The organism is Mesorhizobium sp. SARCC-RB16n (assembly GCF_008520305.1).
Classification (GTDB): Bacteria; Pseudomonadota; Alphaproteobacteria; order Rhizobiales; family Rhizobiaceae; genus Mesorhizobium.
The window spans coordinates 1-57671 of sequence record NZ_ML703279.1 but is presented as its reverse complement, the minus strand read 5'-3'; the positions used below and the strand labels follow the sequence as shown (position 1 = coordinate 57671).

The window sequence follows — 57671 nt, the reverse complement described above, 5'->3', positions numbered from 1 at the left end:
ACCTGAAGTATAACGGCATACTGATCGGCGCGCCGTACTACGCCGTCCCCACGCAGCTCGAACTGGCCAATCATGCGCTGGCGATCGACAAGGCCGCCAACCTACCGGTGATGCTGTACAATTATCCCGGCCGCACCGGCACTATGATGGACCTCGAGTTCCTGGACCGGGTCGGCCGGAGCAGCAATTTCTGCGCCATCAAGGAATCCAGCGGCAGCATGAATCAGCTGCATGCCCTGGCGCGCGACTATCCGCATATCGATCTGTTCTGCGGTATGGATGACCAGGCCCTCGAGTTCTTCGCCTGGGGCGCCAAGGGCTGGGTCTGCGGCGCCGGCAACTGCCTGCCGGCCGAGCACATCGCGCTTTATGAGGCCTGCGTCATCGAGAAGGATTTCACCAGGGGACGTAGGATCATGTCGGCGCTGCTGCCGCTGATGCGCCTTCTCGAACAGGGCGGCAAGTTTGTGCAGAGCATCAAGTTCGGCTGCGAGCTCGCCGGCTTGCCGGCCGGTCCCGTGCGCCGGCCGATGCGGGAGCTCGACGAACAGCACAAGCGGGAACTCGAGACGACGATCCGCACGCTCAAGGCAGTCATTGCCTCTATCACCGCGAAACCCCAGAAGAAGGCTGCCGAAAATGTCATCGCTATTAACGCGTGATGAGTACCAGAACCTGGCAGACAGCCTGCCCCTGCCAACCAACGCGGTGATCGACGGCAAGGCGCGGGCGGCCCAATCCGGGGAGACTTTCGAGACAATCAATCCTGCGACGGGGCAGGTCATCGCGCGGATAGCATTATGCGGTCAGGCCGACGTGGATCTCGCTGTCGAGAAGGCACGGCTGGCGTTTGAATCGGGCGTTTGGTCGCGGGCGCATCCAAGCGAGCGTAAGCGGGTGCTGCGGCGGCTCGTCAAGTTGATGGAGTGCAATGCCCATGAGCTCGCCGTGCTCGAGACGCTCGAAAGCGGCAAGCCGATCTACGACGTCGAAACCATAGACATCCCCGAGGCGCTGCACTGCCTGGAATGGCATGCAGAGGCCGCCGACAAGGTATACGGTCAGACTTCGCCTTCAGGCGACGATGTCGTGTCGCTGATCGTGCGCCAGCCGCTTGGCGTGGTCGCATGCGTTCTGCCCTGGAATTTTCCGATCTTGATGCTGGCCTGGAAGATCGGCCCGGCGCTCGCAACCGGCAACTCCGTCGTTGTCAAGCCGGCCGAGCAGACCAATATGTCGACGCTGCGCATTGCCGAGTTGGCGTATGAATCCGGTTTGCCGCCGGGTGTTCTGCAGATCGTCACCGGTCCAGGCGAGATCACCGGCAAGGCGCTCGGCATGCATGCGGACATCGACATGGTCGCCTTCACCGGGTCAACCGATGTCGGCCGGAAATTCCTGGAGTATTCCGCCAAATCCAACCTGAAGCGCATCGTGCTAGAATGCGGCGGCAAGAACCCGTGCATCGTGCTCGACGACGCCGAGAACCTCGACGTTGTCGCTCAGCATGTGACCCAGGCCATCTTCTGGAACATGGGCGAGAACTGCTCGTCCAATTCGCGCCTGATCGCGCACGAGAGGATTAAAGATCGCCTGGTCGAAACGGTTTTGCACAAGCTTACCGAATGGCCGTTGGGCGAGCCGCTGGATCCGAGCAACCGGCTCGGCGCCATCGTGTCTAAGGAACAGTTCGACCGCATCATGGGCTACATCAAGAAGGGCCGCGCGGAAGGCGCCAAAGTTGTAGCGGGCGGCAATGCGCACAAACACGGCAAGGGTTATTTCATCGAACCGACCGTGTTCGACGATGTCACACCGGAAATGACGATCGCGCGCGAGGAGATCTTTGGACCGGTGCTGTCGGTCATCAAGGTTGCCAACGCCGACGAGGCCGTTCGGGTCGCCAACGATACGCAATATGGGCTTGCCGCCTCAATCTTCACCGCCAATCTCGGCAAGGCACATCGCATCGCGCGCGACATCCGCGCCGGCACGGTGACCATCAACTGCTACGGCGAAGGGGACATCTCGACCCCGTTCGGCGGCTTCAAGCTTTCTGGCTTCGGCGGACGCGACAAGTCGCTCCACGCCCACGACCAGTACACCGAAGTCAAGACCATCTGGGCGGACATTTCCGACCCGAAGGTCTCGCGCGCCATCGACTAGGCCAAGCCATGAGCGTGCATCAGGCACTAAGAACGCCTGCCGACATCAACATGTCAGGCTGGTACGGAATTCTACCGCCTCCCAAGGCGCATGAGGTGCTGCGCGGCCGCCATGAAGCCGACTGGGTCATCATCGGGGCCGGCTTCGCCGGCCTCGCGGCCGCGCGGCGCCTCACACAATTGGTTCCGGAAGATCGCATCGTCGTGGTCGACGCCCAGCGTGTTGGCTGGGGTGCGGCGGGACGAAACTCCGGTTTCATGATCGATTTGCCGCACGAATTAGCTGGCGAGAATTACGGTGGAAGCCAGGACCATGACCGCAAGCGCATCCGCATGAACCGCGCCGCTATCGAGTTCTCGGCCTCGGCTGCGGATGAATACGACTTGCAGCCGTTCTTCGTCCGGGCTGGCAAGTTCCACGGAGCTGCCACCGATCACGGGCTTGCCGTTCTGCGCGAGTTCGAAAATCACCTGGCCCGAATTGGCGAGCCGTTCGAGCGGCTCGACCGACCGCAGCTGAAGAAAGTCACGGGAAGTGACTTCTTCGTTGGTGGCACTTTCACGCCGGGGACGGTGATGGCGCAACCGGCCGGCTTCATTAGAGGGCTCGCCGAGGGCTTGTCGGGTCGGGTGCAGATATTCGAAGACTCTGCGGTCACGTCGGTGCAGACCGGCAAGCTGCATATTGTGAAAACAGCCGAGGGCGAGATCACCGCACCGCGGCTGATCCTGACAGTCAACGGCCATCTCGAAAGCTTCGGCCTCTTCAAGAAGCGTCTGCTGCATGTCTTTACCTTTGCCAGCATGACGAGGCCGCTTTCCAAGAGCGAACAGGCGGACCTGGGCGGCGATCCGCATTGGGGCTTGATCCCGGCTGACCCGATGGGATCGACCATCCGGCGCATCGGCGACCGCATCGTCGTCCGCAACACCTTCACTTACAATCCCGATATGTCGACGAGTAAAAAGCAGATCAATCGAATCGGCGCGGCGCACGATCGGTCGTTCCAGGTGCGCTTCCCGATGCTGGGCGAAATACCCATGGAGTTTCGATGGGGAGGCCTTTTATGTCTTTCTCTCAATTCCGCGCCGGCATTTGGCGAGGTTGAGGAGAGGGTATTCGTTGCCGGGTGCTGCAACGGGCTGGGAACGGTGCAGGGCACGCTGTACGGGATGCTAGCTGCCGACCTCGCCGCCGGCAGCAACGAAGCGATGGTCGCGGACGCCCTGAACGAGCCCGCTCCAGCTCGGCTCTATCCGGAACCACTTATGTCGATCGGAGCGCCGCTGAAGCTTTGGGCGATGCAGAAGCGCGCTGGCCGCGAGCTCTAGCCCGTCAAGTGGTCCGTTCCTCGGCTGCGGCCTCTCTCAACCATTTCCGAAACAGTTCGGCCGCAGGCGACAAGGTCCGATTGTCGTTCCAGGTAAGATGATATCCTCCCGGGGCAGGTAATTCGAGATCGGTAATCCTGACCAGCTTGCCCTCTTCTATCAGCGGATGGACCAGTCGATGCCAGCCAACGGCCACGCCTTGATCGGCTTGGGCAGCCTGCAACGTCACGAAGAACTTGCCGAACCTGCGACCACGCGGTGCTCCGTGAGGAATTCCTGCCCGTCGTAGCACCTCGTCCCAGTCGGCCCAGTCAGGATCGACCCAATTGACGTGCAATAGCGGGAGCTCGGGCAAGGATTCGGCCGTGGCGTCTCTGTGCACCTGTGCGAAGCCGGGGCCACAAACGGGATAGATGAGGTCGTCGAAAAGCGTTTCGGTGGTTTCGTCGGGCCATGAACCAAACCCATACCTGATGCGCAGCTCTACTTCGGCGCGCCGGTAGTCTCGGGCATTGTCAGAGATGAGATGGTCGACCGCAATATCGGGAAACCGAGTCCAGAATTCGGGCATGCGCGGTATCAACCACATTGATGCAAATGCATCTGAACAGGCGACAGTTACATTCTTAGATCGATCGCCACGCTTAACGGTTCTGACAACCTCGGATGCCTTGGAAAAGCCACTTGCCAGCACTGCATAGAGATCTTCGCCTGCGCTGGTAAGCATCACGCCGGTCCCAAGCCGCACGAACAGGGGAACCCCGATCTCCTCCTCAATGGCTTTGATCTGCCTGCTGACGGCACCAGGTGTGACGTTTAGTTCCGCAGCCGCCAGTTTGAACGACAAATGCCTGGCGGACGCCTCGAAGACCGCCAGGGCGGTCAGTGACGGCAGGTCGTAATAGCGGCGAACCATCTCAAGATCCCCAAACGGCTGGATGATTGCGCGGCGGAAGCCTTTGAGCAAGAGATGCTCGGGGCGTCAGAAAACCTTTGCAGCCGGTGACGGCTTCTATACAACCATTTCCCGACTAATTTATAGCAACGCGACGAACCAGCCTTGCTGATCTGCGACGCCATTCAATTAGTATCCGTCGCCGTAACGTTGGGCCAATCTGCGCGCCCTGCAACTCAACAAGGGGATGAGTCTTTTGCAGGGCCGAGCCACTGGTCTTCTTCCAACTTTCGGAGAGTATGATCGGGACCGTCCGTTCAGGAAATAGTTCAAGCTTATGACTGGCACCACGAAGAAATCTGCTGTCTCGCGAGACGTGGCCCGACATATCTCGCGCATTTTTCAGCCGAGTGCTTTCCCCCCGCGACTGGACGCCGCCATGCGCCAGTCATTTACGCGGGCATGATCACCATGGCTGACAGACTGAGGGGCAAGATCGCCATCATAACCGGCGGCGGGCGCGGCATCGGCGCGGGCATCACGGAGCGCTTTGCGGAAGAAGGGGCACAGGTCGTCATTGTGCAGAGGAACGCGCCTCCTGAGGCGATGCTCGATCATCGCGTCATTTACGTGAAAGCCGATCTCGCGAACGGCCGGGAAATTGCTGCCGCCGTGGATACCATCGCGGAACGGCTCGGCGGCTTGGACGTCCTCGTCAACAACGCCGGCATCATGTTCGAGAAAACCGTCGACCAAATGACCGAAGCGGACTGGGATCAGATGATGGACATCAATCTGAAAGCCCCATTCCTGTTGACGAAGGCTGCGCTGCCTCATCTGCGGCAGCGGGGTGGCGGAAGCATTGTCAATATAGGTTCGATCGAAGGGCTGGCGTCCAATCCGGGTCATCCTGCATATTCGACATCGAAAGCCGGCATTCACGGCTTCACGGCAGCGATCGCCGTGGACCATGGGCACGAAGGGATCCGCTGCAATGCCATTGCCCCAGGCTGGATCATGTCCGACCTCAGTGAAGTGTACATCGACAGCATGCCAGATAACGACTCCTTCCGGAGGGAACTCCTTCTGATGCATCCGGTCGGGCGCCTAGGGGAACCGAGAGATATCGGCAGTCTTGCTGTCTGGCTGGCCTCTGAAGAAAGCGCATTCGTCACCGGCCAGACGTTCGTCATCGATGGCGGCCGTACCAAGAAGCTTCCGCTGCCTGTAAGGTGAAAAAGCCAAGGCCGGCCAACCGCTGGCGTTGCGGGTGCCACACTTCGTCGCTTTTCGCGCTTTTATCGACCATTGTGAGAGGAAGATCGCTGAGCTGCCGCTCAACCCTTACCTTGATAGACGCAACTCTAAGCGCATCGCTGGCCAGTGCCTCGGCGCCGGTCATCGAGCGACAAACGATCTCGACGACATCATCACACCGAGTCAGCCGCGTGCAATGATCGGGCGCTACCCTCCGGATTTAGGATTGAAAGCTCGGCCCCCACTAAGTTGAACCGTTTGTTTGCCGCAGAACGAGCGATCGCCGAAATAAAGTCATCCGTCACACTACTTTTTTACGCCTCTTCTTGCGGGGAACTCGTGGTAGTTTTGAGAGTGAACCGCTGACGAGCTAAACGGGGAACTATGATGAACGGCTGTGGCCTGTTGAATCCGTTTGATTGCGGGAAGCTGCCGCTCGCTTCATGGGTAAGCGAGGGGTTGGGTTGGATGGTCGAGAACTATCGACCGTTCTTCCAAACAGTTAAGGCGCCGTTCGACACAGTCTTGCAGTCGCTCACCAATTTCATGACGACGGTTCCGCCGACCTTGGTCATTTTGGTCGTCATGCTGCTGACTTGGCAACTCGCAAGTTGGCGGCTGGCGGCCGCGCTGGTGGCCATTCTCCTGTTTGTAGGCTTTATCGGGGTGTGGCCGGAAACCATGACGACACTGTCGATCGTGCTCACTGCACTGATCTTTTCGGTGGCCATCGGCATTCCTCTGGGGATTCTGTCGACCAGATCAGAGTTGTTGTACGCGATTCTCAGGCCGATTCTTGACGGCATGCAAACAATCCCGGCTTTCGTGTATCTCGTTCCCGTTGTCATGCTTTTCGGCATTGGTAACGTGCCGGGCGTCATCGTTACCGTAATCTTCGCAGTCGCTCCGGTTATCCGCTTAACCTATTTGGGCATCCGTCAGGTATCAGAAGAGGTCAATGAAGCCATGCGCGCTTTTGGCGCCACTGATCGTCAATTGCTATGGAAAGCTCAACTGCCTCTGGCGCTGCCGACCATCATGGCAGGCGTCAATCAGACACTGATGATGTCCCTTTCGATGGTGGTGATCGCCTCAATGATCGCGGTGGGCGGACTCGGCCAAATGGTGCTTCGTGGCATTGGCCGTCTCGATGTTGGGCTTGCCAGCATTGGAGGCCTCGGTATCGTCGCGTTGGCGATCATTCTGGATCGGATTACACAAGCGCTCGCCCAGCCTCGAAAGCGTCCAGGGGAGATCTGGGAACACGGCCCAGCTGCGGCACTTCAACATGCCATCCGACTCTTTCGGCCATCCCGAGTGAACGCCCGGCGACTGGATCGGAGGTAAAGGTTTCCAATGACCAATCCCGTCGTTCAGTGTTCCGGTATCTGGAAAATCTTCGGAAATAAGGCGAAGCAAGCGCTTCACGCCATTCGGGAGCAAGGCCTTTCCAAGTCCGATGTGTTGAAGCAGTACGGAGCGGTCACCGCAGTTGCCGACGTCTCCTTCTCAGTCCGTGAGGGCGAAATTTTTTGCATTATGGGTCTGTCCGGATCGGGCAAGTCGACCCTGATAAGACACATCAACCGTTTGGTGGAGCCCACCGACGGCGAGATCATTGTCGCAGGCCGCAATGTAGGTGCCTTGAGCAACTCTCAACTGCGAGCCCTTCGCTCAACGAGCGTAGGGATGGTATTTCAGAATATGGCGCTGTTGCCCCACCGCAGCGTTCAGGACAACGTGGCCCTGAGCTTGGAACTGCGTGGCGTCGGTAAGGCTCAGCGCATGGATACGGCAAAGGAGAAGCTGAAGCTCGTAGGCCTGGAAGAGTGGGGTACGCGGTTCCCGGATGAGTTGTCAGGCGGCATGAAACAGCGTGTCGGGTTGGCTCGGGCCATGGCGGCCGATCCAGAGATACTTTTGATGGACGAGCCGTTTTCTGCCCTCGATCCGTTGATCCGTCGACAGCTTCAGCAGCAATTCCTTGAACTTTCGAAAGTCGTCAGAAAGACGACCGTCTTCATCACTCATGACCTCGATGAAGCGATCAGGCTCGGCACTCATATCGCAATCATGAAAGATGGCCGGTTCGTCCAGGTTGGCACTCCGGAGGAAATTGTCACCGAGCCCGCGGACGAGTATGTGGCGGATTTCGTGAAGGGCATTTCAAGGCTTGAGCTTGTGACCGCTCGAAAGATCATGAGGCCTATCGCCGATTGTTCGACCATGGCGCATCACAATGGGGCCACTGTAGCAGCTACCGACAAGATCGGTGCCGTCATCGAGTTGGCCACCCATCATAGTGGAGACATAACGGTTATGGACGACAATCGACCGGTGGGAATGATTTCCCGTCGTGACCTTCTGCTTGGCATTCGAGGCTGAGGGTAACGTCGAGGTTTGAAAGTCCGCGATCGTCGGGAGGCCAACTCACGCTGAGACTTTCGATTAGATCGAATGTCAAACCTCCATCAAAGGTCCTCGCCGAGACCGACGGGCCGAGAGCTCTTCTTTGCAGATCCAATGATCGAGTCCCCCACGAACGCAGGAGCAAGCAATGCCGGCTACGGAGCCCTCTCATAGCAAATTCGATCTAACCGGGAAAACGGCTTTGATAACCGGCGGCGGGCGCGGCATCGGTTTGCAGATCGCCCTTACCTTGCAACGAGCCGGCGCCAATATCATTCTTAGTGACGCCGATGAGTCCCGTCTCCCGCAAGCGGCCCAACGGTTCCCCGTCAAACCGCAGGTCCATCAACTCGACGTCACTGACGCAAAGGCAGTGCGCGAACTCGCCGGCAGAATTGTCGATTGCCCTGATATACTGGTCAACAATGCTGGCGTGTCTCGCGCCGCCCCAACCCGTGATACCACCGACGAGGACTGGCGGACGGTCCTCTCAGTCAACCTGGACGGCGTGTTCTACTGCAGCCGCACGTTCGGTTCGCTAATGGCGGAACGTGGTTCTGGAGCTATCGTGAACATCAGTTCCATGTGCGGCGAGATCGTTACCCGTCAACAATCCGTGGTCACAGCCTACAACGCGAGCAAGGCTGGCGTGAACATGGTGACCAAGACACTTGCGTGCGAGTGGGCAAGATCGGGCGTTCGCGTCAACGCAGTTGCCCCTGGCTTTGTGCGATCTGACATGACTGACAAGTATCCGAAAGAGGTGATCACCGCATGGTCTAATCAGACCCCGATGGGTCGCTTCGCAGAGCCTGAGGAAATCGCGTCCGCAGTGCAATTCCTGGCGAGCGATGCGTCAAGCTACATGACGGGGACCATACTGTTGGTGGATGGCGGCTACACCTGTTGGTAGGGGGGCCCGGCCGTCGTCAAGGGGGGAGCAGAGTTCTATGAGGAATTCGCATTGCCGATGAGCACGACAACGGGCCTGGGGCCTCAGCCTCCCATATATGATCCGCCGTTCACGTGAATGGTCTGCCCCATAATATAGCTCGAAGCGTTGCTACACAGGAATGCCACCGCATCGCCTACTTCTTCGCCGGTACCGAAGCGACCCGCCGGCGTAATAGACAGGAATTTGTCGCCCTTTTGCCTCAGAAGGTCCGCCACCATCGGAGTGTCGATGGTCCCGGGAGATACTGTATTTACCCGTATGTTCGGTGAAAGCTCCCTCGCCAGAGATTTGGTGAATGCCAGCACTCCCCCTTTCGAAGCCCCGTAATGAACATGCTGGGGCGAGCAGCCCTCATGAGCAGCAGATGACGCAATGGTTACGATTGTTCCCCCAGGCCTGATGTGAGGAATTGATCGCCTGCAGATGTAGAATACTCCATCGAGGTTTACCGACATCGTTCTGCGCCACTGTGCGTCTGTCATAGTGGCGAATGGTTGATCTTCGAAAATTGCTGCTGCCGGAACGAGGTGGTCGATGTGGCCGAAACGGGCGACGCATGTCGACACCGCAGCGTCAGCATCCGCCGGCTTACTTGCGTCATAGGCGACGGATATCACCCGCTCGCCTGTAGGATCCAGCGATGACGCTAGGCTCGATACGCCCTGTTCATCATAGTCAGCCAGCAATATGCGCGCGCCCAACCGATGAAACGTCCGAGCGATAGCGCTGCCGATCCCACCGGCAGCGCCCGTCAATATGACCACTTGGTCTCGAAGGCTGTTTTCAATCAATTGAACTCTCCTGCGGGTCGGCTGTCAGCTAATGTGCAGCTTTCGCCTGAGCGATCCAACCATCCCATTTCGCCTTGTTCTGGGAAATCCATTCTTGGGCGCGCTGTTTGATCTGGTCATTGGAGTTCTCGCCTTTGTAGATCCGCAGGTCTTCCGCATTCAGGTCTTCGATCGGAATCGCAACGAGCTCAAACAGTTTCTTGGCCGAGGGGTTGCCTTTGACAAATGACGTCGCCGCCACAATCCGCTGCTGGATCATCGGGAAACCAAGATTGCCCAGACCGGGTATTTCCGTGCTGGTCTGGCCGGCGGGCAGATCGGTCTTCTTGACGTTCAGAAAAACAACGTCTTTCCCGGGCTGCAGAATGCTGGAGACCCATAGCGGGGTCCAGGTGTAGTAAAGCGTCGGCTTGCCTTCCTTGATGCGTTCGATCGCATCGGGAATAATGGCGAAATATCCACCTTGCTTCTCCTCAACGGTGTCACGCAATCCATAGGCGTCGAGGTGGTGCTCGATGATAACCTCACACCCCCACCCAGGCTCGCATCCATAAAGATCAGCCTTGCCGTTGCCGTCGATGTCAAACAGCTTCGCCTTCGCCGGGTCCTTCAGATCCTCGATATACTTGATACCAGTTGCATCCGCTGTTTTCTTGTCAATCAGATAACCCTGGATGTTATCCGCCGAAATATGCCCAAGCCGGGTCAGAACGGCTTCCCCGCCGTTTTCCTTCAGGTACTGGTCGTGGATCGGCTCCGCGTAGGCTGCAAAAAATGTCGCATCTCCTTTTGCCATCGCAACATAAGCCAGTTGGATCTGGAGCTGGATGGGATCTGCCACATCGTATCCCAGCTGGCGCAAGCCCTCATCCACGATATAAGTCTGCATGAGGTTTTCTGTGATGCCGTCCCACGCCGGTATCACTTTTTCGCCAGCAAAGGCCGTCGGTGAGCACAAAACAGAACTTAGCAGGATGGAACGAAACAGCGACTTCATTGGCCTATTCTCCCTTTGTGATTTTATTGGCTCTCTCGTCGGACCCGGTCCGATATCAATACTCCGTACCGCCTCCATGCGACCCGGCTGGACGCTCGCTCTCGTTTAAATTCTGACGTCCACGGGCGAGATCATGTCTCGAACAGCACGGGAGGCGCGTTTCAGCGGAGCCGCTCGATCAAGTCTGAGAAGCCGTTCCCTGAACACCCTCTTAGCACTCCGTTTCCAAAAGCGGTCCGGAAAAAAACGTATGGGGCGGTTGAGTTTTTTGGTGCGTGCGCATCGCAGTTTTTTTTGGCAGCTTAGAGACGCCTACTCAGCCGAAAACTTGCAAAGGAAGCAGCTCGTGCAGCATACCGATGTCTTGGATGGCCGCGTCGACGGCGAGGTGGCCAGGTCCTGTGATGTGGTCATCGTGGGCGCTGGGTTTGCTGGCATGTACATGTTGTATCTTGCACGCAACATGGGCCTGACCGCAGTAGTGATTGAGAGCGCCTCGGGAGTAGGCGGAACGTGGTTCTGGAACCGCTATCCGGGCGCGCGCTGCGACGTTGAAAGCATGCAGTACTCCTACTCGTTTTCGGAGGAGCTTCAGCAAGAGTGGCACTGGACCGAGCGCTATGCGTCGCAACCGGAGATCCTGGCCTATGCGAACTACGTGGCGAAGAAGTTCGATTTGCTTCCTGATATAAAATTCAACACTCGAGTGACACGGGCCGCGTTTCAGGAGGAAGAGAGCCGATGGTTGGTCTCGACTGATCAGGGCACGCAGTATCAAGCCAAGTGGTGCGTGATGGCCACCGGGTGTCTCTCGGCTGCCCAGACACCTAAGATCCCCGGGCTCGACACCTTCGACGGCCGCATCTACCACACGGGCAACTGGCCCCATGAGGCGGTCAGTTTGTCTGGCAAGAAAGTTGGCGTCCTCGGCACCGGCTCGTCGGGTATACAGGTGATACCCGAACTCGCCGCCCAAGCTAAGCACTTGTACGTGTTTCAGCGTACGCCAAATTTCAGTATTCCGGCACGAAACAAGCCGATGGACGCCGAGTACGAGAATTCCTGGAAAAGATCCTATTCTGAACGGCGTGAGAAGGCACGTTCGATGCCAGCAGGCATCTTATGCGACCTTGGTGATAAATCTGCATTGGCCGTCCCTGCGGAAGAGCGGGTCCAAGAATACCAGAGGCGTTGGGCTGCGGGAGGAACCGGATTTACGGCGGCATTTGCGGACTTGCTGAAGAATGCCGAGTCAAACAGGACCGCTGCTGAATTCGTTCGCGAAAGGATCCGCGAAGTTGTTAAAGATCCCTCAGTAGCTGAGCTGCTGACGCCGGTCGATCACCCGATCGGGGCGAAGCGAATATGTGCTGATACAAGATATTTCGAGACCTTCAATCGCGAAAACGTCACCCTCGTCGACCTTCGGACCAACCCGATCAGCGAAGTAACGCCCGAGGGAGTTGCAGCGGGCTCTGATTTTTACGAGCTGGACTGTTTGGTGCTGGCGACCGGTTTTGATGCCATGACTGGGGCGCTCAGCAAAATCGATATTGTCGGCCGGCAGGGACTCACCCTGAAGGAAAAATGGCGGGATGGGCCGAATACGTTCCTTGGTTTGATGAGCGCCGGCTTCCCAAACCTGTTTATCGTAACAGGACCTGGGAGCCCTTCAGTTCTGACCAACGTGATCGTGGCGATTGAAGACAATGTTCAATGGATAGCTAGGTGCATTGCTCACCTGATAGAGGTGGACGGCCGGTACATAGAGGCAACTCAGTCAGCTGAAGAACAGTGGATGGAACAGGTCAGGAAAGTCGCCGAAGGAACGTTGTATACCCAGGCAAAATCTTGGTACCTGGGCGTAAACATCCCAGGAAAGCCGGCTGTGTTCATGCCGTACGTCGGTGGTTTGCCGACCTATCAACAGATATGTGACGAAGTTGCTGTCGATGGCTACAGGGGCTTCAGCATTGGCACGCAATCACCGTGTGTGGAACGACGCCAGGTGAACGCCTAAGCCGACATCTGACGAGCGACCGCAGCATACACGGCACACGCTATTTCTGGGCACGTTTCGCGGAGCACAGTCTGGCGGTTGCTTAAACATCCGCTGCAGTCGGGGCTGGCTCATCGCCCAATGTCGTATCCAACGCCCGGGACCTCGTCAGCAACGCCGACCAGGCTTATTGGGCCGAAGCTCCTTCGGCTTACTGACTACGGCGTTCGGTGCGTGAACCCGGGTGTGCTCGCTCCATTCAGCACGCGCCAACATCTCGTGACCGGCGCTTTAGTCAACAGCCGCGTGAGACTTTTGCATTTGGTCAAAGCCGCTGCGGGCGGCAATAGTGCCAAGCGGCTCAGATTTGAGCCGCAATCTTTGGAGGCCGATATGACTGCTCAAATGCAAGCTTCTCGTAGAGGGGGGCGGGACGCACGGCGGACGATCCGCATGACGCCGAAGATCGACATGCTGCCGACGCTGAAACGCGGCCTGCCGGTCGTCGAGCCAATGGATGCCGAGCAGGTCGAGCGGATCCACGAGGCTTCTCTTGCGATCCTCGAAGATGTGGGCGTGGTGTTTCGCGATCCGATCGCGATCGAGGACTGGAAAAGGGCCGGCGCCGACGTGCGTGCCGGCGACCGCGTCTACCTCGACCGCGGGCTGGTCATGGACCTTATCAAGACCATCCCTCCCAACATCGAGTATTTCGCGCGCGACCCGGCAAAGAACGTCAAGCTCGGCGGACCGAATTCGATTTTCGTGCCGATGACCGGCGCGCCCTACATGCGTGACCTCGATGATGTCAGGCGCGGGCCGACCATCGCCGACCTCGGCACCTTCCATAAGCTGGCCCACATGATGCCGGCGCTACATTCATCGGCGCATCATATCGTCGAACCGATGGATCTCGTCGTTGCGCATCGGCACCTGCACATTACTTATTCGTCAATGAAGCACTCCGATAAGATCTTCATGGGCATGACCACTTCCCCCAAAAATGCCGAGGATGTGCTCGACATGTGCGAGATCCTTTTCGGCAAAGATTTCCTGGAGACCCACGCGGTCACCACAGGCAATTGCAACGGCAATTCGCCGCTGGTTTGGGATCAGGTTATGCTCGGCGCGATGCGAGCTTTCTGTCGACGCAATCAGCCCGTACTTTGCTCGCCTTTCGTTCTCGGCGGCGCGAACACGCCGGCCTCTACGGCGGCCGCTGTCGCGCAGCTCAATGCCGAAGCGCTGTCCGCGCTCGCCTATACGCAGGTGATCCGCAAGGGCTGCCCTGCAATTTACGGGCACTACCTTTCGACCGTATCGATGCAGTCAGGCGCGCCGATGGCAGGAACGCCCGAGATTTCGTTGATGAACTTCATGATCGGCCAGATGGCGCGACGCTACAACGTCCCATGGCGCACATCGAACCTACTCGGCGGCGCGAAGGTCTTCGATGCGCAGGCTGGCTATGAGAGCGCTATGACCATGATGGCGGTGCTGATGTCGGGCGCCAATTATATCTGGCATTCTGCGGGCTGGAACGAAGCTGGTATGCATTGCTCGATCGCGAAGTTCGTCGTCGACGCCGAGGTGTGCGATATGGGCTATCGCATGACGAAGGGCATTCAGTGGGACGACTTCGACGAAGCGCTGGCTGCCGTGCGTGACGTCGGCCCGGGCGGGCACTACCTAGGCCATCCGCATACGCAGGCTAATTTCGAACGCGCGTTTTTCATACCAAAGCTTTTCGACAACAACTCGATCGAACAGTGGAAAGCCGATGGTTCCAAGGACATCAAGCAGCGGGCTCTTGAACATGCCCGTCGGCTGCTGGCCGACTATGAAGAGCCGACGCTCGACATCGCCAAAGACGAGGAGCTGCGCGCTTATATCGACCGGCGATCGCGCCAAATTCCCGCGGTCGACGCATTGAACGAAGACTATTGAGCATGCGCATCGATCGCATCAACGTCTACACGGCGCAGTTGCCCGTCAAAGGCGGGGCCTATCGCATGGCGAGCGACGACGTGGAGACGCTCGACAGCACCCTTGTCGAAATAGTTGCGAACAACGGTTTGGTCGGGTGGGGCGAAACCTGCCCGATCGGCCCGGTCTACCAGCCGCATCACGCGCTCGGCGCGCGTGCCGCCATCGCCGAAATCGCGCCGGGGCTCATCGGCTCGGAGATCGCCTCGATCAGGCGTCTCGCGAAACAGATGGACGAGCGGCTCAACGGGCACGGCTATGCCAAGGCCGCGTTCGACATGGCCTTTCTCGACCTGCTTGGTCTGAAGTTGGGCGTACCGGTATCGACGCTTTTGGGCGGTGCGCTTACGGACCGCGTGCCCGCCTACTATTCCCTGATCGTCGGTTCGCCGGAAGAAACCGCCCGCATTGCCACCGAGAAAGTAAAAACAGGCTACGTACGGCTCCAGGTGAAAATCGGCGGCCGTAATCTCGAGGAGGACGTCGCCGTCATTCACAAGGTCTGGGAAGCGGTTGGCTACAAGGCGCGCATCGCCGTGGACGGCAACAGAGGTCTTACCGTGGCCGCCGCGATCCATCTCGACCGGCTCTGCCAGGCGATCTCGTTCGTTTTCGAACAGCCCTGCAACACCATGGACGAGATCGCGACACTGAAGGGCCGCATGACGCATCCGGTCTATCTGGACGAGAGCACGGAGGACCAAAACGCGGTGCTCAGGGCAATCTCGCTGGGCATCGCCGACGGCTTCGGCTTCAAGGTCACCCGCCTTGGCGGCCTCACGAAAATGACGACGGTGCGCGACCTCTGCACCGTCCGCTCGCTGCCGCACAGCTGCGACGATGCTTGGGGCGGCGACATCATCGCGGCGGCCTGCGTTCATCTCGCGGCGACAGTGGAGCCGAGCCGCATGGAAGGCGCCTGGATCGCCCAAGAATACATCAATGGCCATTTCGACGGGAAGAATCCGGTCATTATCGACAAGGGCCACATCGCCGTGCCGCAACGGCCAGGGCTCGGTGTGAAACCCGAGCCCGGCATGTTCGGCAAGCCGATAGCCATTTACGGGCCTTGATGAACGCGCCCGCTAATCTCGCCGGGATGAGGTCGCTGGCCACGCCGGGGAGTTCGGCGATAGGCGACCGGCCATTTGATCTCGTGGTTCTGGTGCTGCCGGGGTTCTCGCATCTGGCGCTTCACGCTTATTTAGAGCCGTTCCGCCTCGCCAACTCCGTATCAAAATTGCCGCTGTTTAGGTGGCGGATTGCGGCGTTGGATTCGCGGCCAGTCGAAGGTGCCAACGGCCTCACGGTCTCAGTCGACGTCAACATAGATGAGCTGGCCTCCCAAGTGGACGAGGGGAGACCTGGCCAACTCGCCATTGTTTCGGGCGAACCGGTCGAGCGGCAGCTGACGCCACAATTCAACGGATTTCTGCGCCTGATGGCCCGCCGTGGAGTTGCGCTATCAGCCTTTGGGACGGCGACATGGCTGCTTGCGCAGACCGGCCTTTTGGCAGGTACGCGCTGCACGATCCACTGGTCGCGCCTCGCTGCTTTTTCCGAAGTCTTCAACCAGCCGCGCATACGCGACTCTCTCTTTGTAAAAGATGGGCAATTTTCGACCTGCGCCGGCGAGTTGGCGGCGTTCGACCTCGCGGTCGACCTTATCGCAACGGAAGCTGGCGCCTTCATCGCACAGGAAGTGTGCAGGCATGCGACGGTAAACGGGCAGCGTTCTGGTTCAAACCGTCAGACGGGCCCCTCAGGCATCGCCTTTGCTGGCGTGAGCGAGAGCCTCGTCGCAGCCATCAGGGTCATGGAGGAGAATATGGAGTCTCCCATACCGATGTCCGACATTTCGAAGCGCATTGGTGTTTCCAGACGCCAGCTAGAGCGACTATTTGGAACGTATGTGGGTGTCACACCCGCAAAGCACTATCTCAGTCTCCGGATCGACCATGCAAAGCGGCTGATCGAAGGCACCGGGCTACCACTGGTCGACGTAGCCATGGCGAGCGGCTTCGTATCCTCCTCGCATTTCTCGAAATGCTTCAGGAACATACACGGAGTCTCACCGCAACAGCTTCGATTGACCGTGCCCGCCTGGATCGGTCGAGGGCTGGGTTAAGGCCCTTCGATATCTCCTCCTGAAGCGGCTACCTCGCCAGTGGTGCCTTCAACATCGCCCCGCGCCTGCGCCGCGCATCTGGCCGGTTGCGGGGCCGAGCAGCGGCGGAGTCTTGACTGCAAACCACCTTCACACGAGTGTTGCTCAGGCACGCAGCATTTGGTCTTTTGACCATGCTAAGCTAAAAACGTGCTAGTCGACGGCACGGGATAGAGTGCCGGCTCGGCCCGATGGTCGACAAGGTCAAGCCGGCGCCCCGCAGTGCCCTGGCCATGCATGGCCATGCATGATGGACTGGGTCACCGAAACATAGTCTTTAGTCATCTGAGATTGCAAAGCGGCTGTCGAGCAACAGGTCACTCAAGCAGCTTTTTAAGCTTGTCCCTGCTCCTCGAACTGCTTCAACCTCCGTCCGCAGGTTCCTTCGCAATTCTTCCTGTTGAAAGGTAGCCTGACTGGTCCCGGTGACCTTGCCCCTCAGCGGTGCAATGAAGAGCGCGTCAGATGCGGGATAGTGGGCTGCAACGTGTAGAGGCAAACATCGAGCGGCAGCAGCGTGCGCGGAGGGAAGGCGGCAATGACAGCCTCGTCTGCTGTTGCTACCGTTGGCCTCGATCTGGCCGAGCACGTCTTCCAGGTTCAGGCGGTCGATGTCGTAGGCCGCGTCGTCACTACCCGGGCGCTTCGGCGCAAGGATGTTCTAAGATTCTTCGAATCCCTGCCATGCTGCTTCATTGGCCTAAAAGCATCCGGCTCGGCCCATCATTGGGCTCGCGAACTCATCAAGTTCGGCCACAGCGTGCGACTGATGCCGCCAGCCTATGTGAAGGCTTATGTGCGTCGTCAGAAGAACGATGCTGCCGATGCAGCAGCCATCTGCGAGGCGGTGACGCGCCCATCAATGCGTTTTGTCCCGGTGCGATCCGTTGAGAACCAGGCAGCTCATGGATCGCAAGGTGCGCGAACTTCTGGTGGCCCAGCGCACCCAACTGCTCAATGTCCTTCGCAGCCATCTGGTCGAATCGGGATCATCGCCCCCCAGGGACCGAACAACGCACGCGCCCTGGCTACTCTCGTCATCCAGTACGACGACATGATCCCGGCGACCGTGTGTTCAGCACTGTTGCCATTGGTGCATCAACTGAGCGAACTCGATGACGAGATCAGACAGAACGATCAGGCAATTCTGGCCCTCGCCAAGGCTGATGAAACGGCGCGCCGTCTGATGAGAGTTCCTGGCATCGGTCCCGTTACTGCCTCCGCGCTTGTGGCGAGGGTCCAGGGCTCACACCTAGGCAAACTCTTCAGGCGGAAAGGAACGGCTGCGACGCGTCTCCAAGATGGGTAACCGATATTTGCGCAAGCTGCTCGTGGTCGGTGCTCATGCCGTTCTGTTCCATCGCAAGCGTTCCAGCGATGCTTGAGAAATTGGGCGGATCGCCTGACGGAGACCAATCCCATGAAAGCTTGTCGCCGTGGCGACCGCCAACATGTTCACCGTATCGTCTTCGCTTTCATGCGCGAGGAGACACATTATGCCGGAAGACCGGCGTAACAGGCGCATCGGCTAAGGCCGCGGGCTGAAATCGTGGGTGACAATGAGGTGACGGGAACAGACGAGGACAGATCCTGAAAGCCTGCAGCTTAGTGGAGCTTCGAGCTCGCTCTCTTGATCAGGTCAAGGATCAGCGGACGCCATCAGGGCCAGGGGTCAGAATACCGCAGCAAAAGGCCGGAGATGACCGCACCTACGACCACCCCACCGCTGAAAATCTAACCCTTGATCAGCGGGCGCCGTCCAGACATGACCGCACCCGCGACCCCATCGCTGAATGGGAAAATTCGTACAACATAGGTGCGCTCGCTGATTTGCTCGCGGAGGCGCTGCAGCACGGCAGCACGCTGGTGGACTTTAGGTGCTTATGGAGCTGACGCGGGCAGGCGGGCGAAGGTCAGCGTGTGTTCGATGGTTTCTTCAGCCCATGCGGTGTGCCGGGAATTGTGTGGTGCCCACTCGGAAGATCGGGCTAGGTCGCTTGGCTTCAGTAAGGTCGCGCGGTCGTATCGCCAGCGCCACTCCTGCAGTCAATCGTCGGCATGCCTTCCTCAGCAGATGGCCGAAGGCGTTCCTGAGGAAGTGCACGTAGCAGGGCTGTCAGGCCGCTTCCGGATGACCTCCGGTGAAGCGCGTTCTCGCAATCAATCATCAGGAAGTCTATGACACGGAGTACAAAGGCCCCTAATGAGCGGTCAACCATACACTAAGCGATGGAATCCGGTGTGATCGACCACGCGATGAGCTCGACTGCGCGCCGAAGTATCTCCTCGCTCTGCGCAGGGTTGGGCGATGCAGCGATGACATAGCCCATGAAATCTCGATCATCTCCTTTCCTGACAATCACAGTGTTGGGCGTAACGAAAATCTTGACTTCCTTGATGCCTGGCAACTCAGTCGCGTTAGCGACGCCATGAATCCAGTTCAGGACGCCATCACGATCAGCAACAAGCATGCGCGCTGCCGCAGTTTGGGAACGAGTTTTACGCAAGTTCCATTCATGGCCAATGGCGAGCTTAGTGTGCTCGGTTATGAGATCGACACCGCAAGCTAAGTGAATCAGTTGAGGATCAGGCACGCCGGAAAGACGTGGATTGACTTCAATTACGACGGGACCACGCTTCGTCCACCGGAACTCAATGTTCGCCGGGCCCCAGCCAAGTCCGATAGCTCGCAAGCAGTCCAGAGAAAGATCGGAGATCTTCTTATGCTGGTCGGTGGTCAACAGCGCCGGACAGATGACTTGGCGAACTACGAAATGCGGTAGGGGGCCGAAGTCAATCGCGCAAATCTCAATTACCTCGTTCCCCATTATGTCAGAATAATACTGGGGGCCCTGCGCGAATTCCTCGACCAGTACCCTTGGTGGAGATCGCCATAAATGCCCTCCTTCCAACAAATGGTTGGTATGCTCGGCTAACTCATCAACATTGCGGCACAACCGAACACCCCAGCTACCGCTGCCTGCGGCGGGCTTCAGGATCACCGGCAGGCCGATCTCCGCAGCAGAGCTTTCTATATCCGCCGCACTGGTTGCAATGCGATGAGCAGGCACCGGTATGCCAGCCTGCGCAAGGAGTTGGCGTTGTGAGAATTTGTCGTAACATTGCTCAATTGGGAAGGGGGCCGGTCCAGGTAGGCCGAAATGCCGGCAGAGCTTGGCAACTGTCAGATATACCGAGTCTAGGCCCCCCGTAATGCCCGCTATGCCGTGGATCGCATGTAGCTGGGAACATTCATGGATGAGCGCATCAAGGTTGCTGGTGTCGATGCAGATGGCATGAAGCCCTTCGGCCGCAATATAGCCGTGGCGAGATGGATCACTGGACAGAGTGATTGGATATAGGCCAAGGCGCTGCGCCGCTTGGGCATATAGCGGGCCGCTCCTGTGACCTTCAATCAGGATGAACGCTCTTCTTTTTGTCATGGTCATTTAGCTCCGTCTTTGTATGCTGCACGCGATCTGAGGTTGACTCGAGCTGCCCTTTTGTGGTGCCGAACTCCGGCTGTCGGCGATATGGGCATTCCATACTGGCGCGGGGAGCCGCAGAAGCGCAGCGCTTTCTTGGTGCGGGAACGTTTCTGTTAACTGCGGACCGCGCGTTTACTGAAGAGAGGCATATCTCGTGCCATAGGCGGAAATCGGTTCAACAGGCCGTAACTCCAGCTGTCATACTTGGGTCTCTTCGCGTTAAGTGAAAAGTTGGCACAAATTGGTAGAATGTCGGACGTACTGCTGTTGTGTTTCGGACATTTGAAGTTTCCAAAAGGTAGTCTGCTCAGGCGATTGCGCCCGGTGAATTGGTGAATGAGGCGAAATCCTTGGCGCACGTTGTCGTTCAAGCTTTGCCATTCTTGCGGCATTTGAAAAGAGTCGGCCAATCCGCATGCATGTCCGATCACGCCGCTGCCAATCTCGCGGGGCGCGGTGAACTGGCAAAGAACGAGCAGCCTTCGAATAGAGAAGCGGGCGGAGCCTATAGCGGTGATAACGTCGGCATAGACGGCCGCCGTCGGGTATCCGAACGAGAAATGCGGCCTCGTGGCGCTGAAGTCCTCCCGCCATTTCGGGATTGGTTTCCGCGTATGGGCTATCCTTCGCGCCGAACGATATCTGTCGCAGCACGAGGCAAGCCGAGCCGTGTGTCGGTCATTCTCATGACGTTTCACATGTTGCTTCACATAGGGCTGGTGCCAGCCAGGTTTGTGACCCAGACTCCCGAAGAACGCGGGCCTAGTGATGGCTCGTTGCACAAGCCCTCTCAATCAGGAATGCCGACGCAGAGAATGCGAGGAAACCGCCCTGCCTCCGCACCATGCGCGCGAGTTCGGCTCCCGCAGATGTGCTTCGAGGCCCCCAGTTTCTCCTGCGTTGTTCTGCATGACTCCGTTCTAACGCGCGCAAGACAGAGAAAGGCAGCAGTCCCGGTTGCGAGAATATTCGTCATCAACCTGCGTACTCCTCCTCCTCTCGACTACACCCATGTCAGCGACATCACCCTTTGTCCGGGCTGGCCGTCGCTGCAGGCACATGAGTTCACTCTCGATAGGGAGGGTTCGGGACGGGCGTAATGGACCATTGGAGTAGGTCGACTGCACTCTGAAGCATCGACGCCGTCTGAGCATGGGTCGGTGATGCGGCTATGACACATCCAATGCTGTCTCGGTAGTCACCTTTCCTGAGGATCGTCATATTTGATTTAACGTCCAACTTAACCAAGTTCACACCTGGCAGACTGGCCGCCTCGCGGTCACCACCGATCCAGTTGAGGATGCCATCGCGATCGGGGATTAGGCATCGTGCGCTCGCCGTGTGCGAATGCCTTTTGCGCAGATTGCATTCGACACCAACGGCCAGCTTGATGTGCTCCCTGATGAGATCAATCCCGTAAGCGAGCTGAACTAATCGAGGAATAGGGCCGCCGGCAAGACGCGGATTTACTTCGATGACGACCGGGCCAAGCTTGGTCCAGCGGAGATCGATGTTCGCTGGCCCCCAGCCGCAGCCGAGAGTTCGCAAGCAGTTCAGCGAAATGTCAGCGATACGCTCATACTGTTGGTCGCTGAGCGGCGCCGGATAGGTGTACTCGCGACACACGAAGTGTGGCGGGGAATCGAAGTCGGCGGCGCCAATCGCAATAACTTCATTTCCCATTATCTCCACGCTATAATGCGGGCCTTGTGCGAACTCTTCGACTAATATCCCCCGGGGAGCCTCCCACATATACTCTTTACCCAAAAGGTAGGCGGTATGTTGTCCTAGTTCATCGACATTGCTGCACAATCGGACACCACTGCTCCCGCTGCCCACGGCAGGTTTGAGAACCACCGGTAGACCGATCTGCGCAGCAGAGCTTTGTACCTCCGTAGCATCGGCTGCCAAGCTAAATGCAGGCATTGGAACGCCGGCCTCTGCGAGCAACTGGCGCTGAGTGAACTTGTCACAGCATGTCTCAACCGACGCTGGGTTGGGGCCCGGGAGCTTGAAATGCTGGCAAAGCCTTCCGATTCTGGCATAGACAGACTCATCGAGGCCAGTAAAGCCAGTAATGCCAGCAATATCCCAAGTCTGAGACAGCCGCGAGCATTCCAGAGTGAGCGCATCGATGTCGTTGGTATCGACATGGATTGTGTCGACGCCTTCCGCTTCAAGGTAGTCGTACTGAGTTGAATCAGCCGCCATTGCAATTGGATGAAGCCCAAGATTCTTGGCAACTTTCACATATAGGAGACCAATGCTCATATGGCCTTCAACCAGGACCAGTGCTTTGTTTTGCATAGGCTATTAACCCTTCATTGCGTGCAGTAGTGGCGTCCGGGTGTAACAGGCGTAACTCCACTGGTGCCCGGGTCCTGACACGATGAAATTACCATTCTCGGTGATCTTCCGTGGCAAAGATTCTGTAAATTTAATTGAACGATCTGTTGCAATGTTTGTTACCGCAGCAGGCATCGGAGCGTCTCAAAATGCGAGGTGCGATGTTCAAGCGACGTCAGTTGTGGTTTGGTCCTGCGGGTCGTGGCCCTCAGTGGTGTGGCTCGGCGGTGATGAAAGCGGCTCGCAGCGTGCTGTCACAGGCCCTGTCGGGCGCCGAGCGTGGTGCGTCTTTCGCACTCGGCCATGCCCGTGGTCTGGGTGATGCCCATTCCATCGGGATCGTTGTCGCTCCCGACCTTGCGCGCGCAAGAACTTCGGCGCGATCTCGCCTTCGAGCAGACGCTCCCTTTCGTTGGTGAAACTCGAATGTCTCAGGCTGGGCACCAATGCAAGACCCAAAAACCAGCGGACATAAGATCTAACTCCACCCGCTCTATCGCACGACCGTGTGTCCGCCTCTGCCGGTGAGGTGGCTCGCCCTACACTGCGCGTCCGAGGGTTGCTCGGACGGGCCGAGCCCTACTTCGTCGCCGGCAAGTGAGGCAGTATGCGATTGTTTGGCACGGCTCCCGGCACCCGCCCGCCCTTGGCAACGACGACCGATATAGAGATTGAGGGCCCGCATCCGGCGTCATCGAGCACGACATCCATGACATCGGTGACCGCGACTATAGCTTGGTTGCCCAGCCCAAACGAATAGGCCAAAGGTAGCGCCCGGTCTGAGCAGCCATATCGGCAAGATAAGCTCCGCCATTGCTGATTACCGCAACTCCCCATCCGTGCCGTGGTCGCCGAAATGGTCCATCATGAACACCGATCGGTCGGCGAAGTTAGCCACCCCGGAGGCAATTGGGACCGATCACAGGCCATGTCTCCGGCTGCCTGAATCAGGTCGCCTTGGGAGCGCTGACCACCTTGCATTTTCAGAGAAGGCGGACGTGTTGACAATCGCGCCCGCCACGCCGAACTGAGATAGCTCTCGAATGAGAACGTTTTCGCGAGGAACGGCCACATAGGCAACATCCGGCATCTCTGGCAAGCTGGCGACGCTGGAGAAGCATGGCAATCCACCGAGTTCGCTGCGGCGGGGACTAACGACGTACATACGCCCATCAAAGCCGCGAGCGCGACAATACTCCATCGCAGGAATCATCGCGGGCCCTCCGAGAAACAGCGCGCTCCGCGGGGTTACATGCACTTGAGCCGCTCTCGGCGGGCAGTCTGGCTTGTCGTTTCGTAGTCCAATGGAAGCTCCTGAAGACCTTGCAGCTGGATTCCAGCTAAAGTGTAAGTGGCTATACGGGGAAACCCGGACTTGAAACGGGAATTAAAGTCACTAGCCTGATGACTTTTTTGCGAGACTCCTACCCCGGTCTGACATGCTAGCGTCATATCAACCGGCGTCGGGGTGGAAACCAAGCGACTGCAAGTAAGACGATCAGAGGAGAACTACAATGGTCAAAAGGGATGGTTTATCGCCGCTGGGTTTCGCATTCAGCCACAGGCGCTTTGTCAAGTTCGCAGCGGCCGTCGGCGCTATAGCGATCGGCTCGTCCGGGGGGCGTTTTTGCAGCGCTCGCTGAAGCTGCTACCCCGAAGAAAGGGGATCCTGACGGCAATCTCGTCGGTGAGTTGGCCGAGCGTGGAACCCTCGAAAGATGCCAAGACCTGGATCTTCAAGCTCCACAACGGCAAGAGTTTGAATGCCGGCGACGTGATAGCCTCCCTAAACCATCATCGCGGCGCGGGTTCCAAGTCTGGAGCAAAAGACGTTGTCAAAGCTGTCGAGGAAATCCGGCTCGACGGCTCCGGGATCGTTATTATTTCTCTAAAAGAACCCAGTGTCGATTTCCAATACCTACTGGAGCACTATCAACTTCCTATATTGCCGGCCAAAGACGGCAAACATGATCTATCTGGAGTGTGTTGTAGCGGCTATGTGCTAGGCAACATTGACTACAAAAGGTTGTGGGAACAGGACGCCATGAGTTTCGGGATTTGCAGACGGAGCCAACAGTGTGGCGGCGCAATCTCAATCAAGGGTCCGAGTACTATCAGATCGGCGACTTCAATTCGGGCCGCAGGTGAAATGCCCATTTCGGAACACCGCAGGAATGGACCCAAGTCTTATGTTGGCGGTTACGATTCTAGATTCACGCTCTCGGCTGGCAAACGATCTCGGCATCGCGCGACTCGCTCAAGAAGGGGAACTGAAGCATGACAATATCTCGACGCGACCTCATTAAGGCGGGTGTGGCTGCCGGAACGGCCATATCTATCCCATCCGTTTTGCGGGCGCAGACAGCGGCCTCTGCTGAACGGACGGTGCGCATGGTGATGGGTTCTTTTCTACGCGCCTTCGATCCAGTCTCTACGACAGATGACACCTCCCAGTCCCACGGCCTGGCGATTTTCGACACGCTCTTTGCACTCGATTCCAAGTTCATGGTGCAGCCACAAATGGTCCAGAAGTGGGGTATCTCCGACGACCAGAAGACCTATACATTTGAGCTTCGCGATGGTCTCGGCTGGCACGATGGCAGCGCCGTCACTGCTGCCGACTGTGTAGCCTCGATCCGCCGCTGGGCCCAGGTGCAGTCCGGCGGGCAGCTCATGATGAAGCGAGTCAAAGATATCTCGAAGAAGGACGACAGGACTTTCACCATCGCTCTAAAGGAGCCTTTAGGACTTCTCCCCGAAATTTTAGCTTCAGCACCACCTCTCTTCATCATGCGCGAAAAGGACGCGAACCGCCCTGCAACCGAGCAGGTGACCACGAACATCGGCTCAGGCCCCTTTAAGTTTAATGAAGCGCTCTCCAAGCCCGGCGCTAGCATCACCTACGATCGTAATGAAAAATATGTCCCACGAAGGGACCGCGCCGACGGTTTCGCCGGCGGGAAGGTCGTGAATGTCGATCGCGTCATCTGGGAGAATATCGCCGATCAGCAGACTGCTTACGCGGCGCTGCAGGCTGGTGAAATCGACTTTATTCAGTCGCCGTCCGTCGATCTGCTGCCTATAATTGAAAGCAATCCAGATCTTCGACTGCAAGTTTTGGACAAAGGCGGCCGGATCTTACTTTTGCGCATGAACTGCCTCCAGAAACCATTCGACAATGTGAAGTCGCGTCAAGCGATACTTCACCTTGTCGATCAGGAGGCGTTCTTGCAGGCCGCATTCGGTAATCCAAAATATTTCCGAACTATAACTTCGTTGTTCGGAAACGATACGCCCTATTCAAACGACGAAAATACGGGATGGTTCAAAAAGGGGGGCGACCCGGAGACGGCCAAGCGGCTCTTGAAGGAGTCTGGATATGCCGGAGAAAAGATTGTCATTCTTCAACCCACCGACTGGGCCGAGTCCAGCAATGCAACGCAGCTACTAGCGGCCGAATTGCGCAAGATCGGGGCGAATGTAGAACTGGCGCCGAGCGACTGGGGCGGGATTGTCGAGCGCCGGGCAAAGATGGGTCCTGTCGAGGACGGGGGATGGAGTCTGTTTATTACGGATCACAGCAATTATAGCACCACCCAGCCGCATACCAATATCGACCTAGCCGCGAATGGCAAGGAGGGTTGGTACGGATGGCCGACAAGCAACGAGTACGAGTCTCTGCGAGCCAAGTGGCTGGAAGCCAAAACTCTGGAGGAACGCAAAGCGCTGGCCCGTGAAATGCAAAAAAACTATTGGGACATTGTTGGCATGGTTTACCTAGGCGCGTATGTCCAACCAAGCGCCCGCCGCATGTCTCTCACCGGCCTTATCGGCATGCCCGCGTATCTCCCCATGTGGAACATGCAAAAGGTTTCGGGCTAAATGGGCACCTACGTCGTTCGCAGGATGTTCTCGACCGTCGCCGTGATGGCGATGGTCGGAATTTTCGTTTTCCTGCTTCTCAGGCTGGCGCCTGGGGACCCAGCAGCGATGATCGCCGGCAAGTCGGCGACTGCCGAGGTAATCGCCGGGATCCGCCAACAGATGGGACTGAACGATCCGATACCTGTTCAGTTCATACGTTGGGTGCGCGACATACTCGGCGGCGATTTCGGCACCTCGATTTTTGCCGGGCGACCGGTCCTCGAACTGATCTCACAGCGGCTTGAACCGACCCTTTCTCTATCGATCCTGACGATGGTCCTGTCGGCGACGGTTGGGGTTTGTTTCGGCATTCTCGCCGCATGGCGGGCTGGCGGCCTTGTTGATCGCATCCTGACTGGATTCGCGACGCTAGGTTTCTCCGTTCCAGTGTTTGTTGTCGGTTTTTTTCTCATATATTTTTTCGCGATTAAGACACATTGGCTGCCCGTCCAAGGATATCAGCCTATCGAAAGTGGCTTCTGGCCATGGCTCATGCACCTTATTCTGCCAACGATAACATTGAGCATTCCCTACCTAGCTTTCATCGCTCGGATCACTCGGGCCAGCATGCTGGAGGTCCTGTCGGAAGATTATATGCGAACGGCCGCTGCCAAGGGCGCGTCGTCCTATTCCATGCTGGTCCATCATGCCCTTAAGAATGCAGGCGCCCCCATTCTCACCGTAATCGGCTTAAGTTTCGCCGGCCTAGTTGGCGGCGTTGTCATCACGGAAACGGTATTCAACATACCTGGCGTGGGTCGCTTGGTGGTCGATGCGATCAACAACCGCGATTACCCCATCATCCAAGGCGTGCTCATCCTCGTTGCGGGGCTGTACGTCTTGATCAATCTGGCGGTCGATCTTTCATACACTCTTGTCGATCCTCGTATCCGGTATTGATATGACACTCCTCTCTGCACCAGTTGAAGCCGTTTCGACGGGCCGCCTGCAAATATCTGACCTGCCGCGTCTCACAAGGCGACATCCGCTCGTCGTGATTGGCGGCGGCCTCCTGGCGCTGATGATCATTCTAGCACTCGCTGCTCCGCTTTACGCTGGCGATCCTCTGAACATGGATCCTTTCAAACGGCTCCAGCCACCTTCCACCGAGATGTGGTTCGGAAGCGATAATCTTGGCCGTGACGTCTTTGCACGAGCGGTATTCGGCGCTCGGATCTCACTCATCGTCGGATTGACCTCGGCGGCGGGTGCGGCTCTGGGCGCTCTTCTGATCGGTGTCCTCGCCGGCTACAGCTGCGGCTTCGACAGCATCGTCATGCGGGTCATGGACGGTCTGATGTCGATCCCGACGGTTCTGCTTGCTATTGCACTGATTTCCCTGACCGGCCCCGGAGTCGGTATCCTCATCTTCGCCATTACGATCGTCCAGCTGCCAAGCGTCACGCGGCTGGTTCGTTCGGTGGTTATGAGTGTTCGGGAGCGTCCTTACGTGGAGGCCGCCATCTGCGGCGGTGCGCGCCTGCCAAAGGTGCTGTTGCGGCATATCTTGCCGAGCACCATACCAGCGCTGATGGTGCAGAGCGCGATTGTGTGCGCGGATGCGATTATGACAGAAGCCGGCCTGAGCTTTCTGGGCGCAGGCGTGCCACCCGAGATCCCCAGTTGGGGCAATATGATAGCCAATTCGCGCCTGTATCTCGCCATTGCTCCAATGACGATTTTCGCTCCGGGGATATGCCTCGCGGTCATGGTGCTTGCGGTCAACCTTCTTGGGGACGGCTTGCGCGACCTCTTCGACCCCCGTGCAAAACGGAGGCGATGAGATCCAGATGCTTACGACAATAGGCAATGACGTGCTTCTCGATGTTCGAGACCTCGAGACCCACTTTTACGGCGAAGACAGCGTCACCCGTGCGCTGGGCGGCATCAGCTTCCAGGTCAAGAGTGGCGAAACGCTCGGCGTCGTTGGCGAATCTGGTTGCGGCAAGAGCGTCACCGCTCTTTCGATCCTCCGCCTGCTGCCGAAGCTGAACGCAAGGACCGTCGGCGGCGAGATCCGCTTTCGCGGACGCGATCTCCTAAAACTCTCGGACCGCGAGATGCGAGCAATACGCGGCAACCGGATCGCCATGATCTTTCAGGAGCCGATGACCAGCCTCAACCCGGTTTACACCGTCGGTCACCAAATCGCCGAGGCAGTTCAGATCCACACCAAGGCCACCAAATCAGGCGCCATGGCCAACGCGCAAGACTTGCTGCGTCTCGTGCGCATCGCGGACCCTGAACGGCGGGTCAACAACTATCCCCACGAAATGTCGGGCGGCATGCGCCAGCGCGCCATGATCGCCATGGCGCTCGCCTGTTCGCCGGAACTGTTGATCGCCGACGAGCCGACGACGGCGCTCGACGTGACCATCCAGGCGCAGATCCTGCGGCTGGTGGTTGAACTGAAACAGCGTACGGGAACGGCGGTCATGTTCATAACCCATGATCTCGGCGTCGTCGCAGAGACATGCCAACGCGTGATCGTCATGTATGCGGGCCGCATTGTTGAGCAAGCGAGTGTCGTTGATCTGTTCGCGCGCCCTTCGCACCCCTACACCCAAGGCCTAATGCGCTCTGTGCCCGATCGGCGGCGTGGCCGGCAAAGTCGCCTTCCGGAGATCCCTGGCATCGTGCCTAGCCTGCGCGAGCCGATTGTGGGATGCAGCTTCGCGCCTCGCTGTCCGTTCGCGATCGACATCTGCCGGGAAAAGACTCCCGTCATGATTGACGTTGGGCTGGACCACGCTGCAGCTTGCTGGCGCGCCGAAGAGGTGGTCGGCGTATGAGCGGTCCTTTGCTGAAAGTCGAGAACTTGACCAAGCATTATCCGCTCGGTGCGGGGTTCCTAAAGAAGACCATCCCGGTGGTGCGGGCCGTGGCGGATGTATCCTTCTCGGTCGCGGCTGGCGAGACGCTTTGCATCGTTGGCGAATCCGGCTGCGGCAAGTCCACCGTCGCACGGCTCCTGATGCGCCTGGTGAAGCCGACGAGCGGGCGCGTGCTGATCGACGAGACTGACATCGCCGTTCTTAAAGCCCATGAGCTTCGCGCCTGGCGCCGGCGGATGCAGATGGTCTTCCAGGATCCATACTCCTCGCTGAACCCGCGCCTCACGGCCGGGCAGATCATCACCGAACCGGTCGAGAACTGGGAGCGCCTCAGCCGCAAGCAGCGCAAAGCCCTTGCCGCGGAGCTTCTGCGAAAGGTCGGCATGTCGCCTCAGATGATGGACAGGCTCCCGTCCGAACTGTCGGGCGGCCAGCGCCAGCGGCTCGGCATCGCACGGGCCCTGGCCCTCAATCCTTCGCTGATCATCGCCGACGAGGCGGTCTCAGCCCTCGACGTCTCCGTGCAGGCTCAGATCCTGAACCTGCTTCTGGATCTCCAGCAGCAGATTGGCATTGCCTTCATCTTCATCTCGCATGACCTCAGCGTCGTCGAGCATATCGGCCATCGCGTCGCGGTCATGTATCTGGGGCGCATCGTCGAGCTCGCCGCGTGCGAGGCGCTTTTCGCCAATCCGGTCCATCCCTACACCGAGGCGCTGATCGCGGCAGCCCCGGTGCCGGATCCCACGCGGGTTCGGCTGGAGGCGCCCGTCCAGGGCGAGGTGCCGAGCCCCATTAATCCGCCAAGCGGGTGCGCGTTCCATCCGCGCTGCCCGCACGCGGTCAATCGTTGCCGCATAGATGTGCCGCGTTTGGTTCCGATGGCAGACGGGCGCGCGGTGGCGTGTCATGTGCGCGCTCCAGACACAGATTTTCCGGCACAGCCGAGTGCGACGGCCACTCGTTCCTTGACTGCAGGATAGCCGCACGACCTTCACCTGACGGAAGATCGACCTTCGCTCAAAGGAGTAAATGCAACTATGAGAAATGACCCTCTCAGCCTTGATGAAATCGTCCGCTGCGTGAATGCAAACGCCGCCGATTACTGTGCTTTGAGTGACCGTATCTGGACAATGCCAGAACTAGCTTTCGAGGAGCATCGCTCGGTTGCCGAGCAGATCGCTATGCTCGAGCGCGAAGGCTTTCGCATCACTAAAAATGTCGGCCATATCCCTACCGCTTTTGTCGCGGAATACGGCAAGGGTGGTCCAATCATCGGTATTTTGGGTGAATTCGACGCCCTTCCCGATCTTGCGCAAGTTTCGGGCGTAACTGAATACCAGCCCATAACGAAAGGTGCACCCGGCCACGGCTGCGGGCACAATCTTCTCGGTGCCGGTTCCGCCCTCGCAGCGGTGGCGTTGAAGAAAGCGCTCGTAGGTGAAGCAATCGCAGGGACGGTGCGATATTACGGCTGCCCGGCGGAAGAGGCCGGCGGGGGCAAGACCTACATGGCTCGTGCTGGCGCATTCGATGATCTCGATGCAGCCTTCTGCTGGCACCCCGCAGTGGTTAACGAGGTGCTAAACACTGTCTCGAATGCAGCGCTGGGGGCTCGCTTCCATTTCAAAGGGCGCGCGGCGCATGCGGCGTGTGATCCTCACTTGGGACGCAGTGCACTAGACGCGGTAGAACTGATGAACGTTGGCGTCAATTACATGCGGGAACACATGCCGTCGGACGCACGCGTCCACTACTCGATTACCAACGCCGGCGGCGAGGCACCCAATGTGGTACAAGCCTACGCGGAATCCACATATTCAGTGCGTTCGCCGAGTTTGCCTGATGCTGAGCATGTGTTAGGACGAGTGAGGAAGATCGCAGAGGGGGCTGCTTTGATGACTGAGACTTCCGTCACAATGCAGATCATCGGCGCTTGTTCGAACGTTCTACCCAACATGGCGCTGCAAGAGGCCATGTTTGAGAATATGTGCCGTCTCGGCCCGCCCGGTTTTGACGAGGCCGACTACGCTTTTGCCAGCAGTCTTCGAAAGACGGCTCTGACGGACGAAGATGTGTTGGCGACCCTTACGCCACACGATGTCACACTCAAGGACAAGATTTTCCACGATGCGCTACTCCCTTTGGCCGCCCGTGAGAAGCTAGAGTTTGGCTCAACCGACGTGGGCGACGTAAGTTGGATCGTGCCGACTGCACAGTGCTACACCGCCTGTTTCGCCATTGGCACGCCATTTCACACTTGGCAGCTCGTCACGCAGGGTAATTTGCCTGCAGCCCATAAGGGCATGGTATTGGCGGCCAAGGCTATGGCAACCACAGCGGCCGATTGCCTGCGCAACCCCGAAATCATCGTCCGAGCTAAAGCGGAACTAAAAGAGCGGACGGGCGGCCGCGCATACCGGTGCCCAATTCCGCCGAACGTCACGCCCGATGACCTGCGCGCAAAGGCGACGTAGATCTTGTTTCTCCCGGGCTCATTCCCAACCACACTTTCGGAGGTGTGAGCCCTCATTCAAACCAGCAGCCAGTCACCGCGCAAACTGAAGTCCAGAAAAATTTTCATTGGTCGGTGAGGATTCAGATTCGATGCAAGAGAGCACGTTCGATGATATCGGCTCTACAGCGACAAACGTCGGGGAGGGCTTCACTTTGGTAGCGGTCGGCGACCTCATGATGAGGCGACCCGCAACTAAGAACCAGCAAAGCGGCTTCGGCGACGTTGTCGAAATCCTTCGGAGCGCTGATGCTACGTTCGGCAACCTAGAGACGAACATCTTTGACACCCGAACGTTCAAGGGAAGCCCCCAGGTGAACGGTGATTCCTATCATGTAGGCCCACCAGAGCTGGGTGACGATTTGAAAAGAATGGGATTTAATCTCCTGTCTTTCGCAAACAACCACACGTTCGACTGGGGCGTTGAAGGCATGCGGGAGACAAGCCGAGTGCTCGACGAGAGTGGTATTGTTTATGCCGGTGTCGGGGAGAACTTGGCGCAAGCTGGTGCTGCGCGGTATCTGGAGACCGCGCGCGGTCGTGTGGCATTGGTGTCATTCGCTGCAACGTTCACGCCTATGTCTCGTGCCTGCGATCCGGCGGGTGAAGCGCCAGGCAGAGCAGGACTTGCCACTCTTCGTCTGGCTCATAGCATCGAAGTGCCGCGTGAGATGCTCGAAAGCTTGAAGCAGATACGTGATGCTTTGCCCAATTCCGTGAGCCATGAGGCCGAAAACCGGGTCGTCCTCTCTGGAGCGACGTTTAAGATAGGCGACAAAGTTACAAATAGCTTCGAACCGAACTCCAGCGATGTCAACGATATCCTCCGAAACGTTCGTCAAGGCAAGCAGTTCGCTGACTTCCTAATTGTCAGCAACCATGGTCATGAGCCAGGCGAATGGAGCCAGGAGCCACCTGATTATGAACAATCGTTAGCACGTAGGCTGATTGATACCGGGGCTGACGCATATGTCGGGCATGGGCCGCACCAGTTGCGAGGAATAGAGATCTACAAGGGTCGACCGATCTTTTATAGCTTAGGGAATTTCTTCTTCGACAATCTCCAGATGGTTGAGGGGGCTGACTACTTTGCCGAGCACGGAAAAGACCCTCGTGTCGACACGGTCGCCGATTTGCTGGTCGAAGCAATGAAAGAGTTTCCAAGTACGTTATTCTACCAGAGTATTGTCGCTGTTAGTCGATATGACGATAATCGGCTCGTCGAATTGAGGCTCTTTCCGGTCGAACTCGGCTACTCGGAACGGTTGGCCAACAGAGGCGTGCCACGTGTCGCCCCTGCGCCGTCAGCCAACGCCATTCTGCAGCGTGTACAGAAGCTCTCGAAGCCATTTGGCACAGAAATCACCATCGAGAATGGTGTTGGCCTAGTCAAGCTGACTAGCAGCTCGACGCTACAGCGCCTTCGCTAAGTAGTAGCCCCAATGTAATAGGCCGCGCTTAATTTCCGTACGGGAGTCGATGTCGGAAACTTTACTTATACCGTTGCATGGCGAGCAGAGACAGAACCCACGCGTACTCATTGAAGTCCGAAGTGACCTCATTTCGGATATGGACAAGAGCGCTGGCGAGGATTATTGCGAACGCGGCTTAGGCATCCGTTGAGAAGATGCAACTTGCCTCAACAACCCGCTTGGACTATTTATTATCCTCACAAGTCGATTTGCTGGTGTGTGGAAGATAGATGGACGTGATTCCTGCTGAAATACTGCGTATCCACTCGCATTTGACAAAGGAAATAGCCGAAATGAGCCCAACCGGAGACGGGATTTTGTTCAAAACGGAGGAATATGCTGGGCGCTTGGCTAAGCTAAAGTCCGAGATGGAACGGCGAGAAATGGATACGCTTCTGATAAGCGAACCCTCCAATATTTGCTATCTGACGGGCTACGAAGCTTATTCGTTCTATGTCTTTCAGATTATGATCGTTCATCGCGACGTTAGCGAGCCAATTTGGATTGGCCGATCTATGGACGCAGTCTCTGTCCGGCGAATGACGTACCTGTCCGACGATTCGATCCGTCCATACACGGATGACTACGTACAGTCCTCGGAGAAGGATCCTGTCGATTTCGTCGTTGCGGAACTTAAAGAGATTTGCCCGACGCTCAAGGCAATTGGGGTTGAGACAGGCTCGTTCTACTACACTGCCCGAATCCATAATCGACTCCTCGAATCTCTTCCGGCAAATCGCTTCCTCGACGCGGAGCTGCTGATCAACTGGATGCGCATTCGCAAAAGCGCTGCGGAGGTAGCCATTCTTCGAGAAGCCGGTCAAATATCAAACGCGATTATTGCCGATGCCGTCGAGGCGGTGCAGGCTGGGATCCGTGAGTGCGACTTGACGTCGGTGATATACCGTCGGATGATCGCAGGAACTCCCGAGTACGGCGGTGTTTATCCCTCAAGTGCGCCTTACGTCCTGACTGGATCACGAACGGGCGAGCCTCATGCGCCCTGGTCAGACCGCACCATTGACCACGATACACCGGTTAATATCGAAACGTCTGGCTGCAGGCGCCGATATCATGCACCCATCAGCCGGACGGTGTACCTCGGTTCTCCGCCGGAATCTTATCTTCGTCTTGCAGATGCAGTTACAGAAGGAATCGAGGCAGCGTTGGAAGCAGTCAGACCCGGCGTTACATGCGGAGAGGTGGCCCAGATCTGGGGAAAAACGATCGCTCGGCACGGGTTTCACAAAGACTCCAGGATTGGATATTCGATCGGGATAGGATTCCCTCCGACGTGGGGTGAACGAACTGCAAGTCTTCGCGAAAGCGATCGTACGATGCTGGAGCCTGGTATGGCATTTCATATGATGCCGGGTTTATGGCTTGACGATATAGGTATCGTTCTCACCCAGTCATTTGTTGTCAATGAGTTCGGTCGCGAAGACCTCACAACATTTCCAAGGCAACTCGTGATCAAGTAGCGAGCTTCAATTCACGCTATGCAACAGCCCCGACAAAAAGAGATGCTATTTCCGGGGCGGCAAACGTCGTTTCGCCGGGACTATCATTGCGTTCCGCCGGTTCTGTATAGATGGTTAACGCCGTTCGAGGGCAGGCCGGCCGAAACGCGATGGCACCACCTCGGACAATGTATTGGCGAACTCCATGCCAGATGGCTCATTATTGGGTGGGCAGGGGATCGAACCGCGCCCGCCCGTCGACGTCGTCCGATAAATCGAACAAAACGAAGTGCAGATCAAAGATGTCCTCCCCGCGCCTGGCAATGGTGCATTTTTCTGTGACGACCAAGCTGCGATCCGGGCCGGAGCTACCCAGGACGGGTGAACCTGCAACGCCCGGCCTCACCTCGTTACGTGTTCCGGCATCGTCGCTGAGCGTCGGACTTGTGCTTACAGACGACACTGTTGTGTGGGGCGATATGACGGCCGTTCTGCGTGCTGGCGGACGCGCTCCGTTGTTCGATACTGCTCAAATCTCAGATTTAACCTCGCGTGTCGTAACGGGACGGCTTCTCGAGGTCGATGCGTCTCGCTATGTTGAGGCCTGTGGGCGCGTTTTCGAGTGCTTCCACTATAACCGGGTACCGTCGCGCTTGAGTGCGGGATCTGTCAAGCCTGCTTCGAGCCGCGGCTCATCTCCACCGCAGGACGATGGCGGAGATCTGCCGGAGGGCCGGGATCAGCCAGGCGACCTACTTCAACTGGAAAAAGAAATATGACGGGCTGCTGCCGACGGAGATGAAGCGGCTGAAGCAGCTGGAGGACGAGAACGGCAAGCTCAGGAAGCTGGTCGCCGACCTGTCGCTGGACAAGGAGATGCTGCAGGACGTGATCCGCCGAAAACTGTGAGGCCTGGTCGCAAACGCGAGCTGGTGGCCGATACCTGTGCTGATTGGAACGTGTCGATACGGCGAGCGTGCCGTGTTCTGGAGTTCGACACCTCGACCTATCACTACAAGTCCCGCCGCCGTGACCAGGCCGGCATCGAAGCTCGGATCAAAGACATCTGTGCGAACCGGGTTCGCTATGGCTACCGGCGCGTGCACGTGATGCTCACGCGGGAGGGCTGGGACATCAACATGAAGCGAACCTATCGCATTTACAGGGACTTGGGCCTTCAACTGAGGAACAAGACGCCGAAGCGCCGGGTGAAGGCGAAGCTGCGAGACGATCGCCAGCCAGCCGTCGAACCCAACGACGTGTGGGCAATGGACTTCGTTCACGACCAGCTCGCGACGGGCAAGAAGATCCGGGTCCTGACGGTCGTCGATACGTTCTCACGCTACGTGCCGGTGCTCGACCCGCGCTTCAGTTACCGAGCCGAGGATGTGGTCAGGACACTGGAAAAGGTTTGCCCCAAGATCGGCTATCCGAAGACTATCCGGGTAGATCAAGGCTCGGAGTTCGTCTCCCGCGACCTCGATCTGTGGGCCTACACCAGGGGCGTCACGCTCGACTTCTCGCGACCGGGAAAGCCAACGGACAACGCTTACATCGAAGCCTTCAACGGCCGCTTCAGGGCGGAATGTTTGAACGCCCATTGGTTCCTGACGCTTGCCGACGCGGCCGAAAAGTTGGAGGATTGGCGCAGATACTACAACGAGGTGCGTCCACATGGCGCAATCGGGCACAAGGTTCCGATCTCGTTGATCAATCTCGATGGCTCCGCCAGCCCGCCATCGTGAAAACAGCCGGAAAACTCCACCTTCCGGCGGTCCAAAGTATGGTATCGGATCAGTATCGGATCAAACAGCCGGAAAACTCCACCTTCCGGCGGTCCAAAGTATGGTATCGGATCAACAGCCGGAAAACTCCACCTTCCGGCGGTCCAAAGTATGGTATCGGATCAAAACGGCTGAGCCTCTAATTGCCGCTGGGTGAAAGTTCAGTGGCATGTATGGACGGCCCCCGCGTGGCAAGTGTTTTCGGCGTTTCTGACGATTGGTCGGGTGCAGGCATGTATACGGCCTTTGATTGCGGCGCGTTCTTGCCGCTGGCCCTGATGTAGTCCGCGTTCGGATCCCAGACAGGTCAACGCGCTTTCAAGCGGCGCCCACTGATCGGGTTTGTCCGATCCCGGCTCGACCGTTCGCCATCACACCATCAGCACCTCACCAGTTTCTGCATCCTCGCGATCTTTCAAAGGGCGACGGTATACTCAAAGCGCCTGCCCGTCGTCATTAGCGCCCAGACGATCCGTGCCATCTTGTTCGCCAAGGCAACAGCGACGACGTTGTACGGCTTCTTCACCAGAAGCTCGGCGGCCCATCGCGTAGGTGCAACTTTGGCCTTGCGGCTGAAACGAAGCACTGCGTGTGCTCCGACAACGAGAAGCCGGCGGAGATAGGGATCGCCTTGTTTGCTGATCCTTCCGAGGCGGTCCTTGCCACCCGATGAGTTCTGCCGCGGCACCAGGCCTATCCACGCCGCCAGTTGTCGGCCGGATTTGAAGAGCGATGCGTCTGTCACTGTCGCGGTGAGTGCGCTGGCAGTGATCGGGCCTATTCCGGGGATCGTCTCAAGGCGTCGGCTCAACTCATTCGAGCGATGCCACGCATGAATCTGGCGGTCCATCTCACGGACCTTCTCGTGCACCTCCCGCAACTGCTGGATCAGCGGAAGAAGTGCGGACCGCGCAAGCGGCGGGATGGGATCGGGATCACCGTCGTCGATCAACGCGATCAGCATACCGACCCCGGCAATCCCCTGTCGCGTTACGATGCCGAACTCGGCCAAGTGGCCGCAAGGCGTTCACCAGCATCGTCCGCTGCCGGATCAAAAGCTCGTGGACCCGATGTAGCATCAGCACACTCTGTTGCTCCTCGCTCTTCACCGGAACGAAGCGCATCGTCGGCCGCGTCACCGCCTCGCAAATCGCCTCTGCATCAGTGGCGTCATTCTTCTGCCGCTTCACCTATGGCTTGACGTAAGACGCCGGCATCAGCCGAACCTCGTGGCCCAGTGCCATTAGAACCCGAGCCCAGTGGTGTCCTGTCGCACAAGCCTCGATACCGATCGGGCACGGCGGCAAAGCCTCGAAGAATCCAACGATATCGTCGCGGCGCAGCTTACGGCGGGTCACGGTTGCGCCAGCAACATTGATCCCGTGGACCTGGAACAGGTGCTTGGCGATATCCACCCCAATTGTGGTAATCTTCTCCATGGACGGCTCCCTCATGTGACTTTCGACAGCCACACTTTGGCACATTGCGATGCCGGGAGCGGAGGCCGTCCACCACATCAGGTCACGCTCTCCAGACTATAAGTTTGGAAGCAGCTGACTGACAGTCATGATTCACGACAGAGACAGGTTAGATGATCGAGCATCCATGCGATCCGAAAGGCTGGTTCCTCAGCTACTTCAGCTCCATGCGAGGCGCCGCCGTGCCCCCCTACAAATTGCGTGCGAAGGATAAGCTGTGGATCGCGATCAGCGGAAATCGAGCGTCGCTGGGCCACGTAGCGGGCCGGTTGATAGCAGAGCACTTGGCCATCATTCAGGGAGGTGTCGACATAAGTAGGAGGTAGCCGGACGGAGTGACTCAGATTGTAGTACGGATCGTAGGTACGCAAGTAGCGATAGTCGCCGGCTCTCTGGGGGTTTCCGTACTCCGCTGTCTCGAGCAGCGCGTACGGCAAAGAGAAGTCTAATTGTGTGTCGAGTATGTCCGCGACGGGGACCTCAGCTACTACGGCTCGGAACAGTTCAGGCCGTAGTGTAGCAGTTGCAAGCACCGTACCGCCGCCCCCGCTCTGTCCCTGAATCACAACCCGATCAGGGCAGGCGTACCCAAGCTCAACCAAGGCACCGACTGCATCGATCAGATCTGTATAGGTCATCCGCTTTTTGCCGCCCATCGCCGCCTCGCGCCAAGGGCGGCCAAGTTCGCCCCCACCGCGAACGTGCGCTATGCCGAACGCCACACCACGATCAAGCAGGCTCAATCGCGCAGCATTGAATGAAGGCCAAATCGAGGTTCCGTAACAGCCGTACACATATAACAGTATTGGTCCTGGCGTCGGGCGGTCCCGTCGGGCGACCAGCGAGATTGGGATATTTGTCCCGTCCTCCGCTTGCGCCATAGCAACGCTCGCCTCATATCGACAACCATCGTAGCCAGGGATGAGTGTCCGATGCAGGATAGTCGATTGGTGGCGGTCGAGATCGTGTTTGACTATAGTGTGTGGCGTCACAAAGGAGCTGATCGAGTAGACTAACTTCGATCCTCGGAATGCATGCCGAGGGACTGAGTAGTGACCACCGGCCGACACGCCTATTCCTAGAGTGCAACTCGGTTCATCCGGAACAATTGTTGTGGTGATCCGCCCATTCCGGTCCAGTGAGACCAGGCGGGGACGAAGGCCTTCACGCTCCAATATGATCAGGTGACCTTCCAGCAAGTGAATCTGCTCGAGTGTTACCCCGAATTGGCTCGGAATGACCTCCTCCCAGCATGACAGGGAAGGGTCGTCCATTGGCGCGCGCACCAGCCGAAAATTCGGCCCGACGTCATCCACACGAAAAAGGAAGCTATTTTGCCAGTGTTCGGCAAAAACTTCAACTCCTAGGTCACGCTTCACGATCCGGCGCCAACTGCTCAACGGCCTGTCGGCGGGCAGAGACCACACCTCTACTGCCGTTTTCTGAGGTCCTGCGGAATTATCGCAAGTCCTGAATACGTCGAGAAACAACCAGGCACCACTATCAGAACGTCTCACCCGTAGCGCGAGCTGCTCATTGACTTCCTCGAATACAACCTTGGAATCGGCAGCTTCGACGTCCAACCGAACAATCTGGTTGCACCGTCGCGGGCCAGTTCGCTCCCGTTCGAAAAAGAGGGTGTGCCCGTCAGTGGCCCAGACAACATGCACGACACGCCTCTTGTCGCGCCAAATCTCGCGGCCGCTCTCCATATCGCGCACTATCAGCGCGTAGCTCTCGTCACCGACGAGATCGAAACTGAAGGCAACATAGCGCCCGTCGTCGCTAGGCTCCAACACACCCAGCCTGTAAAAAACCTGGCTACCATGGATCGCGTTTGGGTCAACAACGAGTTCGTCAGCACCGCCGGTTACTGGGCGCCGCCACCAAATGGGATGAGTTTGACCGTGCTGCCAGCGTTGGAAATACTCGTAAGGTCCAACCTGAAAGCCAGGTGAGTCGCCGTTGCAAGACATGCGTCCTTCGATTTCAGCAATGAGCTGCGCCTTTAGCTCTTTCAGGTGAGCTGTTGCCTGATCCGCGTAGCTGTTTTCCGCTTCCAAATACGCACGGACATCAGGATCCTCCTGGTCGCGAAGCCATCCATACCGATCGATCGTGACCTCGTCATGAAGGACCCTGATCCGAGGCTCGGTACGGGGAAGTGGCGGCTGAAGGGGGTCGTCTACCGTCATAAATTGTCCTCAGGTAATACAGGAAGCCGGCGTGGGGCGCGATGGGCACGAGTCCGCCGGGTGCATGAACGGCATACCTTAGTACTGGCGCATACGAGCACCTGCCGCATTTGCCAGGACCTTGCAGGGACGCAGTGCGGGAAGCGTCTTTTGCACACCGCTAATATATCATCGCCATTTAGTTGAGCGCCGGACCGACCAAATTCAGTTCTGTCAGTTTGCGGTATTTCGGCGAGGGCGGGGATGTATGTATCCCGTAGATCTGCTTAGACCTCGAACAGCTCCCGGGGGGATTTGGTCAAAACCTCGCAGCCAGAATCCGTAACCCGGAAAGTTTCACTAATGACGTAACCGAAATCTTCCTCGATCCAGTTCCCAAGCATCAGGTGAAAGGTCATATTCGGCTTCAGCTCAGTCATATCCCCGTCTTTCAGGCTTGCGGTCGGCTCGCTCCAGTCGATGCCAATGGCGTATCCGCAACGCGAATCCTTATGGAAGCCGGATTTTTCGATCGTACGGTAAAACGCATTGGCGACGTCGCTGCAGGTAGAACCTGGACGAACCGTAGCAAGTGCCGCTTCCAAGCCCGCTACCTCGGCCTCATGAAGGCGCCGAAGGCGGTCGGACGGTGCGCCTACTGAAAAGGTCCGCATTATCGCTGAAACGTAGCCGTGACGCACACCTCCCACTTCAAGATTAATCTGGGACCCCGGATGGATAACGTCTTCGCTCCAACGAATGTGGCATGTGCCGGTGCGTGGGGAAGAGCAGAAGTACATCGATGCAAGGTCAGTGCCGGCTTTGCCGTTTGCTCCGCGAGCAAGCTGAGCCGCGACTTCCGCCATAACATCGGCTTCCCGAACACCTGGTCGGATCACTTCCGCAGCTTTCGAAACTCCCGCGTCGGCAATTGCGGCAGCTTCGCGCATCAAGGTTATTTCGAAGTCTGACTTAATCATTCGGATCCAAGCGACGGAATGCGAGCAATCTACGATCCGGGCATTTGGCAGGCGGGACTCGAATTTTCTGGCCGATTTGGCAGAGAGATAGCCGAGCTGCACTCCCACACCGCGATCCGCAGCGCCCAATTCGTGTAGAAAATCGATGACCGCATCGAAACCATCCCTATCGGGGTTGCCGATTAGGGTTTCCGGATACCCGAAGACTTTTCCGCGCTCAAGGAAGGTCTGGTGCACTGCTGCAGGCGCATCCTGACGCCGCAAGAGAAATGTGGGCTCTTCTTCATTCAAAGAAATCACAAGCGCCTGGGGCACATACCCCGATCTAGCCGTATAACCCGTCAGGTAGGTGATGTCCGATGAGTTACCTATAACAAGTACCTCGATTTCGAGCCTGCGCATTTCCGTCTTAACGGCCGCGAGGCGCCTGAGATATTCACTGCGTGGGAAAACTTGGGGTCCTTTTGCGATCGGCATGTCTCTGGCTCCTGTGGTTGGTTAACTTGTCCCCATGCACTCTAGTTTTGGCGGCCGTTCTCTGGCCTCGATTAGCCGCCCGGCTGCGGCAGCCCGCAGGCTGATGGGGAATGGCACCGCGACAGAAGCAGTGTCGACGACTGAACCCGCGATGGCCTGTGGGCCTAGCTCTCAAACTCAGTCCCAACATCACTTCGTTCCGCACGTCGGAATGCCAGCGTGGCGATGGCGGTGTCCTGCACGCCGGTTCCGGTGAGATCCGCGATGGTAATATCTGAAACCCGTCCGCGACCGCCCATTTTGCCCGCTATGATCTGGCCGAGTTCGGGAAAATCTCTGTCGCCCGCAATTCGCCCGGCCTCAATGGCATGATGCAGCTCACCCAGACGGCGCGTCTGCTTAAGGCTGTCCGGGACATACACATCCGCGTTCGCGATGGCCATCGGATCGATTTCATTTTTGTGCTCCGCGTCGGAGCCCATCGCTGTAAGATGTTGCCCACCCTCAAGCCAAGAAGCGTCGAGGATCGGCCGGCGTGCCGGCGTCGTTGTCACAATTATTTGAGCCCCCGAGATTGCCTCCTTGGGATCGGCAAGTGCGACAACAGACAAATCCCGGTCCCGACTCAATTGCTTTGCGAGCGCAGCCGCCTTGCGGTGATCACGCGCCCATATACGGACCTCTCGGATCGGTCTGACCAAAGTCAGCGCCTCGAGTTGCAGTCTGGCCTGGACGCCAGCACCGAAGATGGTTGCGATTGAGGCATCTTCTTGGGCTAGATGTTTTGCCGCAACAGCGCCCGCAGCTGCGGTCCGCACGTCGGTCAAGTACCCATTGTCCAGAAGCAGAGCCTGCACCAAGCCGGTCTTACTGGAAAGCAAAACCATCATACCGTTTGTGCTTGGCAGTCCCATGGACGGGTTGTCAAAGAAACCTGGACTGATCTTAATCGCGAAACCGCTCAAACCTGGAATGTACGCGGTTTTGACATCGACTTCGCCCCTGCTATCGGGGATGTCCAGGCGCAAAATGGGTGGCATCTTAACAGCATCTTCGACCGCCAGCGCTCGAAAAGCGTCTTCAACGCATTCGACAGCGTCCAGGTCGAGCGGGACGATTCGCCTGAGCTCTACTTCAGTCAGTATCTTCATGGTCCGCATTTGGTGTCCCTAGACGCATTCAGGCCATTAATAATTTCCCGATGGAGCGTCATGTCGATGTTCCGCCCTGACAGCAGGATGGCAATAGGACCGTCTAAACGGCTTATCTTGCCTGACAGCAGCGCGGCGATACCAACCGCGCCGGCCCCTTCGACCACCTCACCCTCATGCTGGTAAGCATGACGGATGCCGGCCGCGATCTCGGTTTCAGTAACGAGCACGACATCATCGAGAAGGACCTTGCACATCGAGTAGGTCCAAACGTTTGCCAATCCGATTCCGCCGCCAAGGGAGTCCGCCAAGCTCCGAAATTCCTTGACCTGAACCGGATGACCAGCGTCAAGGCTCGCCTTCATCGCTGCCCCTCGATCCATCGAGACCCCAATAACCTTCGCGGCGGGCCGAAGGGCTTTCACGGCTGCCGCGACACCGGCGGCCAGACCGCCGCCAGAAAGAGGAACAAGCACCGTTGCAATTCTGGGCATTGCCTCGCAGATCTCAAGGCCGACCGTCCCCTGGCCAGCGATGATATGGGGATGATCGAAGGGCGGAATAATGCAGAGCCCATCCTCGGCAGCCAACCGTTCCACGTCCTCTTGCGCATCGTCTTGGGACGATCCCACTATACGCACGGTCGCACCCAGCCGCCGTATCTCAGAAACCTTATTTTTCGGCACCAAGTGCGACATGCAGATGGTAGCGTGAGAACCAGCCGCCCGCGCTGCATAGGACAGTGCCCTGCCATGGTTGCCGGTGGAGGCTGCGATAACTCCCCGCTGGCGCTCCATCAGATTGAGCTGAAGAATTGCATTCGCCGCGCCGCGGAGCTTAAAGCTTCCAGTCAGTTGGTGATGCTCAAGTTTCAGGTGGACCTGCGTTCCGCAACGATCCGAAAGCACCGCCGACGCGACAAGTGGCGTCCGAATGACGTGCGGCGCGATACGCTCGCTCGCCTGCTTGATTAAATCCTCGCCGATCATGTCACTCACCCAGCAGACTCCTCGTCACGCTGGCCGCCCGTTCAGCAGATCCAAGCAGTAATTGATTGCTAGCTCGGTCGTCGGAATGAGAACATCATCGGAAACAGCGAAAGTCGGAGTGTGAACGCCGGAATCTTTGCCTGGCTCACCGCTGCCAAACCAGAAATAGATGGACCGGACGCACTGGGAATAGAAGCCAAAGTCATCGCTGCCGCTCAGCGATTTGCCTTCGGTGAAAGCCTCCGGACCAGCCGCTTGCACGACGGCGTAGCGGAACAGATCGACCATCTCAGCATCGTTGATGACGGCAGGCTCTCCGGACCGCAGAATAAATTCGGCTTTGCCTCGGTGCATCGCGGCCACGCCTTCCCCGATCTCTCGAACGCGCTGCGCTAGCAGCGAACGGCGTTCCGGGTTAGCTGTCCTGATCGTCCCCTCCATGATAACTGAGGGACAGATTATGTTAGTCGCCTCTCCGCCGTGAATTGTCCCTATTGTGATGATCGATTTGTCATCTGCGGGCATCTCACGCGAGATGACCTTCTGAACCTCATTGATGAATGCGGCAGCGATCGCGATCGCGTCAACGCCAGCATGAGGCGTCGACCCGTGCGCGGCGCTACCGCTCACGGCTAATGTGAACTGGTCGGCCGATTTGGTCACCGCACCGGCGCGAGCGCCGTAGTTCCCTCGGGGTATCGAAGGCGCAACGTGAAAGCCCACCGCCCGATCAAAACCGTCAAGCAGCTTCTCCTCCACGACGGTGCGCCCGCCAAGCGGTTCTGCCTCCTCGGCTGGCTGAAACAGGATACGAACCTTTCCAGCAAAATTGTTCCGCATTCGGTGGAATGCCAACGCAACGCCCATCGCGATAGACGCATGCAAGTCGTGGCCGCAAGCGTGCATCACCCCTTCTACCCGAGACCTGAATGGGAGATCGTCCCGCGTCTCTTGGATGGGAAGGGCGTCGATATCACCGCGAACGGCGATCGAGCGCCTCGGGCCTGAGGCAGTCCCCTCAATGTCAACGTAGAGACCTGTCCTGTGAAACGCGTTGGCACCTACCAGACCGAATTGCTCCAGCGTCTCACGGATCCGCTGTTGGGTGTTCCATTCTTTGTTCGACAGTTCAGGCTCTCTGTGCATTGCGTGACGCAGTTCGATCACTGCTTCGCGTTCGGTGTCAGTTAGGAGAGTATTGATGCCGGAATTCATAGAAGCCGTCCCGTTGCACAGTTGTTAGAACAAACTACCATCGGTGCGGGAAAAAGGGCCCCAAAATCCACCATATAGACGCAGGATCGCGGCGGGCCGACGGGCAGAAATGCCGGATTCCGCCGGTGCTAATTGCGCTGCCGAATCGCTCGGAGCCGGTCGAGCACAACGGTCCCATTGGTCGACAAACGTTAGCGGCGTTAGCGCAGTAAAGCTCGCGCATTATGCGCGGGCATCCCGTCACCACCGACGTTATGGAGCAAATAACCCTGCTGGCGACCACTCCAGCGGTCTTTCAGCTCGTTGTAGTCAGCTCGAAACCGCGTACCGGCATAAACGTCCGATGTTGCCATTCGCCGTAGAACATATTCAGCCGTTAAGAACCGCCTTCAGAAACTCTCGGGTCCGTTGTTCTTTGGGCTGGCTGAACAGTTGTTCGGGCGTTCCCTGCTCGTGGATTCGCCCTTTGTCAAAAAAGCAGACGCGATCGGAAATCTCTCGCGCAAACCGCATCTCGTGCGTAACCATCACCATGGTGAGGTCGTGCTCAGCAGCGAGCTTGCGAATAACATTGAGCACTTCGCCAACCAGCTCGGGATCAAGAGCAGAGGTCGGCTCGTCGAACAGCATTATTTTAGGTCGCATGGCCAGGGCGCGCGCGATTCCCACCCGCTGCTGCTGGCCGCCGGACAGCTGACCCGGGAATTTGTGTGCCTGGTCGACAAGGCCGACCAACTCAAGCAGCTCTTCGGCGCGCTGACGCGCCTTTTCCTTCGACAATCCGAGAACGACCCGGGGGGCCTCGGTCAGGTTTCGCAGCACACTCATGTGTGGGAACAGATTGAATTGTTGGAAAACCATGCCCAATTGGGTACGCATTTTCCGCAAGTGCCTTTCACTGGCAGGTACCATCGACCCGTTCAGCCGCTCGTGCCACAGCGGCTCACCCCCGACATACACCACCCCGCCATTGATACCCTCGAGTGTCATCAAAATCCGCAGGACAGTAGATTTGCCGGACCCGGACGGCCCTATGATCGTAACTTTCTCGCCCCGCTGAACCTCGAAATTAAGTTCATTGATGACGGTGAAATGGCCATAGGCCTTTTTGACTTTGTCGAACGCGATGATCGGATCGCTCATCTCAAAGAAATTCCTCTTTTGGGAAGCTTGACGTCCACAAGGCGCACGAGGGCCGATGCAACGATCGTAAGAATGAGATAGATGCCGCCTACCATGGATAGCGGCACAAGATAATCAAAGGTCTGGTCGCCAATGATCTTTGCTGCGTTCAGCATCTCAATAACCGTGACCACAGAAAGCACGGGAACGTCCTTCATGATGGAAACAAGATAATTACCAAGCGCAGGAATGACCCTCGGAATGGCTTGTGGGAGGATGACATGCGTAAACGTGCGGGCAGGAGGGAGATCGAGCGACTTTGCCGCTTCACGTTGACCCCGATCTACGGCCTGGATCCCGGCCCGGTACACCTCGGACATGTAGGCGCTATACTGGATGCCGAGTGCAAGTGTCCCGGTTAAAAACGCGGGGAACAGAATGCCATAATCGGGGAGGACGTAGTACAGGAAAAACAGTTGCGCGATCAGAGGCGTGTCCCTGATAAACTCGATCACAACCGCAGTCGGCCAGGCGACCAGCCTCGATCGGGCACCCCGCAGGACCGCAAAACCCATACCCAATACGCAGGCGACAAAGAACCCCAAAAAAGCGGCCTCTAAAGTGGTGATGAGCCCCATTAGCAAAATGGGCAAAATGGAGATAGCGAAGGCCAGCTCCCCGTGGCCGGTATCCCACGTAAATCCGTAAAGCATCAGTCTACCTCACTGTTCCGCGCCACCGCGTAACCGAAAGCTCAAGAAGACGCATTGCCATCGAGAGGACGAGCGCCATTCCAAAATACATCAGGAGAACCATTGTGTAGACGGTTGCGCTATCTTGGTAGAAATTGCGCAGTTGCTCGGCTGCGAAGGTGAGATCGGTGAGCGTAATCAGCGAGACCAGGGACGTATCCTTCAGTGCTCCAATGGCAAGGTTAGAAAAACTCGGCATCATCTCGGGGATTGCCTGTGGCAACGCGATCCGCCAAAGTGTCTGCAAAGAGCTGAAATTGAGGGCCCTTGCCGCCTCGTACTGACTGGGACTAACCGCCTCGATCGCACCACGCACAACTTCCGCGCCGTAGGCACCTAAGTTAAGGCTAAGAGCGATCACGCCAGCGGTCACCGGAGGTAGGCGTAGGTCGATTCCAATCATATCGCCGGCGATTGGCAGTGCGAAAAAAAGCCAGAACAGCTGGACGAGAAGGGAGGTGCCGCGAAAGACCTCAATGTAGACTATTGAAATGCCCCTCAGGATCCAGTTTTTTGACAGCTTGCCTATGCCAAACGCGAACGAACAAATTGCCCCAAAGAACATCGAGTACAAAGTAAATTGGATCGTGACCCAGGCGCCGCGGGCCAGTGGTTCGAGGTAATTGCTCCAATGCATCGAGGTCCCGCTGTTTCTGACGCTCGATGGCCGGCCATCGAGCGGATTGCCGTACTTTCGGAAGCTTGTGCAGCGTATCAGAAAGATACGGGGCGTCCATGCGACCGCATGGACGCCCCCCTTCCTATCCTGCCAGCGTTACTGGGAGCACAGCTGCTCGGTGGTCTTTTCCGGGATTTTAGAGATGTCTTCCGCGGTCGAGCCGTACTCAAGCAGGATTTTCTTGAAGTCCTCCGTTTTTTCGAATTTCTGAAGGGCTTCATTGAACTTGTCACGCAGGTCGGTGGAGTTCTTGTTGAAACTGAAGGCACCCCAACTGCGCTGAACCTTCCCCTCAACGACCGGGTCTTTGAATGGCTGAGCAAGCCCAACCTTGTCGCTTTTCTTGGCTAAATCGGCCGCCGTCGTGGCAGCTGCGGCATACGCGTCGGCCCGTCCTGTCGCAATGGCCGAGATTGCATCAGCGTTGGACGCAATGGTCACGATCCTGGACTCAGCAACACCGAGCTTTTGCATCATTTGGAGCTGGTCTGCGCCGGCCATCACGGCAATGGTTCCTTCTTTGGCCACATCTTCATATGAGTGAAGGTTTTTGGGATTGCCCTTCGCAACAAGCAAACCCTCGCCATAAGAAGAATCCGGCTCGCTGTAGATCACTTTTTGGCATCGCTCAGGACGAATGGCCATTCCGGCAGCGGTCATGTCGAACCGATTGGCCTGAAGGCCGGGGATCAGGGAACTAAAAGTCGTAACTACCCACTGAATGTTCTCAGACTTGATACCCATCTGCTCAAGGACACGCCGCGCCACCTCGGCCTCTGATCCCTTCACCTCCCCACTGGAATCCGTGTAGCTGGCGGGAATTTCATTCGCTATGGCGATTGTGATGTACCCGCGAGTTTTCACTTCATTGAAAGTGACCGCACTCGATACTTGCGCGGATAGAACAAGGCTCGTCGCAGCCGCTGCGAGCATGGCAGCGAGGCGGACGGAGCCTTTGGTACGGCGGGGCTCGCCAGCAGGGCTTGTGGGTTGACTGAATTCGATCATCTCGGTTCCCCTTTGCTTTGGCCGCGGCCACTTAGGTTGCCGCCAACGATAAGGTACATCCGCTGAGGCAGCAGCTTTCTGCATTTTAAGTTCCAGAACGCAGGATTCGGGCAAAATTCGTCGAATGAACGCAGGATTATCACCGCATTGATCAAACGCGAGCGGGTTCCTCAACCAGAGTTCTGCATGGGAAAAACGTGTGTAGGCCGTCGTCGAAGCTCTGGCGGGCGACTTGCAGGCGCAGCTTGCGCAACCTTGGCGCGTCGAAGTCTCCCGTTATCCGGGAGAAATACAAACGTCCAAGATGCTGAAAGTGACTAAGTTCAATAACTTTCAGATTTACCATTCGATCGGTACTGATAAGCTTGCCTTGACCCTATCCATAACCACCATCGTCTTAAACCCCTTAATATCATGATTCTCGTAAAAGAAACGCCGGGTAAATTGCTCGTATTCTTCCATATCCTTGGCTGTGACAACCAACATAAAGTCTGCGTCCCCCGTGACGTAGTAACCAATCATCACCTCCCGGGTATTGCGTATGGACGTCTTGAACCGGTCGACTATGTCCGCCCGTTCCCTCTCGAGCGACACCAGAACGATCATCGTCACTGGACGTCCCACAGCCTTCGGAGAGATGATTGAGACATCCGCTTCGATCACGCCCTCGGCCCGAAGACGCTTTAGCCGTCGCTGACACGCTGTCGGCGATAAGCCGACCTTTTCCGCAAGTTCCTCAGAGGTCAGGCGATTATTTTTCTGAACGGCGTCAAGGAGCGCCGCGTCTGCACGATCCAGATCCATAATCAATTCCTGCGGCTGGCAAGCTATTTTGCAGGTATGCTGCATAAAGACCCACCTATAAGCTGTCAATCTGCTCGCCGCGCCGTCTAGGCTCGGGTTCCAAATCACCTGAGGGTAAGTTGATGAACCGTGCGGCGTATTCCGTAGTACAGGCGCTGAGCCGGCCCGAACTATTGGAAAATCGTGCGTACCTTAACGGAGCATGGGTCTCTAAAGCCGCCACGCTGTCTGTAGAGGATCCCGCGACCGGCGAGTTGATTGCCAAAGTCGCAGCCTGTGGCGACGCCGAAGTTGATGGAGCTGTGGAGAATGCAAGCCGCGCGTTAGAAACTTGGCGTGAGCTCCTGCCCAGAGAGCGCGGTGTCTTCCTGCGTCGGTGGGCCGCCGCGATGCGGGAGAATGCTGACGATCTCTCCGTCATTATGACGTTGGAGCAAGGAAAGCCTCTGAAGGAGGCTCTTGGCGAAATCGAATATGCGGCGAGCTTTCTGGACTGGTTTGCTGCCGAGGGTGAGCGGGCCTATGGCGAGACAATTCCCAGTCATTTGAGTAGCGCCAGGTTGGCGGTCCAGATGCAGCCGGTTGGCGTGACTGTGGCAATAACGCCGTGGAACTTCCCGTCCGCAATGATTACACGCAAGGCCGGTGCAGCTCTTGCTGCAGGCTGCACCATGATCGTCAAGCCGGCCCCCGAAACGCCACTTTCCGCGTTGGCCTTGGCGCGTCTTGCCGATCAGGTTGGCATCCCAGCTGGTGTGTTTCAGGTAATCACTGGAGAGGCTCCGCCGCTTGCCAAGCGGTTGCTGGAGCATACCGATGTGCGCGCCTTCTCGTTTACGGGCTCCACAGAGGTCGGTCGAATACTGCTGGAGCAGTCCTCGAAGACCATCAAAAAGGTGTCCATGGAACTCGGGGGGCATGCGCCCTTCCTGCTGTTCGACGATGCTGATTTGAACACTGCCGTGATCGGCTGCATTGGCGCCAAGTTTGCAACATCAGGACAGGATTGCCTGGCTGCCAACCGGATTTATGTACAGCGCGGCTGCTATAATCAGTTCCTCGACGCCTTTGCGGAAGCGACCAACAAGCTTAAAGTCGGTCATGGGCTGGCAGAAGGCACGGACATCGGTCCGATGACCCGGTCCTCGGTGGCCGAAAAATGCCGCCAGCAGATCGCGCAGGCCCTCTCGGCTGGTGCCCGCATTGTCGCTGGCGGTCAGGATAGCCCCCTTGGCCGCAACTTCGTCACGCCAACAGTCCTGGCCGATGTAACCGACGACATGCTGGTCGCCAAAGAAGAGACTTTTGGCCCGGTTGCGGCAATTTTGCCATTCGACACCGAGACTGAAGTACTCGCGCGAGCCAACAAGTCTGAAATGGGCCTTGCGGCCTATCTCTACACCAAAGATTTGAACCGCGCCATGCGGCTTACTGATGGACTCGAATATGGCATGGTCGCGGTCAACACTCCAAAATTCACAGGCGCGCCCATTCCCTTCGGTGGATGGAAACAGTCCGGCCTCGGCCGTGAGGGCTCAAGGCACGGCTTGGCCGAATATCTGGAGTCCAAATACATCTGCTTTGGAAATGTCGCTGCTTGAAAGGAACGCCCAGATGACAAGCAACATCAAAGAAATTAGCGAAAAGGATAGAAACTCTGTCTTGCATCCTTTCACGCAGCTCAAGGACTTTGCAACCGGCAAGCTTGGCGATCCGACCATCGTCGAGACCGGCAAGGGCATTCGCATCCAGGATGCCGAAGGCAATCAATTCATCGACGCGTTCGCTGGTCTCTATTGTGTCAACGTCGGCTACGGCCGTACCGAAGTTGCCGAAGCGATCTCGCGGCAGGCTTATCGTCTCGCCTATTATCACACCTACGCGGCGCACACGACCGACGAGCTGGCGGTGCTTTCCGATCGCCTAGTCAGGATGGCACCCGGCAGAATGAGCAAGGTCTTCTATGGCATGTCCGGCTCGGATGCGAACGAAACCCAAGCCAAGCTCGTCTGGTATTATAACAACCTGCGTGGCAAGCCGAACAAAAAGAAGATCATCTCGCGTGAGCGCGGGTATCACGGATGCAGCGTTGTGTCCGGCTCGATGACTGGCATGAGCTTTTATCATGACCACATGGACCTACCGCTCCCGCAGATCATTCACACCGGTGTCCCGCATCACTACTGGGGTGCGCATCCCGGCGAAACCGAGGGCGAGTTTTCGGTGCGGCGCGCCGGGGAGCTCGATCAACTGATCGAACGCCTCGGCCCCGATAATGTCGGCGCCTTCATCGGCGAGCCGGTTCTCGGCACCGGTGGCATCACGCCTCCGCCGGACGGCTACTGGGAAGCGGTCCAAGCCGTGCTTAAGAAGCATGATGTTCTCCTCATCGCCGATGAAGTCATTACTGGTTTCGGCCGCACAGGCTCCATGTTCGGATCACAGCATTACGGCATCGAGCCCGACCTCATCACAATCGCGAAGGGACTGACGTCTGCATATTTTCCGCTCTCGGCGGCAATCGTCGGCGAGAAGGTCTACAAGGTCTTGGAGGAGGGGGCTGACAAGGTAGGCGCATTCTCCCACGGCTACACCTACTCAGGTCATCCGATAGGAGCCGCCGCGGCTAACGCCGTCCTCGACATCGTCGAGAAGGAAGACCTTCCTGGGAATGCTCGCGATGTCGGTGCATTCTTCCAGGCGCAGTTGAAGGAAAAATTTGCGCAGTTGGCGATCGTCGGCGAAGTGCGCGGAGTAGGCCTTATGGGCGCAATCGAGTTCGTGGCCGATCGCGACAACCGAAAGCGTTTCGATCCAACGCTTAAGGTTGGAGCGCGCATCTCCAAGGCGGCCCGCGACCGCGGGCTCATCGCTCGTGCCATGCCGCACGGGGACATCTTGGGTTTTTCTCCGCCGCTTATCACCACGAAGGCGGAAGTGGAAGAGATCGTCGCGATCGCTGAAAGCGCCGTCCGCTCGGTGATGGATGATCTCGTTCGGGATTCCGAGAAAATCTAAACCTACTGAGAAAGCTCGGCGATTCGCCGTCGTACATTTTACGTGGATTAGCACTACTTTGGCAGATTTTTAGTTCTGGGAGCGTTTTGAGGATTGAACGAAGCCGCTGACGCGGCATTTGGCGGGTCGGTTTGCAGGTGAGGCTTCTGTTTTGAAGGATTGCGGCTGTTGAAGCGCAATCTTGGAACAGGAGCACTGAGATGGCCGAGTTGAGCCCTCTTCGCCGGCGCATGATCGAAGACATGACGATCCGCAATCTGTCGCCGGCCACGCAACGATCATACGTGCACGCGGTGGCGAAGTTTTCCCGCCATTTCGGCCGATCCCCTGACCGCCTTGGCCTTGAGGAGGTGCGCGCCTTCCAGGTGCATCTGGTCTCGACCGGGATCTCGTGGACCGGCGCTGAACCAGACGGTGTGCGCACTGCGGTTCTTCTACGGCGTGACGCTGGGCCATGCCGAGATCCCTGAGCGCATTGCCTACGCCCGCTCGCCACGCACGCTGCCAGTGGTGTTGAGCGCCGACGAGGTGGTCCGGTTCCTGGAAGCGGTCCCGAGCCTGAAGACGCGCACGGCGCTGACGACAGCCTACGCAGCAGGTCTTCGAGCCTCGGAGACCGTCGGCCTAAAGGTCGGCGACATTGATAGCGAGCGCGGCGTCATTCGGGTCGAGCACGGCAAGGGCGGCAAGGACCGCACCGTGATGCTGTCGGCGCAGCTTCTGCGCATCCTGCGGGTCTACTGGCGGCTGGCGAAGCCGCAGGGCTGGTTGTTTCCCGGGCGCGGCGCCGATCGCCCTATCGATGTGCAGGTGTTGTATTCGGCCTGTCGCTCGGCGCGTGCGGCCGCCGGCATCGACAAGCGGGTGACGGTCCACACGCTCAGGCACAGCTTCGCCACGCATCTTCTGGAGAACGGCACCGACATCCGCATCATCCAGGTTCTGCTCGGCCACAACAACCTGTCGAGCACGGCGCGCTACACCAAGGTCTCGAACGGCCTCATCCGGCGCACGACAAGCCCGCTCGACCGGCTGAACATCGAGGTCGTGCCGCCGGGCTGACCGGCCCCGCCAATGTCGGTGGGACTGGAGGTGGCGGATATCTTCCGCCGCCACGGCGAAGAGTATAGGCAGGTTCATGACGGCCATCTCGGACGAGTCGAGCGGCGTGTGATGAGCGCCATCGAACTGTGCCGGACCGCCGAGCTTGGCGGCCATGTCGAGGGTTGCCGATCGTGTGGGGCGATCCGCGTGGCCTACAATTCCTGCCGCAACCGGCATTGCCCCAAATGCCAGGGACAGGCCTGCCGCGACTGGCTCGCCGCACGCGAGGCCGAACTCCTGCCGGTGCCCTACTTCCACGTCGTGTTCACGCTGCCGGCCGAGGTCGCCGCGATCGCCTTCCAGAACAAGACAGCAGTCTACACGATCCTGTTCAAGGCGGCGGCCGAGACGCTGCGCACGATCGCCGCCGATCGCAGGCATCTGGGCGCCGAGATCGGCCTCATCGTGGTGCTGCACAGTTGGGGCCAAACTCTCACCTACCATCCCCACCTGCATTGCATCGTGCCGGGCGGTGGCGTCTCGCCCGACGGCACACGCTGGATCTCGTGCAGGCCGGGCTTCTTTTTGCCCGTGCGCGTGCTGTCGCGCCTGTTTCGCCGCCGCTTCCTGGAGGAACTGCGAGTGGCCCATGATGCGGGCCGGCTGGGCTTCTTCGGCGATCTCGCCCACCTGGCAAAGCCCGATGCCTTCGCCCGCTTGCTCGCTGAAGTCCGTCGCCTCGAATGGGTCGTCTATGCCAAGCCGCCCTTCGGCGGGCCGCAACAGGTGCTGGCCTATCTCGGCCGCTACACCCATCGCGTCGCCATCGCCAACTCCCGGCTGGTCAGCATGGCCGACGATCGCGTCGCGTTCCGCTGGCGGGATTATCGTCATGGCGCCAGGACGAAGGTCATGGCGCTCGATGCCCATGAGTTCATCCGCCGCTTCCTCCTGCACACGCTGCCCGACGGCTTCCACCGCATCCGCCACTACGGCTTCCTCGCCAACGGTCATCGCGCCGCCAGGCTCGGCCTGTGCCGCCGACTGCTGGCCAGCCAGTTGCAGAACAATCTCGAACCGAGTGCCGAAAGCGCCGTTGTCGCCGCCGAGCGCCTGGTGTTGACGCATCGCTGCCCATGCTGCGGAGGGGCGATGGTCACGCTCGCCACCTGGCGATGCGGACAAGCGCCGCCGAGCTCCTTCTGGAATGACACTTCATGATCACGCCGGGTGCGTTCACATCATCTGGTTCGGCATCCGTCGCCATGCGCGCCGGCACCCAAACCTTTGTCCCACCGCACAAAGCCGCAAGCAGCCAGCCCAGCGGTAGAGGCCACTGCTACCTGTCTGGCGGTTCACGCCATCACGTTTTTGCCTTCCGCCATGCTGTCCATCGCTGTGGTCGAACCGCGAACGCCGTTCATCGGCCTGGCGAAGACAATCCCCACCGCTCCTCCGGGCTACAATCCCCATAGCGCCAAACCGACCCGCAGCTTCGCTCAATCCGGCTTGCAATGAGGTCCGACAATCAGCCGGCTCGCTCCGTCGTGCCCGCGGACCTCACAGAAGCCTCCAGATTCCCAAGAGCGGTTTTGCGTGATTCATGAGAGGTCGGCTGTTGGAGGGGCCGGCCATGAACAGGGATTGGCAAGTCGATCTGGAGCAGTGGCTTGAGCCGTTCGTCTCGGCGTTGAGGCACAAGACGCGTGCGCGGATGTGTCCGGCCTATATTGCCGGGCTGATTGGCCTTGGGGATCGCAAGAGCATCCAACCGATGGCGGCGCGCGACGCAGGCGTCAATTATGACCAGTTGCACCACTTCATCGCGAGCGGCGTGTGGGATGCTGCGCCGCTGGAGAAGGTGCTACTTGCAGAGGCCGACAGACAAGTTGGCGGGAACGATGCGTGGCTGATCGTGGACGACACCGCGCTCCCCAAGAAGGGGCGCCACTCGGTCGGCGTCGCGCCGCAATATGCCTCGGCGCTTGGCAAGAACGCCAACTGCCAGACGCTGGTGTCGCTGACGCTGGCCTCTGGCGAAGTGCCGGTCATGGTGGGGCTGCGGCTGTTTCTGCCCGAGAGCTGGACTTCCGATCCCGCCCGGCTTGACCGTGCCGGTGTGCCCGCGGACCATCGTGCCTACAGGACCAAGCCCGAAATCGCGCTGGCCGAGATCGACCGGGCTCGCGCAGCCGGCCTACGCTTTGGCTGCGTGCTCGCCGATGCCGGATATGGCTTGAGCGCCCCCTTCCGGCAGGCGCTCACCGAGCGCGGCCTTACCTGGGCCGTCGGTATCCCGTTCAAGCAGAAGGTCTATCCCGCCGACGTGGCAATGATCTTTCCCCTTGCCGGACGCGGCCGTCCGCGCCAGCGGCATATCCCCGATGTGAAGTCGATGACCGCGCAGGCGATGCTGGAGACAGCCCCATGGCGTGCGGTCAGTTGGCGGCGTGGCACCAAAGGCCGCCTCTCGGCGCGCTTCGCCGCTGTCCGTGTCCGGGTTGCAGATGGCCCACCCCAGCGCATCCGCGACATGGGCGCTCAGCATCTGCCCGGCGAGGAGGTCTGGGTGATCGGCGAGCACCGCTCGACCGGCGAGCGCAAATACTACCTCTCCAACTTGCCCGCCGACACCCCGCTCAAGCAGATCGCAGGCGCCATCAAGGCGCGCTGGGTCTGCGAACAGGCGCATCAGCAGCTCAAGGAGGAACTTGGCCTCGACCACTTCGAGGGGCGCTCATGGACGGGCCTGCACCGGCACGCGCTGATGACGATGATCGCCTACGCTTTCCTGCAATCTCGCCGTCTCAAACAAGCGGGAGGGGGAAAAAAGAATCCTTGGCCCGCCGCCCCAACCGAGCCTACCCGCCGTCAGGCAAGCCATCCTCACCGCGCTCGCGCAGCCGCCCCCAATCCGTTGTCCCCACTGCCGCAGAACCCTCTCCGCTAAAGATCTGCCAAAGTAGTGTTAGGCTCCAGACTCAATCAGACCCACCAGATTATGATTGCTGCGATGAGGACGGCAGCTGTGAAGTTGGTCGCCAGTTTGTCGTATCGAGTTGCTACACGGCGCCAATCCTTGAGTCTGCAGAACATGCGTTCGATGATGTTGCGCTGGCGATAGGCTGTCGGATTGAACGGATGGGTGCGTTTGCGCGTCGGGTTGTTTGGAATGACGGGAACCGTGCCTCTTTCGGCGAGAAACCGGCGCAAACCGTCGCTGTCGTAAGCAGTATCGGCGGCGAGGAAGAGAGCTGGCGGCAGGGACCCTATCAGGGCTGTTGCGGCGCGGACATCGCCTAACTGACCCGGTGTGATCTCGAAAGCGAGTGGGCGTCCAAAACCGTCTACGACAGCGTGGATCTTGGTGGTTCTGCCGCCACGCGAGCGGCCGATCGCCTGCGTCTGCGCCCCCCTTTTCCGCCGGCAGCCGAGCGATGCGCCTTGGCCGTTGTGCTGTCGATCATCTGCATGTCGCCTGGACTGACCTCGACAAGGGCTGCAAACAGACGCTGCCACAGGCCGCGCCCGGCCCAACGATGGAACCGATTGTAGATCGTGGTCGGCGGGCCATAGGTGGATGGGCAGTCCCGCCAGCGACAGCCTACCTTCAGCACATGCACAATCCCACTGATGACGCGGCGGTCATCAACCCGGTGTGCTCCGGCACGGTTCTTCGGCAACAACGGCTCGATCGCCGTCCACTGCCGATCGCTCAACCAAAAGTCCGCTGCCATGATCCAAAACTCCGCTGATTTCAAGCTTGAATCACAAAAACTTAAACCATTCAACAGCCTGATTGGGTTTGGAGCCTAGAGCAGAATCTGATCACTCAGGCTCGTATCCTGCGGCGCAGAAGTAGTTTGTGCATTCCTCGGCGGTGAAGCGTGGCAGGGCGTCGCCGATTGCGTCCCAAAGCTCGGGGATGTTGCGTGCGGCGGCTTTCCTGAGGATCGACTTCAGCTTGGAGATTCTCGATCGGGTTAAAGTCGGGGCTGTAAGGC

Annotated in this window: 39 protein-coding genes and 10 pseudogenes (1 of these 49 running past the window's edge); 28 read left to right on the top strand and 21 right to left on the bottom strand. The window is 58.2% G+C overall.

Annotated elements, in window-relative coordinates; all coding sequences use genetic code 11:
- The 3 genes in view from C7I87_RS23550 to C7I87_RS23540 are tightly spaced (at most 8 nt apart) and all read left to right on the top strand, a layout consistent with a single transcriptional unit that may run on beyond the window.
- Positions 1-662, top strand: partial view of a dihydrodipicolinate synthase family protein gene (locus C7I87_RS23550; RefSeq protein ID WP_149906451.1) — the 3' portion only. 283 nt of this gene lie to the left of the window's left edge; 662 of the gene's 945 nt are visible here — the last part of the coding sequence; its start codon lies off the left edge, out of view; it ends in the stop codon at positions 660-662.
- Complete coding sequence (locus tag C7I87_RS23545) at positions 640-2166, top strand: aldehyde dehydrogenase (RefSeq protein ID WP_149906450.1); 1527 nt, start codon at positions 640-642, stop codon at positions 2164-2166. The genes C7I87_RS23550 and C7I87_RS23545 overlap by 23 nt, the downstream gene beginning before the upstream one ends.
- A gap of 8 nt (positions 2167-2174) precedes the next feature.
- Positions 2175-3497, top strand: a complete 1323-nt coding sequence (locus C7I87_RS23540; protein ID WP_149906449.1) for an NAD(P)/FAD-dependent oxidoreductase — start codon at positions 2175-2177, stop codon at positions 3495-3497.
- Between the two features lie 4 nt (positions 3498-3501).
- Here C7I87_RS23540 and C7I87_RS23535 read toward each other — a convergent pair whose 3' ends face one another.
- Entirely contained in the window at positions 3502-4464 is a 963-nt protein-coding gene (locus tag C7I87_RS23535; RefSeq protein WP_306440515.1) for a LysR substrate-binding domain-containing protein, read from the bottom strand.
- A 399-nt stretch (positions 4465-4863) separates the two neighbouring features.
- Between C7I87_RS23535 and C7I87_RS23530 the strand changes: the two genes are divergently transcribed.
- From C7I87_RS23530 to C7I87_RS23515, 4 genes are all read left to right on the top strand, one after another.
- Positions 4864-5628, top strand: a complete 765-nt coding sequence (locus C7I87_RS23530) for an SDR family NAD(P)-dependent oxidoreductase (protein ID WP_149906448.1) — start codon at positions 4864-4866, stop codon at positions 5626-5628.
- Positions 5629-6117: 489 nt separating this feature from the next.
- The gene (locus tag C7I87_RS23525) at positions 6118-6996 is read left to right on the top strand and encodes an ABC transporter permease (RefSeq protein WP_246696377.1); all 879 of its coding nucleotides are present in this window, start codon (positions 6118-6120) and stop codon (positions 6994-6996) included.
- A 9-nt stretch (positions 6997-7005) separates the two neighbouring features.
- Positions 7006-8034, top strand: coding sequence for a quaternary amine ABC transporter ATP-binding protein (locus tag C7I87_RS23520; RefSeq protein ID WP_149906446.1), 1029 nt, complete (start codon positions 7006-7008; stop codon positions 8032-8034).
- 172 nt (positions 8035-8206) lie between these two features.
- Complete coding sequence (locus C7I87_RS23515; protein ID WP_149906445.1) at positions 8207-8971, top strand: SDR family NAD(P)-dependent oxidoreductase; 765 nt, start codon at positions 8207-8209, stop codon at positions 8969-8971.
- Positions 8972-9054: 83 nt separating this feature from the next.
- Here C7I87_RS23515 and C7I87_RS23510 read toward each other — a convergent pair whose 3' ends face one another.
- Together C7I87_RS23510 and proX are read right to left on the bottom strand one after the other, a co-directional pair.
- On the bottom strand, positions 9055-9804 hold the full coding sequence (locus C7I87_RS23510) for an SDR family NAD(P)-dependent oxidoreductase (protein WP_246696376.1): 750 nt from the start codon (positions 9802-9804) through the stop codon (positions 9055-9057).
- Between the two features lie 28 nt (positions 9805-9832).
- Positions 9833-10801: a glycine betaine/L-proline ABC transporter substrate-binding protein ProX gene (gene proX / locus C7I87_RS23505; protein ID WP_149906444.1), complete on the bottom strand. Its 969-nt coding sequence runs from the start codon at positions 10799-10801 to the stop codon at positions 9833-9835.
- Between the two features lie 346 nt (positions 10802-11147).
- Here proX and C7I87_RS23500 point away from each other — a divergent pair, with 346 nt between their 5' ends.
- The 4 genes from C7I87_RS23500 to C7I87_RS23485 all read left to right on the top strand — a co-directional run bounded on the left by C7I87_RS23500 (position 11148) and on the right by C7I87_RS23485 (position 16914).
- Entirely contained in the window at positions 11148-12821 is a 1674-nt protein-coding gene (locus C7I87_RS23500) for a flavin-containing monooxygenase (RefSeq protein WP_281409068.1), read from the top strand.
- Positions 12822-13193: 372 nt separating this feature from the next.
- Complete coding sequence (locus C7I87_RS23495) at positions 13194-14747, top strand: trimethylamine methyltransferase family protein (protein ID WP_149906612.1); 1554 nt, start codon at positions 13194-13196, stop codon at positions 14745-14747.
- A 2-nt stretch (positions 14748-14749) separates the two neighbouring features.
- Positions 14750-15859 (top strand): mandelate racemase/muconate lactonizing enzyme family protein, encoded by a 1110-nt coding sequence (locus C7I87_RS23490; RefSeq protein WP_149906442.1) that lies wholly within the window; start codon positions 14750-14752, stop codon positions 15857-15859.
- Positions 15859-16914 (top strand): GlxA family transcriptional regulator, encoded by a 1056-nt coding sequence (locus tag C7I87_RS23485; protein ID WP_149906441.1) that lies wholly within the window; start codon positions 15859-15861, stop codon positions 16912-16914. The genes C7I87_RS23490 and C7I87_RS23485 overlap by 1 nt, the downstream gene beginning before the upstream one ends.
- 480 nt (positions 16915-17394) lie before the next feature.
- On the opposite strand, the pseudogene C7I87_RS23480 reads toward C7I87_RS23485, so the two are convergent.
- Positions 17395-17505, bottom strand: a pseudogene (locus tag C7I87_RS23480) (IS481 family transposase); the annotation flags it as partial.
- Between C7I87_RS23480 and C7I87_RS23475 the strand changes: the two are divergent.
- A pseudogene (locus C7I87_RS23475) lies at positions 17492-18469 on the top strand (IS110 family transposase). The pseudogenes C7I87_RS23480 and C7I87_RS23475 overlap by 14 nt on opposite strands.
- Positions 18470-18747: 278 nt before the next feature.
- Here the strand turns inward: C7I87_RS23475 and C7I87_RS36100 are convergent.
- The 4 genes and pseudogenes from C7I87_RS36100 to C7I87_RS36810 form a co-directional block, all read right to left on the bottom strand.
- Positions 18748-19069, bottom strand: a pseudogene (locus C7I87_RS36100) (transposase); the annotation flags it as partial.
- Between the two features lie 106 nt (positions 19070-19175).
- Positions 19176-20396: an ATP-grasp domain-containing protein gene (locus C7I87_RS23470; RefSeq protein ID WP_149906611.1), complete on the bottom strand. Its 1221-nt coding sequence runs from the start codon at positions 20394-20396 to the stop codon at positions 19176-19178.
- 1110 nt (positions 20397-21506) lie between these two features.
- The gene (locus C7I87_RS23465; protein WP_149906440.1) at positions 21507-22748 is read right to left on the bottom strand and encodes an ATP-grasp domain-containing protein; all 1242 of its coding nucleotides are present in this window, start codon (positions 22746-22748) and stop codon (positions 21507-21509) included.
- A gap of 958 nt (positions 22749-23706) precedes the next feature.
- Entirely contained in the window at positions 23707-23988 is a 282-nt protein-coding gene (locus tag C7I87_RS36810) for a CoA-binding protein (protein ID WP_373424757.1), read from the bottom strand.
- 267 nt (positions 23989-24255) lie between these two features.
- Here C7I87_RS36810 and C7I87_RS23455 point away from each other — a divergent pair, with 267 nt between their 5' ends.
- From C7I87_RS23455 to C7I87_RS23410, 11 genes and pseudogenes are all read left to right on the top strand, one after another.
- Complete coding sequence (locus tag C7I87_RS23455) at positions 24256-25068, top strand: periplasmic substrate-binding domain-containing protein (protein ID WP_188393966.1); 813 nt, start codon at positions 24256-24258, stop codon at positions 25066-25068.
- Positions 25065-26669 (top strand): ABC transporter substrate-binding protein, encoded by a 1605-nt coding sequence (locus C7I87_RS23450; RefSeq protein WP_149906437.1) that lies wholly within the window; start codon positions 25065-25067, stop codon positions 26667-26669. The genes C7I87_RS23455 and C7I87_RS23450 overlap by 4 nt, the downstream gene beginning before the upstream one ends.
- On the top strand, positions 26670-27611 hold the full coding sequence (locus C7I87_RS23445) for an ABC transporter permease (RefSeq protein ID WP_149906436.1): 942 nt from the start codon (positions 26670-26672) through the stop codon (positions 27609-27611).
- A gap of 1 nt (position 27612) precedes the next feature.
- The gene (locus C7I87_RS23440; protein ID WP_149906610.1) at positions 27613-28494 is read left to right on the top strand and encodes an ABC transporter permease; all 882 of its coding nucleotides are present in this window, start codon (positions 27613-27615) and stop codon (positions 28492-28494) included.
- A 7-nt stretch (positions 28495-28501) separates the two neighbouring features.
- Entirely contained in the window at positions 28502-29503 is a 1002-nt protein-coding gene (locus C7I87_RS23435) for an ABC transporter ATP-binding protein (RefSeq protein ID WP_188393965.1), read from the top strand.
- Entirely contained in the window at positions 29500-30528 is a 1029-nt protein-coding gene (locus C7I87_RS23430; RefSeq protein WP_149906435.1) for an ABC transporter ATP-binding protein, read from the top strand. Before C7I87_RS23435 ends, C7I87_RS23430 begins: the two co-directional genes overlap by 4 nt.
- 57 nt (positions 30529-30585) lie before the next feature.
- Complete coding sequence (locus tag C7I87_RS23425; RefSeq protein ID WP_149906434.1) at positions 30586-32022, top strand: M20 family metallopeptidase; 1437 nt, start codon at positions 30586-30588, stop codon at positions 32020-32022.
- A 130-nt stretch (positions 32023-32152) separates the two neighbouring features.
- Positions 32153-33490: a CapA family protein gene (locus C7I87_RS23420; protein WP_149906433.1), complete on the top strand. Its 1338-nt coding sequence runs from the start codon at positions 32153-32155 to the stop codon at positions 33488-33490.
- 272 nt (positions 33491-33762) lie between these two features.
- The gene (locus tag C7I87_RS23415; RefSeq protein ID WP_246696375.1) at positions 33763-35013 is read left to right on the top strand and encodes a M24 family metallopeptidase; all 1251 of its coding nucleotides are present in this window, start codon (positions 33763-33765) and stop codon (positions 35011-35013) included.
- Between the two features lie 268 nt (positions 35014-35281).
- Positions 35282-35771: pseudogene (locus tag C7I87_RS35350) on the top strand (hypothetical protein).
- Positions 35704-36737, top strand: a pseudogene (locus tag C7I87_RS23410) (IS3 family transposase); the annotation flags it as partial. The pseudogenes C7I87_RS35350 and C7I87_RS23410, both read left to right, overlap by 68 nt.
- A 454-nt stretch (positions 36738-37191) precedes the next feature.
- Here C7I87_RS23410 and C7I87_RS23405 read toward each other — a convergent pair.
- The 11 genes and pseudogenes from C7I87_RS23405 to C7I87_RS23355 form a co-directional block, all read right to left on the bottom strand.
- Positions 37192-38215: pseudogene (locus C7I87_RS23405) on the bottom strand (IS110 family transposase).
- A gap of 125 nt (positions 38216-38340) precedes the next feature.
- Positions 38341-40449 (bottom strand): prolyl oligopeptidase family serine peptidase, encoded by a 2109-nt coding sequence (locus C7I87_RS23400; protein ID WP_149906432.1) that lies wholly within the window; start codon positions 40447-40449, stop codon positions 38341-38343.
- Between the two features lie 266 nt (positions 40450-40715).
- Positions 40716-41885, bottom strand: coding sequence for a M24 family metallopeptidase (locus tag C7I87_RS23395; protein WP_149906431.1), 1170 nt, complete (start codon positions 41883-41885; stop codon positions 40716-40718).
- Between the two features lie 164 nt (positions 41886-42049).
- Positions 42050-43045, bottom strand: a complete 996-nt coding sequence (eutC, locus tag C7I87_RS23390) for an ectoine utilization protein EutC (protein ID WP_149906430.1) — start codon at positions 43043-43045, stop codon at positions 42050-42052.
- Positions 43033-44025, bottom strand: a complete 993-nt coding sequence (gene eutB, locus C7I87_RS23385; RefSeq protein ID WP_149906607.1) for a hydroxyectoine utilization dehydratase EutB — start codon at positions 44023-44025, stop codon at positions 43033-43035. Before eutB ends, eutC begins: the two co-directional genes overlap by 13 nt.
- Before the next feature lie 24 nt (positions 44026-44049).
- Positions 44050-45240, bottom strand: a complete 1191-nt coding sequence (locus C7I87_RS23380; protein ID WP_149906429.1) for a M20 family metallopeptidase — start codon at positions 45238-45240, stop codon at positions 44050-44052.
- A 369-nt stretch (positions 45241-45609) separates the two neighbouring features.
- The gene (gene ehuA / locus C7I87_RS23375; RefSeq protein ID WP_149906428.1) at positions 45610-46383 is read right to left on the bottom strand and encodes an ectoine/hydroxyectoine ABC transporter ATP-binding protein EhuA; all 774 of its coding nucleotides are present in this window, start codon (positions 46381-46383) and stop codon (positions 45610-45612) included.
- Positions 46380-47075 (bottom strand): ectoine/hydroxyectoine ABC transporter permease subunit EhuD, encoded by a 696-nt coding sequence (gene ehuD / locus C7I87_RS23370; protein ID WP_149906427.1) that lies wholly within the window; start codon positions 47073-47075, stop codon positions 46380-46382. Before ehuD ends, ehuA begins: the two co-directional genes overlap by 4 nt.
- 4 nt (positions 47076-47079) lie before the next feature.
- On the bottom strand, positions 47080-47751 hold the full coding sequence (ehuC, locus tag C7I87_RS23365; protein ID WP_149906426.1) for an ectoine/hydroxyectoine ABC transporter permease subunit EhuC: 672 nt from the start codon (positions 47749-47751) through the stop codon (positions 47080-47082).
- 138 nt (positions 47752-47889) lie between these two features.
- Positions 47890-48801, bottom strand: a complete 912-nt coding sequence (gene ehuB / locus C7I87_RS23360) for an ectoine/hydroxyectoine ABC transporter substrate-binding protein EhuB (protein ID WP_149906425.1) — start codon at positions 48799-48801, stop codon at positions 47890-47892.
- 339 nt (positions 48802-49140) lie between these two features.
- Positions 49141-49605 (bottom strand): Lrp/AsnC family transcriptional regulator, encoded by a 465-nt coding sequence (locus C7I87_RS23355; RefSeq protein WP_373424753.1) that lies wholly within the window; start codon positions 49603-49605, stop codon positions 49141-49143.
- Positions 49606-49727: 122 nt separating this feature from the next.
- Here C7I87_RS23355 and C7I87_RS23350 point away from each other — a divergent pair, with 122 nt between their 5' ends.
- The 5 genes and pseudogenes from C7I87_RS23350 to C7I87_RS23330 all read left to right on the top strand — a co-directional run bounded on the left by C7I87_RS23350 (position 49728) and on the right by C7I87_RS23330 (position 56617).
- Complete coding sequence (locus tag C7I87_RS23350) at positions 49728-51206, top strand: NAD-dependent succinate-semialdehyde dehydrogenase (RefSeq protein ID WP_149906423.1); 1479 nt, start codon at positions 49728-49730, stop codon at positions 51204-51206.
- 13 nt (positions 51207-51219) lie between these two features.
- Positions 51220-52623, top strand: a complete 1404-nt coding sequence (locus tag C7I87_RS23345) for an aspartate aminotransferase family protein (protein ID WP_149906422.1) — start codon at positions 51220-51222, stop codon at positions 52621-52623.
- A 200-nt stretch (positions 52624-52823) separates the two neighbouring features.
- Positions 52824-53685, top strand: a pseudogene (locus C7I87_RS23340) (tyrosine-type recombinase/integrase).
- Between the two features lie 12 nt (positions 53686-53697).
- Positions 53698-54888 carry an IS91 family transposase gene (locus C7I87_RS23335; RefSeq protein WP_149906421.1) on the top strand — a complete coding sequence of 397 codons (1191 nt, stop codon included), beginning with the start codon at positions 53698-53700 and terminating at the stop codon, positions 54886-54888.
- Positions 54889-55266: 378 nt separating this feature from the next.
- A pseudogene (locus C7I87_RS23330) lies at positions 55267-56617 on the top strand (IS701 family transposase).
- Between the two features lie 101 nt (positions 56618-56718).
- Here C7I87_RS23330 and C7I87_RS23325 read toward each other — a convergent pair.
- Both C7I87_RS23325 and C7I87_RS36095 read right to left on the bottom strand, forming a co-directional pair.
- Positions 56719-57404 (bottom strand): annotated as a pseudogene (locus tag C7I87_RS23325) (IS5 family transposase); the annotation flags it as partial.
- Positions 57405-57495: 91 nt separating this feature from the next.
- A pseudogene (locus C7I87_RS36095) lies at positions 57496-57671 on the bottom strand (IS630 family transposase); the annotation flags it as partial.

Coding starts and splice junctions, on each gene's coding strand:
- C7I87_RS23545 (WP_149906450.1), top strand. CDS start 640: ATGTCATCGCTATTAACGCGTGATGAGTACCAGAACCTGGCAGACAGC.
- C7I87_RS23540 (WP_149906449.1), top strand. CDS start 2,175: ATGAGCGTGCATCAGGCACTAAGAACGCCTGCCGACATCAACATGTCA.
- C7I87_RS23530 (WP_149906448.1), top strand. CDS start 4,864: ATGGCTGACAGACTGAGGGGCAAGATCGCCATCATAACCGGCGGCGGG.
- C7I87_RS23525 (WP_246696377.1), top strand. CDS start 6,118: ATGGTCGAGAACTATCGACCGTTCTTCCAAACAGTTAAGGCGCCGTTC.
- C7I87_RS23520 (WP_149906446.1), top strand. CDS start 7,006: ATGACCAATCCCGTCGTTCAGTGTTCCGGTATCTGGAAAATCTTCGGA.
- C7I87_RS23515 (WP_149906445.1), top strand. CDS start 8,207: ATGCCGGCTACGGAGCCCTCTCATAGCAAATTCGATCTAACCGGGAAA.
- proX (WP_149906444.1), bottom strand. CDS start 10,801: ATGAAGTCGCTGTTTCGTTCCATCCTGCTAAGTTCTGTTTTGTGCTCA.
- C7I87_RS23495 (WP_149906612.1), top strand. CDS start 13,194: ATGACTGCTCAAATGCAAGCTTCTCGTAGAGGGGGGCGGGACGCACGG.
- C7I87_RS23490 (WP_149906442.1), top strand. CDS start 14,750: ATGCGCATCGATCGCATCAACGTCTACACGGCGCAGTTGCCCGTCAAA.
- C7I87_RS23485 (WP_149906441.1), top strand. CDS start 15,859: ATGAACGCGCCCGCTAATCTCGCCGGGATGAGGTCGCTGGCCACGCCG.
- C7I87_RS23470 (WP_149906611.1), bottom strand. CDS start 20,396: ATGACAAAAAGAAGAGCGTTCATCCTGATTGAAGGTCACAGGAGCGGC.
- C7I87_RS23465 (WP_149906440.1), bottom strand. CDS start 22,748: ATGCAAAACAAAGCACTGGTCCTGGTTGAAGGCCATATGAGCATTGGT.
- C7I87_RS36810 (WP_373424757.1), bottom strand. CDS start 23,988: ATGGAGTATTGTCGCGCTCGCGGCTTTGATGGGCGTATGTACGTCGTT.
- C7I87_RS23450 (WP_149906437.1), top strand. CDS start 25,065: ATGACAATATCTCGACGCGACCTCATTAAGGCGGGTGTGGCTGCCGGA.
- C7I87_RS23445 (WP_149906436.1), top strand. CDS start 26,670: ATGGGCACCTACGTCGTTCGCAGGATGTTCTCGACCGTCGCCGTGATG.
- C7I87_RS23440 (WP_149906610.1), top strand. CDS start 27,613: ATGACACTCCTCTCTGCACCAGTTGAAGCCGTTTCGACGGGCCGCCTG.
- C7I87_RS23435 (WP_188393965.1), top strand. CDS start 28,502: ATGCTTACGACAATAGGCAATGACGTGCTTCTCGATGTTCGAGACCTC.
- C7I87_RS23430 (WP_149906435.1), top strand. CDS start 29,500: ATGAGCGGTCCTTTGCTGAAAGTCGAGAACTTGACCAAGCATTATCCG.
- C7I87_RS23425 (WP_149906434.1), top strand. CDS start 30,586: ATGAGAAATGACCCTCTCAGCCTTGATGAAATCGTCCGCTGCGTGAAT.
- C7I87_RS23420 (WP_149906433.1), top strand. CDS start 32,153: ATGCAAGAGAGCACGTTCGATGATATCGGCTCTACAGCGACAAACGTC.
- C7I87_RS23415 (WP_246696375.1), top strand. CDS start 33,763: ATGGACGTGATTCCTGCTGAAATACTGCGTATCCACTCGCATTTGACA.
- C7I87_RS23400 (WP_149906432.1), bottom strand. CDS start 40,449: ATGACGGTAGACGACCCCCTTCAGCCGCCACTTCCCCGTACCGAGCCT.
- C7I87_RS23395 (WP_149906431.1), bottom strand. CDS start 41,885: ATGCCGATCGCAAAAGGACCCCAAGTTTTCCCACGCAGTGAATATCTC.
- eutC (WP_149906430.1), bottom strand. CDS start 43,045: ATGCGGACCATGAAGATACTGACTGAAGTAGAGCTCAGGCGAATCGTC.
- eutB (WP_149906607.1), bottom strand. CDS start 44,025: ATGATCGGCGAGGATTTAATCAAGCAGGCGAGCGAGCGTATCGCGCCG.
- C7I87_RS23380 (WP_149906429.1), bottom strand. CDS start 45,240: ATGAATTCCGGCATCAATACTCTCCTAACTGACACCGAACGCGAAGCA.
- ehuA (WP_149906428.1), bottom strand. CDS start 46,383: ATGAGCGATCCGATCATCGCGTTCGACAAAGTCAAAAAGGCCTATGGC.
- ehuD (WP_149906427.1), bottom strand. CDS start 47,075: ATGCTTTACGGATTTACGTGGGATACCGGCCACGGGGAGCTGGCCTTC.
- ehuC (WP_149906426.1), bottom strand. CDS start 47,751: ATGCATTGGAGCAATTACCTCGAACCACTGGCCCGCGGCGCCTGGGTC.
- ehuB (WP_149906425.1), bottom strand. CDS start 48,801: ATGATCGAATTCAGTCAACCCACAAGCCCTGCTGGCGAGCCCCGCCGT.
- C7I87_RS23355 (WP_373424753.1), bottom strand. CDS start 49,605: ATGGATCTGGATCGTGCAGACGCGGCGCTCCTTGACGCCGTTCAGAAA.
- C7I87_RS23350 (WP_149906423.1), top strand. CDS start 49,728: ATGAACCGTGCGGCGTATTCCGTAGTACAGGCGCTGAGCCGGCCCGAA.
- C7I87_RS23345 (WP_149906422.1), top strand. CDS start 51,220: ATGACAAGCAACATCAAAGAAATTAGCGAAAAGGATAGAAACTCTGTC.
- C7I87_RS23335 (WP_149906421.1), top strand. CDS start 53,698: ATGTCGGTGGGACTGGAGGTGGCGGATATCTTCCGCCGCCACGGCGAA.